Consider the following 57671-nt stretch of genomic DNA (forward strand, 5'->3'; position numbering starts at 1 on the left):
ACTAGTGCAGTCGTTCTTCCGTCACCCGGCCTGCCGATACACAATCGAACCTGACATTACTTTCTAAAAGATTAGTATTTCATCTTTCCACTCGTCAGGAAAACGTCTGGCGGAACTCTTCGTAATCCTTTTCCGGAGTGAACGTCACGTCCTCACCAAGCGCTTCAAAATGCTTTTCCCCACATTGAATCTTGGCTTTCTCGGAAGGACGGAGCGCATCGCTGAACAGGTCGCCCTTGGTCTCCACTACGAAATACAGTCGTTCCTTACCACGAACGTCGACCACCACCGCCCAGTCGGGATTGTAGCTGCCCAGCGGCGTGTCGATGCGGAACCACCATGGCAGTTTGGCGTAGACCTTGACCTCGTCGTTGCGCTCAAACGCTTCCGCGAAATTGGCTTCCACGTCGGAGTCATAAACCACGTGGTCGTAGACCGACTTCTCGCTCTCGATCATGTTGCGGCTGAGGTAGCCGAACAGCTCCTCCTCCTCGAACAGCTCCTGAGCATAGAAGTGGTCATCACCGATCTTCTGGTATTTGATGTCGTCCACGATGAACAGCCGCATCTGACGGCGTATGATCTCCAGCACCTGCTCGATGAATTTCTGCGGATTGTCACGGAAATCCTCCAACCTCTCACTGCGCACCAGAATTTCCACCAGCGTGCGTCGCGTCAGGTTGGTCTCGTTTTGCAGGAATCCGACAATGTCCGGAAGCTGGAAGTCACGAGCATCATAGGTAGCGGCAGCCTCCTTGACGGCCTCGGCATCCACCCCACCCCGGTTCACATCCAGCCGTGCCGTGCGGGTGACGAAACGGGCCTTGCCCACCCGGAGATTGTCGCGGATCTCTTCGGCGCAGCGCTCGATCAATGCCGCGGTGTCGAAATCCACCCGATACGTGGTGTGGTGCTTGATGCGATCCCAGAGCGCCTTGAAGTCGTCGCTCAGGTATACCGCCTTGTTCAGCTGCACCTTACGCCGGTCGTCCTTGTTCTGAATGTTCAGACGGCCGGCGACCTTGCGTAGCAGACCGGCAATGGCGTCAGCCTGCTCAACCGCCTCCTCGGGCAACGAAAGCGCACCACTTTTCAGGTCCTGTCGCAGGCTGTCCTGCACCTTGCCCCTGGCGTCGATATAGCCCTGTTCGTGGAGGTGCGTCCAGACATTTTCGGACGCCCCGACCCCGAAATAACCGGATTCGCCTTCGACGCCTTCCACGGGCATACCCGCGAAGAGATGCTTCTCCACCACGCCGAAGCGGATGCCCTCTTCCTGCTCGATCTCCGTCTGGAGCTGTCGGGCGAAATCCTCATAGGACTCGTTGGCCATGACGGTGAGGGTATTCACGTCGAAGCCATGCACTCGCTCGCCATCCTGGTTCACGGCCAGCCGTAGCCCACGCCCGATCTCCTGACGCTTCTTCATGGTGGAGCGGGTTTCGTTCAGCGTGCAGATCTGGAAAACGTTGGGGCTGTCCCAGCCTTCCTTGAGCGCGGAATGGGAGAAGATGAATTTCAGCCGGGACTCGAAACTCAGCAACCGCTCCTTGTCCTGCATGATGAGCTGGTAGGCGCTCTCATCGGCTTGCGTCTTGCCCTCGCCCCGGGAGTCCTTGAGCATGCCGCGGCCGCTGGCGTCCTTTTTCTTGTCCACGGCGAAGTAGCCGTCGTGGACGTCTTCCGACTCGGTCTCCAGGTCCACCTCGTCGAACAGGCTCCGGTACTTCGGCTTGCGGGCGGCCCGCACGTATTCCTCCTCGAACATGCGCGCGTACTTGCCCGGCTGCGGGTTACCGCCCTCGTCGTAGACCCGGTAGTTGGACACCCGGTCGATGAAGAACAGGCTCAGCACCTTGATGCCCCGAGGGGTTAACTTCAGCTCCTTGTCCAGGTGCTCCTCGATGGTCTTGCGAATCTGCAACCGCTTGTATTCGTCGTCGTCCACCTGGCCGATGGCCTCGCCCAGGCGAACAATGTCTGGCTTACTGGTGAAGTCGATGTACTCATTTTCACGTTCGCAGTAGATATCGTTAATAATGAAGCCGTCGTACAAGCTTCGTCCGCCGGCCACCTCCAGCAAGTCATCGCCCTGCCGAACCCACTTGGCCTTGCGCGCGACCTTGCCGCCCTTCTGCAGCACGTCCAGCTCCACCCGGGCGCGGATCGGACTCTTGCGATTGTCCACTGCCAGCAGCTTCACGTACGCCTTGTTGTGGCTGTCCTGCACCTCGATGCCGGCCACCTCGATCTGCTTGACCAGCTTGCGCTCGTAGGCGTCCACGGAGTCGAGCCGGTAGAGCATGTGGAGCTTGTCGAGATGTGTCGCAGAGTAGCGGAGGGTGCACAGCGGGTTCAGCGAGCGGATGGCCTCCCGGCTCTTGTCCGTGGTCGCGACGCTTTGCGGCTCGTCGATAATGACCACGGGGTTGGTGGCCTGGATAAACTCGATGGGCTTGTTGCCGGTCATCCGGTCGTGAGGGCGGTGAATGATGTTCGCCTTGTCCTCGCGCTCCGGGTCCACGAAACTGCGGCGGAAGGCGTCGATGTTGATCACCATGATCTGGATAGTGTCGCTGGTGGCGAAATTACGCACCTGGCCCAGCTTCTGGGAATCGTAGACGAAGTAGTCGAAGGGGGCGTTGTCATACAGCGCCTTGAAGTGCGGCTCGGTCATTTGGAGCGACTTGTACACGCCCTCCTTGATGGCCACCGACGGCACCACGACGATGAACTTGGTGAAACCGTAGCGTCGGTTCAGCTCGAATATCGTGCGCAGGTAGACGTACGTCTTCCCGGTGCCGGTCTCCATCTCCACGGTGAAGTCCAGCGAGTCCAGCTCAGTGGATGGCGCCAAGCCATTGCGAAGCTGAATGTCCCGCACGTTGTCCAGGATGTCCTCTTCCAGAAGCCGCAGCCGGTTACCCACGCCTAGATCGCCGCTTTCCTGGCCGAAGCTCATGGCCATCTGGGGCTCGCCGCGCAACGGGGCCACGGTGAAGTTCGTCTGACAGACTTCCTGGCCCTCGAACACGTCGGCCACCGCGTTTATGGCCTCGCGCTGATAGTCGAGATCCGCGTCGAACTGGATCTTCATCGATCACTTCCCCCGTCATTCCCCCCGTCGCGCCCGGGGGACTTGCGCGCCAGATTCTCCAGCGCGCGCAACGTCTCTTCTTCGCCCGTGGCTTCCTTCAGCGCGCGCCGGCGCTCCTCGAAACGGGCATACTCGGCCTTAGCCTTCTTGTCGGCGGTGCTCTTGCGAACGCTACCGTGGCCGCTCAGCACGGCCCGGTCGTTGAAATCCAGAAACTGGTCCAGCTTCGCCTGCCAATCCTTCATGAAGACCTGTTTGCGCCGACTGGCCTGATCCTCGGCGAAATCCAGCCACATGGTCACGATCCGGTTCAGGTTCGTGATCTCTTCGGCCCGCAGATAGTTCTTGGCCACCGTGACGTCGGCGGAGCGCACTTCGTCACCCTTCCAGCTCGCCAGGCCCATGTTGGGTGCGGTGTGGTCGGCGCGGCTGTGAATCAGCTCCGGGGCCGTCTGCCCGGTGGCGGCATAGTGGAGTTTGTTCTGCGTGTGCTGGAAGAAGCGCTGGGTATCTTCGGCGCTGGGCTCGTAATCGGCCGCCAGGGCGAAGATCTCCCGCACCCGCAGGTACATCCGGCGCTCGCTGGCGCGGATGTCGCGGATACGCTCCAGCAGCTCGTCGAAGTAGTCGGGCACGCCGGGTCCGGGCGGGTTGCGCAACCGCTCGTCGTCCATGGCGAAGCCCTTGGTGAGGTATTCCCGCAGCCGATCGGTGGCCCAGCGGCGGAACTGAGTGCCCCGGTGGCTGCGCACCCGGTAGCCGACGGCCAGCACGGCATCCAGGTTGTAGTGGGCTATCTCGCGGGAGACCTCACGCCCACCCTCCTGGCGAACTATTAGAAACTGTCTAATAGTTCGATCCCGATCCAGCTCACCGGACTCGAAGCAGGCGCGTAGGTGGGCGTTGATGGTCGGCACTGTGACCTGATACAGCTCAGACATCAGTGCCTGTGTCAGCCAGACCGTGTCGTCCTCGAACCGGCATTCGATGCGTGTCCTTCCATCTTCCGTCTGATAGAACAGCACCTCGCCGGAGGCGGAGCGCACGTCGTCTTCCGGTTGTTCCAGCGCTCCTCGCTCGTCGTATTGATCATCGCCCATTGCCTATCCCTCCCTGGTCACAAGCTCTTCACGTCCTCGATGCCTGCCTGACGCAAAATCTGCACCGTATTGGTCTTGACCACGTCATCGGCGAAACCGGCGTCCTTGAACACCACCCGCATGACCTCCGGGGTCAGCTCGTCCTTCAGGGCGGCGATGCCGTTGACGACCTCAAGATCAGTGTTGTCCGCCAGGCAGACCACCAGCGCACCGGCCCCTATGATGTAGACGGTTTTGCCGGCGATCTGGCGCTCCTCGATGGGCACGGCCAGATCCAGGCCGTATTTGAGGAGCAGCTCGTAGAGAACATCGCGCTCGGTGCGGTCGGATTTGATGTTCTCGACGGCATCGAAGAGGGAGGTCTTCAGATCGTTGGCGTTCGGGTCCCAGGGGCGGATGTTGCTAGCGCTAAGCTTGAGGACCTTGAAGCCCAGGTCCAGCTCAGCGGCACCTTCTGCCCCGTCGGGTTGTTCCTCGTGAATGGCCTCACCCGCCGCGCGAAGCCGGGCCTTGCCCATGTCGGCGATAGTAGAGTAGTCCTCGGCTTCCGTTCGCTCTGGGAGCTGGGCAAGCAGAAAGCGTCGGTTACCGCCGTCTTCGGCATTGAGCTGCATGGTGGCATCGCCGACAGTCCCTGAACCAGAGAAAAAGTCCAGAACGATAGCTTCCTCAGTCGGTGTTGTGCCAATACGAAGCATCTGTTGTATCAATCGAACTGGCTTAGGAGTATCAAATACTGAATCGGAAGAGTCGAAATTGATACGTCGAAGCAACTCTTTCTTTGCTTCTTGCGTATGCCCAACCTCATCGTATTTCCACAAAGTCTGGGGCACGCGACCACTCGATACTTCTTCTCGAAACCGTTTTACCGCGGGTTGGTTATCACCATTTCTCCCCCACCAGATGCGACCATCCGCATCAAGTTCCTTAAACTTCTCTTCGGAATACACCCAGTATCGACCGGATGGCGGCCCCTCAATAACACGACCGCTCGGAGTCCTCACTGAGTAAACTCCTTTGCTGTAATAATTTCGAGCGGACATTCCGTCGGCGCGCCAAGGGCCTCTTGGGTCATCATCAGGGTTCGAATAATGTGCGTCCTGGGCATCCGTTCGAGGTAGAAGCTCAGGCACCCAAGAGTCTGCCGAGCGGGAATAAACTACAACATAATCGTGATCTACCGAAAAATGCCGAGCGCTATTTTTTGGTGCGTAAACCTTCTGCCAAATAACAGAGGCGATAAAGTTTTCCGGCCCAAATATCTCGTCCATGATTTGCCGCAGGTTCTGCACCTCATGGTCGTCAATAGAAACGAAGATCACCCCATCATCCCGGAGCAGGTTCCGAGCCAACCTTAGCCGCGGATACATCATATTCAGCCAGTTCGTGTGATAGCGGCCGGAGGACTCGGAGTTGGCCGATACCTTGAAGCCCTGGTCATCGATCTGGCCGGTGTAGCGCAGGTAGGTATCCAGGTTGTCCTGAAAGCGGTCCGGATAGATGAACTCGCCGCCGGTATTGTAAGGCGGGTCGATGTAAATCATCTTCACCCGCTTGTGGTAGGACTTCTGCAGGAGCTTGAGCACCTCCAGGTTGTCCCCCTCGATGAACAGATTCTGCGTGCTCTCCCAGTTGACGGACTCCTCCGGGCAGGGGCGCAGGGTGCCGGCCGAGGGGGTCTGAGCGATCTGCCTGGCGCGGGCCTTGCCGTGCCAGGTGAAGCTGTAGCGCTCGCGCTGATCCTCCACATTGTCGCCAAGGATCTGCCGCAGCGCATCGAAGTCCACCTTCCAGCGCGGCCCATCCCGGTCCGAGCCTTCGGTGAACGCGTCGGGGAAGAGCTCGCGGAGCTTGTCGATATTGTCCTGAACGATGTCCGGCGAGGCGCCGTCCTGCTTCGGGTCCAGCTTGTCCATGGTCTGCCTTGGTGTCGTCTAAAGCCCGGCGGTGGTCTGCCGGAGCTCTTGTTCCAGTTGCTTGATGCGGGTGTTCAGCTCCACCTGGCGGTTGAAGCGTGATTCTTTCTTGATCTCGGCCCGCAGCCGGGTGATTTCGCCTTCCAGCCGGTGGCATTCGGTGAGCATGTCACGCCGCTTCGCTTGCTGCTCGGCCCGTGACGGTACACGGAACTCGCCGGTGAGGCGGGCGCAGGCCAGTGCCAGAAGACGTTGATGCCATCCGTCGTAGAGCGCGTAGTAGTGAGTCTGGGGCTGTTGGGCCACCGCCAGGCTGTCCAGGAACGCCTGCTCCACCGCGTCCAGCGCACCGGGCGCCATCCAGCGGGTAGCCTGGATCTCTTCGGCCACCACCGCACCCTGCTCGGCCCGGCTGGCGCGCTTGTGGGCGGTGCTCACCGCGAACCGGTCATTGTGCACGAGGACCAGGAGCAGCGGATAGGGAATCGCCCGGTGGATGATCTCGGCCAGGCGCTGGGCACGTTTGGTCTCCCGAAGCTCGATCTCGACCACCGCCAGCTCCGGGTAGTCCCTTTCGTCGTCCTGATAAGGGCTTACGGGCACGGTGCTGGGCTTGAGGGTGTACTGCCAGGTCACCGCCTCCACGTCGTCGGTAAACGCCCGGCGGTCCGCCGCCGACAGTTCGGCGTTCTCGAAGAAGAGCTTCTTGTAGACCCGCTTTCCCAGATGGGCCGCATCCGGCAGGGCCAGGTGTTCGTACACCGCGTGCATCACACCGCCTCGGCGCCGTCCAGGATGATGAGGTAGCTGACCACCTCGAAGTCATTCATGCCCTGGAAGCTGTCGCGGCTGATGACCGTGCCGCCGGGTCGGAACAGGCTCTCCACGCCCCGCTCCTCCGCCTTGCCGGTGACGGCGGCCACGGCACGGGCCAGGAGCTCACGGTAATGGGCCATCTCCCAGCCGTCGCCGGTGGCGTGGTTGAAACGGGCCACGGCCATGTCGTCCGGGTGGCCCCGACCCAGGGTCAGGCGCTTGAGGGCATCCAGAACGCGCCGGGTGTGGGTGAAGTTCATCCGCACCTCGCCGTCGTCGCCCACGTATACGAGGTAATGGGGCGCCAGGGGGTACGTCGGATCGCCCTGGACGCGGGCGTTCATGTTGCGCAAACAGAAGATCGCCCCCGGCCCCAGGTCTTCGCGCTCCACCAGATCGTCGATGGGCGTGACGGCGAAGGCGCCCAGGGGCATGCGCGCCAGGCGCTCGCCGTGCTCCTTGAGGTACTCGCCCAGGTCCATGCGGTAATCGTTAAGCGTGAGGTCCGTGATGGAGATACCGTCGGAGAGGTCCTCGATGCTGGGCACGTCGTTCTGTAGCTGGTGGAGCTGCCGCCGACGGTACTCCAGGTCGTTCATGGCATCGCCTTCGGCGTACTCGATGACGTTTTCCTCGCCGGTGGCGGAGATGTCCAGCAGCACCATCCGTCCGGCCACCCGGGCCTCCAGGTCGATGTACTCATCCAGCTCCATGTTCGGCCAGAAGTTGACCAGCTGGATGACGTCGTTGGTGGAGCCGAGCCGGTCGATGCGGCCGAAGCGTTGGATGATGCGCACCGGGTTCCAGTGGATGTCGTAGTTCACCAGGAAGTCGCAGTCCTGGAGGTTCTGGCCCTCGGAGATGCAGTCCGTGGCAATGAGGATATCGATCTCCGGCTGACCTTCGCCGGCGCGCTCCTTAGACACCGGCGAGAACGCGGTCAGGATGGACGGAATATCCCGCCGCAGGCCCGGAAGGGTGCTGCGGTTGCCGTGGGAGTGGCCGGTGACCTTGCCGCTGTGCAGGCCCAGCTCGTCCCGAGCCCACTCGGCGATCTGCTCGTAGAGGTATTCGGCGGTATCCGCGAAGGCGGTGAATACCAGCACCTTGCGGTTGCGGGGGTTGATCGGGTTGCCCGCCTTCTCCCGGATCTGTTCCTTGAGTCCGGCGAGCTTGGCGTCCCGCTCGGCAGTGACGTCCCGCGCCTCGCGCAGCAGCTTGACCAGCTGCGCCTCGTCCTCCTCCAGCTCCTGGCGCCAGCGGACGCGGTCCACGTCCTGGATGAGCACCTTGACCTTGCTGCCCACCAGGTAAGGATCGAAGGCCTCGTCCTCCACCTCGATGTCCTCGATGCCCCATTCCTCGATGTCCGTGGCATCGTGATTGTTCAGCTTTTCCTTAAGCTCGCGTACGCCGCCCAGGAGCTTTTCGACGGTCAGCGCGAAGGCGTGGATGGAGCTTTCCATGCGCTTCAGCATGTTCACACGCATGAGGTGAATGAGGCTTTCCTCCCGGTCCATCTGCTTAAAGACCGAGCCGCCGGCCACCTGCATGTCGTACTTGCGGCTGTACTCCTCCAATTTCTCCGGAAGGACGTACTTCAACGGCGCGTAGGCACTGAGATTGAGCCGGCGAATGTCGCGGTTGATCTCCCGCAGCTCCGGGAATCGTTCGGCTGTGTCGATGGGCGGGTAGAGATTCCGGGGGGAGAGGCGCTTCGGGAAGGCACCGATCTCGCCCATGTCGTAATACTTCTCGATGTGCTTGCGGGAGCGAGCGATGGTGAGGCGATCCAGCAGGCTGAAATAGTCGAAGTTCAGTGCCTCCAGCAGCCGCTCGGAAGTGCGCCGTTCCTCGCCTTCCCGTAGCCAGGCATTGAAACGCTTCTGGGCCTTGCCCAGCGTGTTGTCGATACTGGCGATACCCTCCGGGTACAGGGCGTCATCCCGCCCCTCCGTGATGAAGGCGATCTGGTTCTTCAGGTCGTTCATGCGGTTGTTGACCGGCGTCGCCGAGAGCATGAGCACCTTGGTCTTCACACCCGCCTGGATGATGTCACGCATGAGCCGGCCGTAGCGGGTCAGGCCATCCTTGCGCGGTGGGTTGTTGCGGAAGTTGTGGGACTCATCGATGACCACCAGGTCGTAGTTGCCCCAGTTGACCGTTTCCAGGTTGATCTCGCCGGACTTGCCGCTCTCGCGGGTGAGGTCGGTGTGGTTGAGCACATCGAAGTTGAAGCGGTCCTCCGCCAGGAGGTTACGGGTGTCATTGACCGTGTAGAGGGTCCAGTTCTCGCGCAGCTTCTTGGGGGCCAGAACCAGCACTCTGTCGTTACGCAGCTCGTAGTATTTCATGATGGCCAGCGCCTCGAAGGTCTTACCCAGACCCACGCTGTCGGCCAGGATGCATCCGTTGAAGCGCTCCATCTTGTCGATGGCACCGAGCACACCATCTCGCTGGAAACGATAGAGTTTGTTCCAGACTACCGTGTCCTTGATGCCGGTTCGGGTCTTTATGATGTTTTCTTCGTCCAGCTCGCCGAGATAGTCGCGAAACAGACTGTGCAGCGTGAGATAATAGATAAGTTCCGGCGATTTACTCTCGTGGACATCCCGCAGCCGGCCGAGTAACTCCGCCTTGATATCCTTCACCGCATCCTGTTCATCCCAGATACCGTCAAACCACTTCAGGAGCGCGTTCGTTACATCAGGTTCAGAGGACGCCGTGTTCATGTCGTACCCGGTTCCAGGGACACGACCTAGACCTACCGAAGTGAATTGCGAGCTGCCGTGAATGGCTAGTGTTTCACCGTCCGGATTGGAGACGTGAAAAAGGTTATGAGTGGCGGGCCGCAAAACAGTGCGGACCTGAGCACGAGCGTCGATCCAGTTTGCACACTCACGCGCCAACGCGGCCATAACCAGGCTATTGCGAAACTGTCGATCGGCCTCCCCGCCAAGAAGGGATTCCACGCATGTGTCGCCTTCCACGCCCGGCGACGAGGGCAGGAGGAGCCGAACAAGCTCCGCCCGTCGCAACGCCGTTCGCAAGCCATGATAGGCGAATATCGAGAAGGCGGAAGTCAGAATCGAGAGGCAGGCGCGATCCTCGATGCTTTCCGAAAGCAGCTCGCCGAGATTGCCGTGTGCCCTGTTGTCGATCAGCATGCCGTCTACTCACGCTGGCCCGTCACCCTGGCAGCCTTTGCCCCCGGAAACGCGGGCGACGGCCACCTGGCCCCGTAGAATGCAAGCATGCCTGACTATCGGCAAACCTCTCGTTAAGCGATTACTCCCCATACAGACATAATCGAGTATCCGACGTCGGTCACTCCACCGTCACCGACTTCGCCAGGTTCCGCGGTCGGTCTGTCCACTTTCCCGACTTAGATCCACTCATAAGTAGAGACTCCGGCGTGACCGCGGTCGTTGAGGAACTCGTCGGTGAGATGTCGCCGAGCGACTCGTGGAGACGGATGGTGTGGTACTCGGCAAGCCAGCCCTCTCGGGTTGGGAGCGCCTCAACCTTCATGGTCCAGGAACGGAGGAAGGCCTCCAGGTCCACGCCGATGGGGCCCCGCACGTGACCGCATACAGGGCAAGGCGGCGGATCCAGTGCCACACACCAAAGGTGGATATCGGTGTCCGGCACGCTGCGCGGCGGTGGCGCCGGGGGCCATGTGTTCGCCGTGCCGGCGCCGGCGCGAAGCGTGTTGCCGTCGCTCATGAAGCCACCGGGACGTCCTCATCGAGACAATCGGTCAATTGCCGGGCGAGCATGGCAACGTGGGGTTCGCGCAGCATCGTGTAGTGATCTCCGGGGACGGTGTGACATGTCACCCCGCCCCTGGCGAATTCATCCCAGCCCGGTCCCGCGGTGATGGGACTGGCGAGGGGCGTTTCGGCCTCGATCAGCGTGAGGTGGCCCGCGTACGGTGCCGGCACGTAGTCGTGCATCGCCCGCAGATTGGCGGTGAACACCCGCAGTTGCTGGTGGAGCCCTGGCATGGCCAGATCCGGCGGCACCAGGCCTGCCTTGCGTGCGTGCTCCAGGACACAGGCCAGCTGTTGCTCGGCGCTGAGGTGCCAGAAATCACGCGAAGAGACGGTGACTTCATGCGGACTCAGGCCGAGCTCCCGCATGAACGCCGCCAGCGCGGCGGATTGTTCCACCTGTGCAGCATCGGTTTCCGGTGCCGGGCTCGGGGCATCGATCAGCAGAAGTCTTGCCACGGACTGGCCCTGTGCCTCGAGTTGGCGGGCCATTTCGAAGGCGATCACCCCGCCCATGGACCAGCCGCCCAGGACGTACGGACCCGTGGGCTGCACGCGCTGGAGTTCCCGGACATAGGCCTGGGCCATGTCCTCGATCCGGGTATGGGGCTCCGGCTGCCACAACCCGGCGGCTTCCAGCGCGTAGAAGGGCCGATCGTTGCCCAGGGCCGCCGCCAGCTCCATATAGCAGAAGGCGGTCCCGCCCACCGGGTGAACACAGAACAACGGCGGCTTCGCACCGTGTGGCTGAACGGCGAGCATCGGCGAGCCGGTCTCGGGCTGCTCACGGAGCAGGCAGGCCTGCTGTTCGATGGTGCGCCCCTGGATCAGGCTGGAGACGGGGAGCTCCCGATCGAATACGCTGTGGATCCGGGCGACCAGCCGCATGGCGAGCAGGGAGTGGCCCCCGAGCTGGAAGAAGTCGTCGGTCACCCCGATGGACTGCCCAGGGAAGAACGCCTCCCAGATGTGACGCAGTTGCAGCTCCACCGGATCCCGTGGGGGCGTGGTCGTCCCAGTGCGCCCGGAGACAGTCCTTGCCTGCTGGGCGAGAGCGGCGCGATCGAGCTTGTCGTTGTTCGTCCGCGGCAGCGTGTCCAGCACCTGAATTGTGGATGGCACCATGTAATCGGGCAGCCGTTGCGCCGCATGGCGTTGGAGGTCGCTTTCGGCGATGTTCTCCCCGGCCACCACGAATGCAGCCAGCTCCAGCTCGCCACGGCGGTTCTCGCGGGGCACGACCGCCGCGTCCCGCACGGCCTGGTGCGCCGCCAACACAGCCTCGACCTCGCCCGGCTCCACGCGGAAACCGCGTATCTTGAGCTGTTCATCGACACGCCCGAGGAATTCGATGCTGCCGTCGGGCAGCCAGCGCCCCAGGTCGCCTGTCCGGTACAGCCGCTCACCCGGGGTGTCGGCGAATGGATCGGCGATGAACTGCGCGGCGGTGGCCTGCGGCCGGTTGAGGTACCCGCGCGCCAGCCCGGCACCGCCGATATGCAGTTCGCCGGCGGCGCCCACGGGCACCGGCTGGCGGTAGCGGTCCAGCAGATAGATCCTGGTGTTGGCGATGGGGCGCCCTATGGGGACGACTGCTTGCTCGTCCGTGGGCCGGCAGGCCCAGTGAGCGGCGTCGATGGTTGCCTCGCTGGGGCCGTAGAGATGGTGCAGTTGCGCGGATAGGCACGCAAAGAATCGGTCCCGCAGCCCCGGTGACAAAGGCTCTCCGCCGGTGAATACATACCGCAGACTGTTGCACCCGTCGATGCCCGGTTGCTCCAGTAGCGTATCCAGCAGGGAAGGGACGCCCTGCAGCACGGTCACCTGTTGCTCCTGTATCAGCCGTACCAGGCAGGCGCTGTCGGATTCCGTGCCGGGCGGGGGCATGACCACGCCGGCGCCGGCCGCCAGCGGCCCGAAAAGCTCCCAGACGGCAGGATCGAAACCCACTGGGGTACGCTGGAGAACCCTGTCCGTCGTATTTAGCGGGAAGGCACGCTGGCGCCAGTGCAGCTGATTGCAGATCGCCTGGTGCGGGATCATTACGCCCTTGGGTTCGCCGGTGGAACCGGAGGTATAGATGACGTACGCGAGATTCCCGACACGGGCCCGGTCAGCGGGTTTGTCCGTGCTCTCCGTGGCAAGCTCGCGGCATTCCGGGTCCAGCGCCAGGACCCGCGGGGGATCCTCGGGAAGGCCGCCGAGCAGATCAGGCTGGGTCAGCAGGACAGTTGCCTGCGCGTCCTTTAGCATGGTGCGCCGTCGCTCCGGCGGGTGGTCGGGGTCGAGTGGCAGGTACGCTCCGCCCGCCTTGAGAACGCCCAGCACGGCGACCACGCTCTCCGGCGAGCGCTGCATGGACACGGCTACCACGGCATCCGGTTCCACGCCCATCGCCTGCAGGCGATGGGCAAGCTGGTTGGCGCGCTGGTCGAGCGCCTGGTACGTCAGGCTGGCGCCCTCCTGAACCACCGCCACCGCGTGCGGGGTCTGTTCCGCTTGCCTTTCCACGAGCTGGTGCAGGCACGCCGGGGCGCCGAAATCGGCCGCGGTATCGTTCCACTCCACCAGCACTTCGCGTCGTTCCGCATCGCTCAGCATCGGCAGGGCGGACAGGCGCCGTTCGGCGTCAGCAACGATCCCTTCCAGCAGCGTCCGGAAATGTGCCAGGAAACGCTCGATGGTCGCGGCATCGAAACGCTCGGCGTTGTACTCCAGGGTCCCGCCGAGCCGTTCGCCGACATCGGCGAGGAGGACGAGATCGCTCACCGCCGTACCGCTCTCAACCGCCATTGACTGCACGTCGGGGCCGCCCATTCCCAGCTCCGGGACCTGGGTGTTGTGCAGGACCAGCATCGCCTCGAACAGCGGGGTGCGGCCGGGGCCGCGCTCGGGCTGGAGGGCGTCGACGACCCGGTCGAAGGGAGCATCCTGGTGCGCCAACCCCTCCAGCGTGGTATGCCTGACCCGCTGCAGCAGTTGCCGGAAGGTGGGTTCCCCGGAGAGATCCGAGCGCAGGACCAGGGTGTTGATGAAGCAGCCGGCCACGTCTTCGGTGCCCGGCAGGTCGCGGGTGGATACCGCCGTACCGACGCAGATGTCCTCGTCTCCGGAATAACGGTGCAGCAACGTCTGGAAGGCGGCGAGCAGGGTCATGAACAGCGTGGCCCCTTCCCGGTTGCTCAGCGTCTGCAAGGCGGCGGTCAACTCCGCGGACAGTTCGAAACGCTTGTGCGCACCGCGGGCGCCAGGGGCCGACGGCGCGGCCGGCGTGCCGGGTAGGCGCACAGCGGCGGGCGCGCCGGCGAGCTGGCGTTTCCAGTATTTCAGCTGTGGCTCCATTACGTCCTCCAGCCGCGCCCGCTGGTGCTGGATGTAATCCAGATAGCTGGCCGGTGGCGGGGGCAGGGAGGCGGGCTGCCCTTGGGAGAGCGTCCCGTACAGCACCGCGATCTCCCGGAGAAGCATGTTCATGACCACGGCGTCGCAGGCGATGTGGTGGACGACCAGCAGCAGGGCGTGCTCCTCGCGCGCCAGGCGGTAGATGCAGGCGCGCATCAGCGGGCCGCGGCTCAAGTCGAACGGGCGCTGGATCGCCTCGGTCGTCCGTCGGGACAGCTCGGCCTCCCGGTCCGATTCCGCCAGCCCGGTGAGGTCCACCGTCTCCGACGCCCAAGCGGCTGTGGGCGCGAAGACCTGCACCGGTTCCCCGTCCACGTCCTGGAAGGTGGCGCGCAAGACCTCGTGCCGCTGGAGGACCTCGTTGATGCTGCTTTCCAGCGCCGTGACGTCCAGGGGGCCGGACAGGCGCGCCGCCGCGGGCAGGTTGTAGGCTGGATTGTCGGGATCGACCCGGTGGAGGAACCAGAATCGCCGCTGCTCAAAGGACAGCGGGTGCCGGGTGTCGTCGTCGGCCGCCGGTTCCCGCGCCGGTTCGCCGAGCGTTGCCGCGGGGCTTGTTGCGTCCAGCTCGAGCTCATCGAGCAGCGTGGCCGCCAGCTCCACGCCGCTGGTCCCCTTGAGGATCTTTACCACCGGAATAGAGACGGCCAGGTCCACCTTGAAGGCGGTAGCGAGCTCCACCGCCATCAACGAGTCGAACCCGAGCTGGGCGAACTCCCGCTCCAGGTCCACCTTCTCCGGGGTGGTGCCAATGACCTTGGCTACCTTGTGCTGCACGTATCTCTCCAACACCTCCCGGCGCTCGTCCGCTGCCGCGCCACGCACCAGGGTCAGCGGGGATTCGGTAACGTCCTGCGTCGCGTCGGCGTCCTGCCGCGTAGCCCCCACAAAATGCTCGAAGCGCCGGGAGGCAGCCGCCAGGGGATTCAGCGCTGCCCACTGGGACCAGTCCATGCGGGCGGCAACCACGTGCGTGAGATCATGGCGCAGCAGCTCTGCAAGCGTATCCAGGGCCTGTGGCGGCGAGAAGGCGGTGAAGCCGCCGCGGTCCAGGTACTGTGCGGTCTCCGGGTGCCGGGCTACGTATCCCACGTCGGCCAGGGCGCCCCAGCCGATGGTCAGCGCGGGCAGGTCAAGTGCCTGCCGGTGCGCCGCCAGGGAATCCAGGAAGGCGTTGGCCGCGGCATAGTTCGCCTGCAACGGATGACCGATCACCGACGCCATGGAGGAGAACAGGACGAAGTAGTCGAGACGCTCCCGCCGCGTGAGCCGATGGAGGTTCCACGCCCCGGCGACCTTCGGTGCCAGCACGTCATGGAACCGCTTTTCGTCGAGGCGGGTGAGCACGTCGTCGTCCAGGACCATGGCCGTGTGGAAGATCCCTTTTAGCGGCGGAAGCTCGCGCCGGATGTACTCCAGGACCCGGGCCACGTCCTCCTCGCGGGTCACGTCCGCCTGCATGGTGATCACCCGCGCACCTGAATCGCGCAACGCGGCCAGGGCAGCACCGTCGTCTTTGGGCGTGCCGCTGCGGCTTGTCAGCACCAGGTTCTGCGCGCCCTGCTCGACCAGCCATTGGGCCACGGCCAGGCCGAAGCCGCCCAGGCCGCCGGTGAGCAGATACGTGGCGTCGGCGCGACACGCCGGCACCTCGCGGTGCGTGCGTACCGGGTAGGAGGGCTCGCGCGCGGTGAGCACCACCTTGCCGATTTGCTTCGCCTGGGCCATATGGCGGAACGCCTGCTCGGCCTCGGCCAGGTCGAACGCGGTGTGCGGAACCAGGGGCAGCCCGCCTTCGGTGACATCCCGGAGCACGTCGGCCAGCAGCGACCTGGCCAGCTCCGGCCGATCCAGGGCCAGCTGAACCAGGTCCACCGCATGGAAGGAGAGGTTGCGCTGAAACGGCAGCAGCCCGAGCCGGGCATTCTCGTAGATGTCGCGCTTGCCCAGCTCGATAAACCGGCCATAGGGCCGCAGGATGTCGATGCCCTTGACAAGCGCCTCGCCCGCCAGGGAGTTGAGGACCACGTCGACGCCTTCCCCGTCCGTGCGGCTGAGTATCTCGTCGGCGAACGCCAGCGAGCGGGAATCCATTACGTGCTCGATCCCCAAAGATTGCAGATACGCGCGCTTCTCCGGCGTCCCCGCGGTGGCGTAAACCTCGGCGCCCGCGCGGCGGCAATACGCGATGGCGGCCAGGCCGACCGCGCCGGCGGCGGAGTGGACGAGCACGCGCTCACCGGCGGTGATCCGCGCCAAGTGATTGAGCGCGTAGTCGGCCGTGACAAACGCGTTCAGAACGCCGGCGCCTTCTTCGAAGGACAGGGATGACGGTTTGCGTATGGCGAGGTCCGCGCGAGCGATCACCCGCGAGCCATGAGTCCCCGACGCCAGCGCCATGACCTCGTCACCGGCCCGGAACTCCTCCACCCCCTCGCCGCAGGCGACAACGATGCCGGCACACTCGCTGCCCAGGCAGGAAGCACCGGACTCGCGCGCAAAGACCGCCGCCGGCAACATGCCCAGCGCGTGGAGCACGTCGCGGAAGCTCAGTCCCGACGCCATCACCCTGATGGACAGCTCCCCCGGGCCGGGCTCAGCGGGCGGCGCCGCCTGGAGCCCAAGGCTCTCGAGTGCGCCCGGCGTACCGATGTCCAGGTGAAATACTGCCTCATCCGGCGACAGCCGGTCCGTCTCCTCCCGGACCCTCGAGCTGTCCAGCACCACCCGATGCAGCCGCCGAACCAGGCGCTGCCGGCCACGCAACGCCAGCTCCTCGTCCGTGCCGTCACCGCACAGCTCCTGGACGAGTGCGTCGATCTCGTCGCGTCCCGGCGTCGGGCTGAGGTCCAGCAGGCGGCAGGGCACCTCCGCGTGCTCGTTCATGAGTACCCGGCCCAATCCCCAGAGGGTCGCCTGCGCCATGTTCGGTGCTGCGTCGTGACCGGCCACGGGCTGTGAGCCGGAGGTAACCAGCCAGATCTGCGGAACGCGCTCGGCGCCTTGCTGGAGGGCCTGCATCAGGCCCAGTACGCTGTCGCAGCCCAGCGCCTGCGACGCCATCAGTGCCGCCGTGTCGGGTTCATCACCCGCCGGGGCGTCCAGGCTCCATAGGTGGATTACCCCATGGAGGGGGTTGCCGGCCCCGTCGAGGTCTGCCAGCAAGCGCAGGCTCGCGCCGCTGGCATCGTTCGGCGGCAGCTCGAACACGCCGTCCCCGCGGCGGCGATACGCCTCCCCGCGGCAGGCCAGGGTGCAAGCGTCACCCCGCGCCTGCAGCGCCGCCGCAAGGGTCGTGGCGATACCGGCGCTGTCGGCGAAGATCAGCCAGTGTCGTCCTGCGTCCTCGGCGGTCACCGAGCCGGCCTGCGCGGCTGTTGGGGCCTGCGCCAACAGTACGGTATTGAGCTCGCCCCCATCGCGCTCGCCCTGGAACAGGGGGGTCACTTCTTCAAAGCCTTGCTGCTCCAGAAGTGCTTGCCACCCGACGGCCTGGAGAAGCGGTTGCCGGGACCGCAGGTCGGCATCTGCGAACCGCCACCAGCCGTCGAGCAGACCGAAGACCAGGTTGAACCAGCCCGCCGGACGGGTGAGCTCCAGCAGGGTCAGCAGCCCGCCGGGGGCCAGTAGATCTTGCACGTGATCGAGGGTGGTACGCAGCGTGGCGGTCGTGTGAAGTACGTTGGCCGCTATGATCAGGTCGAAGCTATGACGCTCGAAGCCCTGGGCCGCCGGATCCGTCTCGATGTCCAGAACCGCGTAACGGATGCCCGCGTGCTCGGCAAAGCGTTCCTGCGCGCGCGTGAGGAAATGGGGCGAGATGTCGGTGAATACGTACTCCGTCCCCGCCGGCAATCGGGGCAGGACGGTGGCGGTGGCCGCTCCCGTGCCGGCGCCGATTTCCAGCACCCGCAGCGGCGGCGCGCTGGCAGGCCGGTTGTCGACGGCGGCGGCCACGGCATCGGCGACCAGCTCGTGGTAGGCGTGGCCGAGCGGACTGGCGTGGTATAGCTGTGTCAGTAGCTGGAGTGATTCGTCGGTTAGCAGGATCTCGCGAGCATCGAGGTCTCCGCGCAGAATGTCCGCCAGGTGCGCCCCGGTCTGCCGCACCAGCTCGGCCTTGGCCGCATATGCCGGGAAGTCCGCGACCAGCGTGTCAAGCTGGCCGTGCAGCTCGGGGTGACCGCGCGGGACGCCCGCACCATCCCCGGGGGACGCCTCGGCACCGGGTTCGAGCATCCGCAGCAGCTGGGCGAGGAGGCGCTGGTAGCCGGGGACGATGCCCAGCGTCTCGGCGACGGTCTCGGCGGATGCGGCCCTATCGCGCCGGGCATTCCATCCCAGCTCTTCCAGGGCGGCCAGGGCGAAGCCGGTGGCGATGCGGGCGAGAGCCGGCTCAACGGTGTCGTAGTAGTCCTGGGCGCCGGAGGCGGCCTCCGGGCCCACGCGCTGCCGCTGGAGCGTCGCGAAGATGTCGGCCGCGCCGGGCAGATCCGGCGGCGGTCGTTCCCCGGCCACTGCCGGTACCGGGAGCGGTTCCTCCTCCCAGCGCAACTCGTACAGCCACTCGTCGATTTCCCGCGGCTCAGGCGGCCGCGCTTCATCCAGAATCCGGATGCGGAGCCCTTCGCAGGCAATGGCCACGGCGCCGTCGTCGTCCACCAGCCGGATGTCGCCTTCGAGCTGCGTCTCGTCGCCGTGGCGCAGCACCATGTGGGCCCAGAACTGCCGGCCCACCTCCTGGCGATAGACGATCCGGTCGATGGACACCGGGAACAGCGGGCGATCGGCTTGCGCATCCATGCTGCTCTTGCACCAGGGAAGGCCGAACAATTGAAATGCCGCGTCAAGAAGCGCCGGATGCACCCGGTATCCGTCCACCGGCAGCTCGACGCCGGCAGGGAAACGGACGCGGGCCACGGCCTCGGCCTCGCCGGACCAGATCTCGTGCAGGCCGCGAAAAGGCGCGCCGTAACGGAATCCGCGCTGTTCAAGTGAGTGGTACTGGTCGTCACTCGACACCGAAGTGGTGCACCGCTCACGCGCTCCCGCCAGGTCAATATGCCCGTATGCCTCAGGGGCCTCGTTCAACCTGAGCTTTGCCGCGGCATTCAGTGTCCAGGACAGATGCTCGCCCGCCGGCGCGCTGTGCATCTCCACCGCGAAGTCGCTCGGGTGGTAGAGGAGCTGAAACCGGAGGTCGCGAGGGCGGTTCAGGAACAGCAGCTTGTTGAAGGTGACCTGTTCCAGCTGGACCGGCTTCTCACCCCACAGCTCCCGTCCCGCTGCCAACGCCATCTCCACATAGGCGGCGCCGGGGAATACGGCGCTGTCCTCGACCACGTGCGTGTCCAGGTAGTCGATGCGCGGATCCTCCAGATCCGCCTCCCAGACGGGCTGGGGACAGGGGAGGCGTCGGCCGAGGAGGGCGTGTCCCGTATCCACGCCGGGGGTGCGGGCGTCCGTCGCGCCATCCGCCGCGTCGAACCAGTAGCGCTCCCGTTGCCAGGGATACGTGGGGAGCTCCAGGCATGTCCCGGTGGGGTAGAGACCCGACCAGTCGACGCCTCGTCCGCGGGCGTACAGCGTGGCCAGCGAGCCCAGCATGATTTGGCGTTCGTCCTCCTGACGCCGGAGCGTGGGCAGCACATCCCCGATCTTGCCGCGCTCCGCCAGGCACTCACGCATGTTGCCGGCAAGGACGGGATGCGGGCTGACCTCCACGAAAACCTCGTGGCCGTCCGTGATCAGCGTGTCCATGGCATCCGCGAACAGGACCGGCTGCCGGACGTTACGCCACCAGTAATCAGCGTCCAGGCGTTGCGTATCCGCCCGCGTGCCCATATTCCCCGAGACAAACGGAATCGCCGCCGGGGCCGCCGGACGCAGTTCGCCCAGAGCGTCCAGCAGTTCCTCCCGGATTGCCTCCATTTGCGGCCCGTGGTAAGGCACCTCTACCGGCAGGAGGCGGCAGAACCGTTCCCGGGCTTCCAGTGAGCGGGCGATCCGTGCGAGCGCGTCGGCCTCCCCGGACAAGGTGATCGCGGAGGGGCTGTTCACCGCGGCAAGGGAGACACGACCGTCGTATTCCGCGGTGATGCTTGCCGCTTCCTCCGCCGAAATGCCGGCGGCCAGCATCGTCCCGGTTCCGGTGGCGCGGTCCAGCAAGCGTCCCCGATGATAGGCGCCGTAGAGCGCATCGGGCAGGTTCAGCGCACCGGCCACGTGCGCGGCCGCCATCTCGCCGGCGCTGTGTCCCACGATCGCGTCCGGGATAACGCCCCAGCGGCGCCACACCGCCGCCAGCGCAATCTGGACGGCACAATTAACGACCTGGACGACCACCGTTTCGCCGAGGCGCGAGTGCGCTTCACTGGCCGTAAGCTCGTCGATGACCGACCAGCCTGCAAGCGGTTGCAGAATGCGGTCGCATTCCTCGAGAACTTCTCGGAAGGTCGGCTCCGCCCGCAGCAGCTGCCGCCCCATGCCCAACCACTGCGCCCCCATGCCGGAGAAGACGAATGCGAGCCTGGAAGCCTCGCTGCGCGCGGCGCGCCCGGTGACAACGGCCGCGTGCTCCTCGTTCCCAAGGAAGGTCTCGAGGTGTTCGGTGAGCTCCGTCTGCGAGCCGGCGACGATGGCCAGGCGGCGCTGATGGTGGCTTCGTCGCACGGCGGCGGTATAGCACAGGTCGTGCAGTTGCGGTGATGGATCCGCGCGCAGGCGCTCCAGGTGGCGCTCCGCGGTTTGCTGCAGTCCTCCGGGGGCATCGGCGGACAGCGTAAACACGTGCATGGACGTATCCACGCACGGACGTGGCTGCGTTTCCGCGCGCGGTGGCTCCTCAAGCACCAGGTGCGCGTTGGCACCCCCGAATCCGAAGGAGTTCACGCCGGCCCTGGCGGGGCCGGATGTCTCCGGCCATGGTTCGAGCCGGGTGGGAACCCGCAGCTGGAGTGCCTCGAAGTCAATGGCGGGATTCGGCTCCGAGAAATGCAGGTTAAGCGGAATCATCCGGTGCTTGAGTGCGAGCGTCGCCTTGATCAGGCCGGCAACCCCTGCTGCCAGCTCCAGGTGACCGACATTCGTCTTCACCGAGCCGATGAGGCAGTTGTCGTCGGCGGGGCGGTCTGTGGACATGACTTTGCCGATGGCGGTCGCCTCCACCGGGTCGCCGGCAGCCGTGCCGGTGCCGTGGGCTTCCACGTACTGGATGCTGGACGCGGCAACTCCGGCATCGGCCAGTGCCTGCCACAGCATCTGTTCCTGCCCGGCCACGCTGGGCAGACTCAGGCCCGCCGTGCGCCCGTCCTGATTGATGGCGCTGCCGCGGATAACGGCCTGGATCGGATCGCCGTCGGCGAGCGCGTCGGTGAGGGGCTTGAGCACCACGGCGCCAACGCCCTCGCTGCGGACATAGCCGTTGGCCCCGGCGTCGAACGCGCGGCACTGGCCGTCGGGTGAGAGCATTTCAGCCTTGCAGAAACCGATGGTTACATCCGGTGACAGCAGTACGTTCACACCCCCGGCGATGGCCAGATCGCACTCGCCCGCCGCCAGGCTCCGGCAGGCCAGATGGACCGCGGTCAGCGAGGAGGAACAGGCGGTATCGACGGTGAAGCTGGGTCCATGCAGGTCCAGCAGGTAGGAGAGGCGATTCGCGATGATGCAGCCGGAGCTGCCGGCGTTGACGTGGGCGTCGATCTGTCGCCGGTTGAAGGGCAGGAGCTGGATGTCCGCATAGTCGTGACCCGAAACGCCGACGAAAACGCCCGTGTTCGAGCCGGCGAGCGCATGCGGCGGCTGTCCACCGTGTTCAAGCGCCTCCCAGGCAACCTCCAGCAGGAGCCGTTGTTGCGGGTCCATGCGGCGGGCTTCCCGCGGGGCGATCCCGAAGAAGCCCGCGTCGAACTCATCGATACCCGCCAGATAGCCTCCCCGGCGCGTGTAGATCTTGCCGGGGGCCGCGGGATCGGGATCATACAGCGCATCCAGGTCGAAGCGGTCACGGGGCATCTCGCCAATGGCATCCACCCCGTCGCACAACAACGTCCAGAATGCGTTCGGAGAGTCGGCGCCGCCCGGAAAGCGGCAGCCGATCCCGACGATTGCGACGTCCATCCCCCACCTCCAAGACGGCTAGCCCGGAAATCTCACCGAAACCCGGCCCGCCTGGCGGCGATCGCCGTTAGCTACGAATCGCCGACTCGGCACTTGTACTGGAGGTCGTACGTCAGAATGTTGCCGTTCTGATTGACGGTTCCCTGCCCGGTCACGGGCAAGGTGTTGGCGCCCTCATCGAGACGCCGGTCGATGACCCGGAAGGAGGCCTCGGTGACCGGGCTCGTCCCGGCCTGTCCCCTGCCCGAAAGCCCCAGGGTAACGGTGTCCACCTGGCCTTCCTCGGAACAGCCCTCCACTGTACCGGTGAAGATCAGGACACCGTCGAACGTCACTCGGCCGGTTTGTTGGTTGACGACACCGGAGACGTGTTGAATGAAGCTTCCGTCGAGGGGCCCGCTGGTGATCACGCCGTGCAGGGTCCGGGTCTGGATGGAGTTGACACCCGCCTGTCGCTCGGACGTGACCTCGACGCCGGTGAACATTCCGTCGCCGCTTCCTGTCAGCGGTGGGCCGGACGCCGTGGCTGACGCGGTTAACAGAAGCAGACTCGCGCTCGCAGCGAGCGCGACCCATGCAGATGCAAACGAAATCGGCTTGTTGATCGCCATGAGATCACCGCTCCATCTCCCCGTGTGTATGGTCGCGAGACTCAATCCCCGTTTTCAGACCAATTAGCACAGAACGGGAGCATATCCAGACGCCGATTCGGTTGCCCGCCCAACGGGCCATCGTGTGGCCGGCACGGGTGAACGCCGAAATCGTGACCGGCTGGCGGCTTGCGATAGGAACCACGTGACGAACACAGGAACGGAACGCGACTGCTCTGCCACGCAGGTGACCACATCGTAGCCTAAGCGGGTCAACTTCAAGTGAGCGCACGGTGCCGGCGGGGCGCTTGAAACCGATCCGGAGCGACAGCCCGGACCGGCAGCCGGAGGGTCACTCAATGTTCATCTCGCGACCTTGACATGCCGGAGTGAGAAGCTACGATTCTCAGGAACTGTGTCTGGCGACGTATCGAAGACCAGCTCTCGAATAGGGGATTCGAGCAGGACGAAACAAGAAGAAGCTTAGTTCTTCGACAGGGATATCAGGGGACAGGGTCGCAACTCCAGGAAAACGATAAGAATAATCAGTCAGCCGCACCCGCGCCGGCGAATTCGTCTGTCTTCGGATTGACTCCCTTCTCTGTGGCGTCCCGCGAAAGCGTCTTTTGCCTTCGTGGTTTGACTCGCGTTGACCGCGCACACCGTGCGGTGCGCCGTCATCGGAGCGAACCGACAAGGACTTGTTGGGGGGGTGTGGAATGGCGGATGGAACGTTCGAACTGAAGTTCAAATTGGTGCCCGAGAATCCTCTGCTGAGTGGCCACGTTGTCTACGGACGACGGCTCATGCCGGGGGTTGGTTACGTGGACTTGGTGCTCCAGGCGCTGCGCCGCCAGCAAGTCCCGCTGCCGCAGGTGGAGCTGCGCAACCTTTCCGTTCTGGCACCGCTGGTCGTCGCCGAGGGCGAGCGGGCGCAGATGACCGTTGCGGGCCGGCCCGTGCCTGCCGGTGGGCTTCGCATCGAGGTTCGCAGCCGGCGGGAACATGACAGCACCGAGGTGCTGCACGCCGTGGCGAACGCCAGCCCGACCGAGCCCGCGATCTTCCACCAGACGCTCTCCCTCCCGATCCCGGGTGCTGAAAGCCAGACGCATTTCGACGAGATCTACGACTGGTGCCGGGAGCACGAGCTCGTTCACTCGGGCTTCATGAAGATCGACGGCGTCGTCCATCACCGTCCGGACGACTGGGTCGCCGAGCTGCAGCTCGCGCCAGAGCACCGGGCAACCGCCGACGCCTTCGCCTTCCATCCGGCGCTTTTCGAGGGCGGCCTGCTCGGCGGTGGCATCGCGCTCAGCATGCTGCACGCGGATTCCGATGGGCCGGGACTCTACCTCCCGTTGACGTTCGAGTCCTTCCAGGCGTCGGGCTCGCTGGGCAGCCGCTGCTTCGTGCGGGTTCCGGCACGCTCGATAAGCCGTGACGACGAGCTGATACGGCTCGCGGTGGAGTTTTACGACGAGCAGGGCCGCCAGGTCGCCGAGATCGGGCAATTCGTGGCGAAGCGCGTGCCCGAGGCCGGCGCGCTGGACGTGCGTGAGGACGGGCCCGGGACGAAGCCGGCGCGCCAGGCGAGGCCCGCCGGTACCCAGGCAGCCGCTGCACCCACCGGACACAGTGAGGCGATGACGTCACTGCTGCGCAGACTCGTCGCGGAGCGATTGGACTGTTCCGCCGACCAGGTCGGCATCCACGCGGGATACTACGACCTGGGCCTCGCCTCCGCCGATCTCCTCTCCCTGGTCTCCGATCTGGAGAACGCGCTCTCGCTGTCGCTGTCGCCCACGCTCCTGTTCGAACACAAGACGATCTCGGCGCTCGCCGCCTGGCTGGAGACGCAGACGGATGCCCCGACGTCCGGGGCATCCCGCGACGGGACGGATCCGGCGCGGAGCCCGGTGGAGCGTTCGCAGGTGTCGGAGGCGGCGCACAGCGGGCTCCGGGAAGCGCTGATCGACGAGATCGCGGCGCTGCTGAGCATCCCGGCCGAGGCAGTCGAACCGACGAGCGATTTCGCGGAGTTCGGGCTTGACTGGACGGCCTGCGCGCAGCTTACCAGCCGGCTGAACGAGCGCTACGAGCTGTCGCTGGACTCCACCGTCTTCTCGCAGTGCCGCTGCGTCGACGCCCTCGCGGCATTCCTGGCGGATCCGAAACCGGCCGCCGGCGGTCCGGCCGACGCCTACGCACGCTCCCTCGGCGCCGCGCCGCCTGGCGTTGCCGCGCCAGAGGACACGGGAAGCCGCCCGCTGCTTCAGAGCCTGTCCGAAACGGGCGACGAAGCCGTCTTTGAAGCGGCGCTGGACGGCCGCGAGCCGTTCCTCAGGGATCACCGCGTGCGTGGCGACCTGGTTCTGCCCGGCGTGGTGCACCTGGAGCTGGCGCACCAGGCCGTCCGTCACGCCCTCGGCGATCCCGAACCGAATCGCGTACACCTGGACGATATCGTGTGGTTGCGCCCGGCGGTCTGTGGCACGGACGGCCTGAAACTGCGCATCACGGTTCGGCATCAGGCGGGCGGCGCGGCCGGGTTCAACATCGAGCATGTCCACGATGACGGCGCCCTCACCCTGTGCAGCCGCGGGCGTGCGCGCCTGGGCGATGCCGACGAGCGCCACGTCGACCTGGATGCGCTGCGCGCGGCGACTGGCGCCGCCGCCCACGACCACGCCTGGTTCTACGACTTCTACACCCGCGCGGGGCTGGACTACGGCCCGGCGCAACGCTCGGTACGGGAGATCCGCACCGGGCAGGACGCGCAGAATCGCTCCCAGGTGCTCGCTGAGCTGCACACCCCGGGGGAAGCCGGATTCGCCGGCCGTCTGCGCCTGCACCCGAGTATCGCGGACGGCGCCCTGCAGGCGACCCTCGGGCTGTGGCTAAGCGGCGAAGGCACCAGCGGCGACTCCATGCGCGTGGCGCTGCCCTTCAGCCTGCAACGTCTGCACACGCTACGGCCGACGCCCGAACGGGCCTACGCCTGGGTTCGCCACCAGGCGAACAGTGACGCGAAAGCCGGCTCCGCACGGCTGGACGTCACCATCGTGGACGAGCATGGCAATGTGTGTGCCGAGCTCGACGGCCTCGGCACCCGCGTACTTGCCAGCGACGGCGAATCGGAGGGGAAAGCCCCCTCGCCCAGGCGTCCGGCTTCCAGCCACGCGTCCGCGCCCGGCGACAGTCCGCAATCGAACAGTAGTCCCGGCGTCCGAGCGGTGGCGTCGAACGCGGACACGGACATCGCCATCGTCGGTGTGAACGGGCGGTACCCGGAAGCCGCAGACCTCGACGCCTTCTGGGAGAACCTGCGCAGCGGGCGCGACTGCATTCGGGAGATCCCCAGGGAGCGCTGGGATCGCCGGCGCCTCTTGGAGGGCAACGATCAGCCGGCCACCCGGTGGGGCGGCTTCCTTGACGGCATCGACCGCTTCGACCCGCTGTTCTTCCAGATCTCGATGCTGGAAGCGGACTATCTCGACCCCCAGGAACGGCTCTTCCTCGAATGCGCCCACCACGCCCTGGAGGACGCCGGCTACACCGGCCAATCCCTCGCTCGTGCCCTGGAGGGACGGACCGGCGGCGCCAGGGGGCGGGACGTCGGCGTGTTCGTCGGCGTGATGTATCAGGAATACCAGCTGTACGGGGCACAGGCACAGGCCCTCGGCCAGCCCGTCGCACTCTCGGGCAGCGCATCCACGGTGGCCAACCGGGTCTCGTACTTCTACGACTTCCACGGCCCGAGCATGGCCGTCGACACCATGTGCTCCTCGTCGCTCACGTCGATCCACCTGGCGTGCGAATCGATCCGCAGCGGTCAGTGCGGCGCGGCGCTCGCCGGTGGTGTGAACCTGAGCCCCCACCCCAACAAGTACCTCATGCTCGGCCAGCGCCACTTCCTCTCCAGCGACGGGCGCTGCCGGAGCTTCGGCGAGGGCGGCGATGGCTACGTGCCCGGCGAAGGCGTGGGGGCCGTCCTGCTCAAGCCGCTGCAGGCCGCGGTTGCGGATGGCGACCACATCTACGGCGTGATCAAGGGCACGGCGCTCAACCACGGCGGGCGCACCACGGGGTACTCCGTACCGAGCCCGGTCGCCCAGGGCGAGGTGATCGCCAACGCCCTGTCGGTGGCGGGGGTGGACCCGCGCTCGCTGACTTACCTGGAAGCCCACGGCACGGGCACCTCGCTGGGGGATCCCATCGAGATCGACGGCGTGATGAAGGCCTTCCAGCAAGCCGGGGGCGTGCCCGAGCACTGTGCGATCGGCTCGGTCAAGTCCAACATCGGGCACGGCGAAAGCGCCGCCGGGATCGCCGGGGTCACCAAGGTACTGCTGCAGATGCAACACGGCGAGCTGGTGCCCAGCCTCCATTCCAGCCGCCTGAATCCGCACATCAAGTTCGATCGCACGCCCCTGCGGGTGCAGCAGCGGGTGGAGCCCTGGCGCCGGCCCGAGCGGGAGGTCGCCGGCGAGCCCCGGGCATTGCCGCGAATCGCCGGCGTGTCGGGCTTCGGCGCCGGCGGCTCGAACGCGCACGTCATCCTCGCCGAGTACATCCCGGAACCGGAGACGTCTCGCGCCCCGGCGGGTCCGTCGGTACCCGCGCTGTTCGTGTTGTCGGCCATGAGCGGGGAGCAGGTCGTCCAGCAGGCGCAACGGCTCTCCGCGCGCCTGGCGCAGCTCGACGATGGCGAACTTCACTCCGTGGCCTGGACGCTGCAGACCGGCCGGCTGGCGCTGGATGAGAGGCTCGCGTTCGCCGCCTCCTCCATACGGGATGCCCGCGCCGTGCTGGACGCGTATGCGGCCGCTCCCGACCAACCGGGGCCGTGGCTGCGCGGCACGGTGCGCCCGGGACAGGAACCCGCCCCGGAGGCGCTGGCCGCTGCCGTATCCGCCTGGCGGGCGCATGCCGAACACGAGGAGCTGCTGACTCTTTGGACCAAGGGCGCCGAGGTGGACTGGGACGCCGTGCGGCCGGCTTCCGTGCGTCCGCGACGCATCAGTCTCCCCGGGTACCCGTTCGCGCGGGATCGCTGCTGGGTGGATATCGACGTTCCGGGGGAAGCCTCCGCCACCGCCCTGCCGCCTGCCGCCACGACGACGGCGGAAGCGCCGGCGCCGGAGGGCGAGCTGGTACTCCTGTCACCCGTATGGCGCGCGCAGCGCGATACCGCCTCGCGGGAAGACCGCGTGCCTGGCGGAAACGCGCCGGACGCGGAACGCCACGTTCTCGTCGTCGCCCGGCCGGGGAACGCGCTGGCGGCGTCACTGGTAGCCACCCTGGGCCCGGACGTCCACACCGAGGTGATCGACCTCGCCGGGGACTCGCTGGCCACTCAGTACGAGCAGCTGGCGACGCGCCTGTGCGAGCGGATTCGCGGCCTGCTCGAACGCGGGGTGCGCCGGCGGACGATCCTGCAAGTCACCGTGGTCGGCGCCGCCGGGGGCGACGAGCGGCAACGCCTGGGTTGCCTGGGCGGAGTGGCCGGATTGCTGAAGACGGCCCATCAGGAGAACCCGCTCCTGCTCACCCAGTACGTCGAGTGTCTCGACGAGCCGTCCGCCGGCCTCGTGGCGTCCCGCCTCGCGCAGGAAGCACGTCTCGAAAGCCCGGTGGAGGTCCGCTACCGGGACGGGCAGCGCTGGACCATGACGTTCGAGCCGGTGCCCGATAGCGCGCCGGCCGCCCCCTTCCGGCGAGACGGCGTGTACCTGGTCACCGGCGGCGCCGGGGCGCTCGGCCTGGTCGTGGCGCGCGACATCGCGGCATCGGCGGGTGAGGCCACGGTGGTCCTGGTCGGCCGTTCCGAGCTGCGGGAGGACCAGCAGCGCGCCCTGGACACGCTCCGCTCAACGGGGCTCACCGTCGAATACCGGCGCGCCGACGTGGCGGAAAGAAATGCGGTCGCCGACCTGCTGGCCGACGTTACGCGGGCCCATGGCCCGCTGACTGGCATCGTGCACAGCGCCGGCGTGATCCGGGATGGCTTGCTCGCAGGCAAGCCCACCGACGATGTCCGGCACGTGCTCGGCCCCAAAGTGGCGGGCCTCGTCCATCTCGACGAGCTGAGCCGCGAGCAGCCGCTGGAATGCTTCCTCTGCTTCTCCTCGATCGGCGGGACGTTCGGCAACGCCGGGCAAGGCGACTACGCGGCCGCCAACGCCTTCATGGATGCCTATGCGGGCTACCGCAACGGCCTGGTGGACGCCGGACGCTGCAGCGGCAGAACCGTTTCCATTGCCTGGCCACTGTGGGACGAGGGCGGCATGGGCCTGGATGGCCCGGTCAGGGAGCGACTGGAGCGCGCCGGCCTCGCACCGCTCGACACGCCCCGGGGTCTCCAGGCCATGCGGCTCGCCCTGGGCGCGGCGAACGATGGGCTCGACACCGGACGGGTCGTCGTCCTCGTGGGCGAGCGCAGCCGGCTGCTCGCGGAGCTCGTGAAGGAAGACCGCGCCGAGGCGCTCGGCCATGGGGCCGCGAATCCGGCGCCGGAGCGAGCGACCCCCGCGCAGAGCGAGACAGCCGGCGAGCCACAGCAATCCGGACATTCGCGCGGCTTCGAGGACCGGGCCATCGCGCAGTTGCGGCGCGTACTGGCCGCCGCGCTCAAACTCGCACCGGGCCGCATCGATCCGGATGCGTCTCTGGAGCGTTACGGCATGGATTCCGTCATCGCCGTGGACGTGGTCTCGAAACTCGAGAGCGCATTCGGCCCCCTGTCGAGCACCCTGCTGCTGGAAGTCCAGACCATACGCGCGCTGGCCCGGCACCTGCTCGAAGAGCACCCGGCGCAGGCGCAGACCTGGATCGGCGTCGACCGCGAATCGGAAGCCGCCCCCGCGGAAACCGCCGGAGCGAACGAGGCGGAATCCAACGCACCCGATCAAGACACTGCCCACTCGGTGACCGCTCCCACTCCGAGCTCGGGCCCACGGGTGGAAGAACCCCGAAGCGACGACATCGCCATCATCGGCGTCACGGGCCGCTACCCGATGGCCGAAGACCTGGAGGCTTTCTGGGCCAACCTGCGGGACGGTCGGGACTGCGTCACCGAGTTACCGGCCGAACGGTGGGCGGATGAGGGCTTCGACCCATCCGGACTGCCGCCTGCCTGGGGCTCGTTCCTCGACGGTATCGACCAGTTCGACCCCCTGTTCTTCGGCATCTCGCCGCGGGAAGCCGCCGCCATGGATCCCCAGCAGCGGCTCTACCTGGAGACCGTGTGGCTGCTCTTCGAACACAGCGGGATTACCCAGCAGGTGCTCGAACAGCGGTACCGGCGCAACGTGGGCGTCTACGTGGGCAGCCAGTACCAGATGTATCGCACCGACGGGGGCGATGCCGGACTCGCCGCCCTGACCTCGGCGGCGTCCTACAACCTCATCGCGAACCGGGTATCCCACTTCTTCGGCCTCGAAGGACCGAGCCTGGCGGTCGACAGCATGTGCACGTCATCGACCATGGCCATCCACCTGGCCTGCGCCGACCTGCTGCGAGGCGAAACCGAGCTCGCCGTGGCCGGGGGTGTCAACCTGACCGTCCATCCGGAGAAGTACCAGGCGCTCTCCGAGATGCAGCTGCTGGGCAGCACGCCGGGCAGCCGCAGCTTTCATGGCGGCGACGGCTACATTCCGGCGGAGGCGGTGGGCGCCGTGCTGCTCAAACCCCTGGAGGCCGCGTTGCGCGACGGCGATGACATCCGCGCCGTTATCAAGAGTACTGCCTCCATGCACGGCGGCCGAGCCAACGGTTTCATGACACCGAGCCACCGCACCCGGGTCAACGTCATGCGCCGCGCCCTGGAGCGCGCCGGCGTCGAGCCGGAGTCGATCGGATACGTGGAAGCCTCGGCGGAAGGGTCCGCGATGGCCGATAACGTCGAGGTCCGGGCGCTGCGGGAAGTCTTCCAGGGAACCACCGAGCCCGTGGCACTGGGCACCGTGAAGTCCAACCTCGGACATCCGGAGGCCGCCTCCGGCATCGCCCAGATCACCAAGGTAGTGCTGCAGCTGGAACACGGTGAGTTGCCGCCGTTCGTCGAGGTCGGCCAGCCCGACGAGGCCCTGGACCTGGCGGACACCCCGCTTCACTTCTGTGACCGGCTCTCTCCCTGGCAGCCGCGCTCCCAGGCCGACGCCAACGGCCGCCCCGCCCCACTCCGCGCGCTGGTCAACTCGGTGGCGGCCGGGGGCAGCCACGTCAGCCTCGTGGTCGAAGCCCCGCCGCCCGCGGAGCCCGTCGACGAGCCGACAGCATCCCCGGCCGACGATTTCCAGCTCGTCCTGCTGTCGGCGCGAACCCCGCGGCAGCTGCGCGTCGCCGCCCAGCGCCTGCACGATTACCTGCAGGCGGAGCGCCCGGCGAGCCTGGCGGACATCGCCTACACCACGCAGCTCGGGCGCGAAGCGCTCGACGAGCGCCTCGCCGTCGTGGCCCGCAGCCGCGAGGAGCTCGCCGATACCCTGGCGCACTACTTCGCCAGCGACCAGCCCGAGAGCGACGCCGAGTCCCTGCTGCGCGGCGGCGGCTCCCTCTACACCGGCAACGCCGATCGCGATCCGGGCGCACTCGCCGTCGCCCTCTCGGGCGCCCGGGGCGAGCAGCTCCTCGCGGGCCTCGTCGCCGACCGGGATCTCGAACGGCTCGCCGAGCTCTGGGTTGCCGGCGCCGACATACCCTGGCGAGGCCTGCACGACGGTCGCCGCAAGCTGGTTCCCCTGCCCGCGACGGTATTCGACCGTCGCCGCTGCTGGATCGGCCGCTCCGCGCGGACGCCGGCGTACGAGCAGAGCGCCGGTATCGACGACGGCGCCGGCGCCCTGGACACCCGTCCGGCGCCGGCGCAGGACCACCCGGAGGCCACCGACGCGGAGCGAACCATGGTGGACGCCTGGTCGCAGCTTCTCGAGTTGGCACCCGACGAGCTCGAGCCAACGAGCGACTTCTTCGCCCTGGGCGGCGGATCCCTGATGGCGTCCCGGCTCGTCAATCTGCTCAAGCAGCAGACCGGCGTCGAGCTCTCCGTGCAGGCGGTTTTCGAATCCCCCCGGCTTTCCGACCTGGCGTCGGTGCTGGCGCAGCACATGGCGGCGGCAACGAACGGTGCGGATCAGGACGTCGACATCGACCGCGTCCTCGAAAGCATCGCGCTCATCGAGGAGATGAGCGAGGCGGATCTCGAGGCACTGGAGTCGCAGAACTAGCTGCTGAAGTCGCAGAACCAGCTGAAGGAACAAGCGATGAGCACGAGCACGGACCAGCAGCAAGCGCTGGATGTCGCCGGCAAGATCCGCTCCCTGTCCCCCAGGCAGAAGCGTGCCCTCAGCGCACTGCTGCGGAAGAAGGGCATCGAGCCGCCCTCGCTGGGGGATCTGCCGCCATTGCCACGCGAGGGCGACGCACCGGTGCCTCTGTCGTTCACGCAACGGCGCCTGTGGTTCCTCGCGGAGCTCGACGGCAGCAGCCCGGCCTACAACATCCCCGTGGCCATGCGCCTCGATGGCCCGCTGGATCGCGAGTCCCTGATCGGCGCGCTGCGGGCCGTGGTCGAGCGCCACGAAGTGCTCCGGACCCGCTTCATCGAGCGCGATGGGGTACCGTACCAGCACATCGGCAGCGTCGACGATTTCCAGGTCGTCGAGGAGGACCTGGCCGACCGCGAGCAGCTGCAGGACGTCTGCGAGCGCGAGGCGGCGACGCCCTTCGACCTCGCCCGGGACTGCCTGACCCGGGTGCGCCTGTTGCGCCTCTCGGACCGGGAACACGTCCTGCTGGTGACCATGCACCACGGCATCTCGGACGGATGGTCGGTGAACGTCTTCGTACGCGACCTCGCCACGCTGTACGAGGCATTCCGTGCCGGCGCCCCCGCTCCCCTCGAGCCGCTCGCCATCCAGTACGCCGATTACTCGGAATGGCAGCACCGCTGGATGGAGGAGGACGCGCAGGCACGGCAGGTCGCTTACTGGAAGAAGCAGCTCGCGGGGATCGAGCAACGCCTGAGCTTTCCACCGGATCGCGAACGACCCCCCGTGAAGACCTACGCCGGCGCCCGGGAACCCGTGCACTGTCCGGCCCACCTGCTGCGACGCCTGCGCGAGCTCAGCGCCGGCCGGAACGTCACGCTGTACATGACGTTGCTGGCGGCCTACAACGTGCTGCTTCATCGATACACCCGCGAGACGGACCTCACGGTGGGCACGGTGACCGCCAACCGCGATCTTCGCGAGATCGAGGGGCTGATCGGCTTCTTCGCGAACACCCTCGCCATCCGCGCGGACCTGTCCGGAGATCCGACCTTCGCCGAATTGCTGACTCGCGTGAAGCAGGTCGCCCTGGAAGCCTACGAGCATCAGCGGGTCCCCTTCGAAGCGGTGGTCGAGGCCCTGAATCTGGAGCGCAGCCCCGCCCACTCCCCTGTGTTCCAGACCATGCTCGTCCTCCAGGAGGAGCAGACGCAGCGCGTGGTGAACGTGGGCGGACTGGAAGTCTCGCCCGTCGACATCGAGATGCCGTTCACCAAGTTCGACCTGACGTTCGATCTCGGGGAAACGCCGGACGGTCTGCTCGGCACGGTCGAGTACAATACGGATCTCTTCGACGCTTCGACGATTCGCCGCTTCATCCGGCACTTCACGGCGCTGCTCGAATCCGTCGTCGAATCCCCCGACCAGCGCATCTCGCAGCTGACGATGATCGACGAGCGCGAGCGCCGCCAGGTACTCGAGCGCTGGAACGATACGGCGCGCTCGTTCTCGAATGATCGGTGCCTGCACCAGCTCTTCGAGGAGGCGGTCCGGAGCCACCCCGACCGAACCGCGCTGGTGGACGCCGAGCGGGCATGGACCTACCTGGAGCTCGATGCCTGGGCGAACCATATCGCCGCCGCGCTCAGGGCCCGCGGGGTCGGTCCGGACACCATCGTGGGCCTGTGCGTCCAGCGTTCGGCGGAAATGGTCGCGGGCATCTACGGCATCCTCAAGGCCGGCGGCGCTTACATGCCCATCGACCCGGCGTACCCGGACGACCGCGTCCGGGAGCTGCTGCAGAGCTCCGGCGCGCGGGTCGCCCTCACACAGCCGGCGCTCGACGCTCCGGGGCTGGACGTCGCGGCTCACGTGATCGAGCTCCACCATGACGGTCACGTGAGCGACCGCCGAGGCGGCGCGCCGGGCGCGGCCGAGGGGGTCGACTGGCTGGAGCCGAGCACCGGCGTCGGCCCCGGCAATCTCGCGTACGTCATCTACACGTCGGGCTCAACGGGGCGCCCCAAGGGCGTCATGATCGAGCACCGCGCGGCGGTCAATCGCATCGAGTGGATGCAGAACGAATACCGGCTCACGGAGGCCGACTGCGTCCTGCAAAAGACCCCGTTCAGCTTCGACGTCTCCGTGTGGGAGTTCTTCTGGCCGCTGCTGTTCGGGGCCCGACTGGCGATCGCCGCGCCCGGCGGGCACAAGGACCCCGGCTACCTCGTCACCGCCATCCAGCGCTTCGGCGTCACTACGCTGCATTTCGTCCCGTCGATGCTGCGCGCCATGCTTCAGGAACCGGGCTGGCCCGAGTGCACCTCGATCCGGCAGGTTTTCTGTAGCGGCGAGGCGCTGCCCGCCGACTTGTGCGCGCGCCATTACGCGCTTCATTCGGCGCCCCTGCACAACCTGTACGGCCCCACCGAGGCCGCCGTGGACGTCAGCCACTGGAGCTGCCCCGCCGACGCCGTCCCGCGCACCATCCCCATCGGCAGACCGATCCAGAACATCCAGCTCTACGTCCTCAACGACAACCTCGAACCGCAGGGGGTCGGCTGCATCGGCGAGCTCTACATCGCCGGGGTGGGCCTGGCCCGGGGATACCTGAATGCCCCCGAGCAGACGGCGGAGCGCTTCGTGCGCAATCCGTTCGCCCGCGAGCCCGACGCGCGCATGTACCGCACGGGCGATCTGGCCCGCTGGCGGGCGGATGGCACCATCGAATTCTTCGGGCGCGTCGACGACCAGATCAAGCTGCGCGGATTCCGCATCGAGCTGGGCGAGATCGAGCATCGGCTGAACACCCATCCCGCCGTGCGCGCGTCCGCCGTGCTCCTGCGGGAAGACACGGCCGATGGCCGGCTTCTGGTCGCCTACGTGGTACTGGACGAGGACACCGTGCTCGAACACTGCCGGGACGAGCTCGTGCAGCACCTCGGACAGACACTGCCGGAGTACATGGTGCCTGCGGCCTTCGTCGCGCTCCCGTCGTTACCCGTCACCGCCCACGGCAAGCTCGACCGCAAATCGCTGCCGGCACCCGATATCGAAGCGTTCGCGCGGCCCGACTACGTCGCCCCCGAGACGACGACGGAGCGGCACCTCGCCGAGCTGTGGGCCGAACTCATCGGCTTCGAGGCGAAGCGCATCAGCGCCGCTGACAACTTCTTCGCCCTGGGTGGGCACTCGCTCCTGATTCCGGTGCTGGTCGCCAGGCTCAAGGCGCAGGGCCTGCCCGCCACCGTCCGCGACGTGTTCCACGCCACCAGCCTGGCCGACCTGGCATCGAGGCTCGATGCGGCGGATGCCGGTGATGACTACCAGGTCCCCGAGAACCGGATTCCCGAGGGATGCACACGGATCACACCGTCGATGCTGCCGCTGGTGGAGCTGAACCAGACACAGGTCGATGCCATCGTGGCCGCGGTCCCCGGCGGCGCGGCCAACGTGCAGGACGTCTACCCCCTCGTTTCCGCGCAGGAAGGCATCCTCTTCCATCACCTGCTGGACCCGGACAACGACCCCTACCTGGTCTCGACGCTGCTCGTCGCCGACGACGAAGCGGCCTGCCAGCGTTTCACCGCGGCACTGCAGGCGCTCGTCGACCGGCACGACGTCATGCGCACGGCCGTCGTCACCGACGACCTGCCCGAGCCCATGCAGGTGGTGCACCGCTCGGCCCGGCTGCCGGTCCAGCGCGTTCGCCTCGACGAAGACCCGGAGGCGCAGGCACGCGAGCTCCTCAATGACCCGGACGGCATCGACCTGCACCAGGCGCCGCTGCTGCGGCTGGTGATCGGCGACGACCCTCACTCGGGAAGGCGTTACCTGATCGTGACGGCCCACCACATCATCGAGGACGCCACCTCGCTTCGCCTGATGCTCGAGGAGCTCGCCGTCCACATGACGGGGCGCACCGAGCTGCTCCACCCGGCGCCGCACTACCGCGACTTCGTCGCCCACACGCTGCACCACCTCGTACGGGACGAAGTCGAGAGCCATTTCCGCGCGACCCTGGGTGACGTGCGCGAGCCGACCACGCCCTTCGGCCTCAGGGACGTGCGCGGCAACGCGCTGCGCTACCCGCAGCACCGCCGCGCCCTGCCCGGGGACCTCACCGACCGGATCCGGGCCGAGGCCCAGCGCCTGCGCGTCAGCCCCGCCTGCCTGTTCCACGCGGCCTGGGCCTGCGTGGCCGCCGCCACCACCGAGCGTGACGATGTGGTCTTCGGCACCGTCATGTCCGGGCGCATGCAGGGCGTTCCCGGCGTCGAGCGAATGCTGGGCAACTTCATCAATACCCTGCCGCTGCGTGTACGCCTGGCGGACAGGAGCGTGCGCGAGCTCGTCGCGGACGTGGAAACCGGCCTGCAAGCGCTGATCGCGCGGGAGCAGAGTCCCCTGAGCCTGGCGCAGCGCTCCAGCGGCCTGGACCGCGACGTCCCGCTGTTCACCTCGGTGGTCAACTTCCGCCACTTCGAGCGCCGGCACGGGGACAGCGCACCGCCGCTCACCGACGACGGGGGCGTACGCTGGCTGGCGGAAGCGGACTCGGTGAACTACCCCCTCGCGGTCTCGCTGGACGACTTCGGCGCCGAGCTCTCGCTGCACGTGCAGGTCGACGAGGCCGTCTCCTGCGAGACGGTCATGGAGCACGTGGAGGCCGCGCTGTGGGGGATCGTGAACGCGCTGTCGGTGGACGACGGCAGCCACACGGCCGCCATCGAACTCGCGCGTCCTCCCGCGGCGCCCGACGGCCCCGCGGTCGCAGTAACCGCGAACGCCGAGCCCGAAGAACCCCGCGCCGAGTGCCTGCACACCACCTTCGAGACGGTGGCCGCCCGCACCCCCGATGCCCCGGCGCTGGTGTACGAGGCGACGACCCTGCGTTACGCCGAGCTCAACGCCCGGGCCAACCGGCTCGCGCGCCATCTGCGCACACTGGGCGTGGGTCCGGACGTGCTGGTCGCACTGTGCCTGCCGCGCAGCGAGCACCTGGTGGTCAGCCTGCTCGCGGTGCTCAAGGCGGGCGGCGCCTACGTGCCCGTCGATCCCGCCGCGCCGGTGACACGGCTCCAGCACATCCTGCAGGACAGCCGGCCGCGCGTCGTCTTGACGGACGGCGCCCTGCCATCGGGCCTCGACGCCGGGGATGTGGACGTCGTGGACATCCACGCCGACAGCGCCCTCTGGAAGAACCAGTCCACGGTGAACCTCTCCGGGGTCGGATCATCGCCGAACGACCTCGCCTACGTGATCTACACGTCGGGCTCCACCGGCACACCCAAGGGCGTAATGGTGGAACACGGCAACGTGGCCCGCCTTTTCTCCGCCACCCGGGCGTGGTTCCGGTTCGACGAAAACGACGTCTGGACCCTGTTCCACTCCTATGCGTTCGACTTCTCCGTGTGGGAAATCTGGGGGGCGCTGCTGTTCGGCGGACGCCTGGTCGTGGTTCCGCAGTCGGTTACTCGCAACCCCGAAGCGTTCTACCGCTTGCTGTGCGACGAGCGCGTCACTGTCCTGAACCAGACGCCGAGCGCCTTCCGCCAGCTCATCGAGGCGCAGGGCGAGAACGCGCCACCGCACGCGCTGCGGGTGGTGGTGTTCGGCGGCGAGGCACTGGACGTGCGCACACTGCGCCCCTGGGCCGCACGACCGGTCAACCGGGGAACCCGGCTCGTGAACATGTACGGGATCACCGAGACCACCGTGCACGTGACCTACCGGCCCATCGAGGAAGCCGACCTGGAACAGGCCGGCAGCCCCATCGGCGTCGCCATCCCCGATCTCAGACTCCATGTGCTCGACGAGCACGGGCAGCCCGTCGAGGACGGCGCGGTGGGCGAGCTGTTCGTGGGAGGCGCCGGAGTCGCGCGCGGCTACCTGAACCGTCCGGAGCTCACCGCGGAGCGGTTTCTCACCGATCCGTTCTGCAGTGAACCGCAGGCGCGCATGTACCGGTCCGGCGACCTGGTACGCCGGCTTCCCGACGGCTCGCTGGAGTACCACGGCCGCAACGACGACCAGGTCAAGATCCGCGGCTTCCGCATCGAGCTCGGGGAGATCGAGGCCACCCTCGACCGCCACGAAGCCGTCGCACAGAGCGTCGTCACGGCCAGGGACACCGGCGAGGACCGGACGCTGGTCGCCTACGTGCGACCCAGCACCCAGTGGCTGGAAGAGACCTGGCATCAGCAGATCCAGGACTACCTCGACCAGTGGCAACGCGTCTTCGACGACGAATACCGCGGCGGCGAGCGCGACGTCACCGAAGACGACCTGAACCTCTCCGGCTGGGAAAGCAGCTACACCGGCTCCGCGATCGCCGAGTCCGACATGCGGGAATGGGTCGAGGGCACGGTTGACCGCATCCGCGAGCTCGCGCCGAAGCGCCTGCTCGAGATCGGCTCCGGCACCGGCCTGCTGCTGTTCCGCTACGCCCCGTTGTGCGAAGCGGTGGAGGCGATCGACCTCTCGTCCGCCGCGCTGGACTACGTGCAACGCGGCATCGCGAAGCGCGGATGGCGCCACGTGCATCTCCGGCGGGGCGACGCGTTGTCCGTGGACGAGCTGTCCGGACAGACGTTCGACACCGTGGTGATCAACTCGGTCGCCCAGTACTTCCCCAACCGCCTCTACTTCGAGGAAATGCTCCACCGTCTGCTGCCGCTGGTGGAAGACGGCGGCCGCATCCTCATCGGCGATGTCCGCAACCTCGACCTGCTGCAGACCCATGCCTGCGCCGTGGAGCGCTGCCGGGCCGATGCGTCCGTGCCCGCGGCCACCCTGGCGAGCCGGGTGCAGCGCCGCTGCCGCCAGGAGAGCGAGCTGCTCTTCAGCCCGAGCTACTTCGCCCGGCTGCCGGACGAGCTCTCCGGCGTGGGCGCGGTGGACCTCCTGGTCAAGCGCGGCGTGAGCGACAACGAGATGCTCGCCTACCGCTACGACGTGATCATCACCAAGGGTGCCCCGGAGCAGCCGCAAACGCTCCCGTGGCTGGAAGCCGCCGACGCCGACGAGCTCCTCGCGTTACTCGCCGAAACGCGTTCGGAACCCTTCGGGGTCCGGGGCATCCTGAACCCCCGCATCACGGACGACGTGGGCGAGCTCGATCGTCTCTCCGGAAACGATGCGACCCACGAGGTGGCGCCCCTGCTGCACGGCGAACGTATGTCGGCGCAGCGACGGGCCCAGGCGCAACGCCTGGAAGAGGCACTGCGCGAGGCCGAGGCGATGGGCTACCGGGTGGCGGCCACCTGGTCGCAGGACCGCCCGGATGCCCTGGACGTGGTCTTCGGCAGGGGCCGGCTGCCCCGCGTCCACGCATCCGGCGCCTACAACGCCTCGCACCTGACCAACTTCCCGCGCATCGGCGATGCGGGATCGTCGATGGCGCGAACGCTCAAGGACCATCTCTCGCGAAGCCTGCCCGATTACATGGTGCCCGGCGCCTTCGTGCTGGTGGAACGGATTCCGCTGACCATCAACGGCAAGGTCGACAGGCGCGCCCTGCCCCCTCCCGACGACGACGGCGTCGTCAAGGAGGACTACGTGGCCCCGCGCACCCCGGTACAGCAGACCCTGTGCCGCCTGATCGCCGACGTGCTGGGCCTGGAGCGCGTGGGCCTGCGGGACGGGTTCTTCGAGCTCGGCGGCCATTCCCTGGTCGCGGTCCGGTTGGTGATGCGCATCAAGAACGAACTGGGGCGGGAGCTACCGCTCAAGCTGCTGCTCACCGGCGCCACCGTCGAGGAAATGGCCGCGGCGCTGGAAGAAGGGAACCCGGCGAGCGCCGGCGGCGAGGCCACGACCCCGCCACCGCCCGCCGTCTCCGGTGAGGCGGGGGAGGCCCCCCTGTCGCTTCAGCAACGCGACCTGTGGTTCCTGGAACGACCGGCACACCTGGGCCTGGCCCACGACAACGTGCAGTTCGCCTTTCGCCTGGAGGGCGCGCTGGACCGGGAGGCCTACGCCCGCAGCGTGCGCTTCCTGGTCCAGCGCCACGCGATCCTGCGCACGAGCTTCGTGAAGAACGACGGCGAGCTCATTCAATGGATGAACCCCGCCGACGGCTTCGACGTGGCCGTCGCCAGTGTCGCCGACGACGTCTGCGTTGCCGAATGGATGGACGCGGAACGGCAACGGCCGTTCCACCCCGGCGACCGATTCATGATCCGCGTGAGTCTGCTGGCCCTGTCGGCGACGGAACACGTCGTGGTGGTCACCCGGCCGTGGGGCATCTTCGATGGCTGGTCCGTGGGCGTGTTCCTGACCGAGCTGCGCGCGGCCTACCGCGCCTTCAGCCAGGACCGGGAGCCCGAGCTGGCACCGCTGCCCCTTCAGTACGCCGACTTCGCCCGCTGGCAGCACGACACCATCGACCAGACCGAGCTGGACCGTCAGCGCGAATACTGGCGCCAGCAGCTCGCGGGGCTCGCCCCCTGCCTCTCGCTGCACACCGATTACCCGCGCCCTCCGGTGAAGTCCTACCGCGGCGCGGCGGTCGAGTTCGCGGCCCCGGCAGCGACCCTCGCCCGGTTGAAGGCGTTGGGGCGCGAGCAGGGCGCCAGCCTGTACATGACTCTGCTCGCGGCCTTCGCCGTGCTCGTGGGCCACTACAGCGACGACGACGAGCTGGTGATCGGCTCACCGTTCACCAACCGGCCCAAGGCGGAGCTGGAGCCGCTGGTGGGTTACTTCGTGAACCACCTGGCACTGCGCCTGGGCGTGGACCCGTCACGGGCCTTCTCCGAGCTGCTCGCCGAGGCGGTACGGGTCACGGCGGAGGCGCACGATCACAAGGATCTGCCCTTCGTCGACGTGGCACGGGCGGTGACCCAGACGAGCCCGGCTCACTCCCCGGTCTACCAGGTGCTCTTCAATCTCCTCCCCCTGGCGGAGGACCGTGCCGGGCCCGACCCCGCCGACCTCCCGGTGCATCCGGTGAGCACGCACGCGGGCACCACCCGGCTCGACCTGTCGCTGACCGTTCGCGAGACCGCCCAGGGCCTGCAAGGCAGCCTCGAATACAGCACCGACCTCTTCTCGCGGCGGACGGCGGAACGCATGGCGCGGTGCTACGAGCGCCTGCTCACGGCGGTCGCCGGTGAGCCCGGGCAACCGCTGAGCCAGCTCTGGCGCGCGGCGGAATCCTCCGGGCAGCCGTCCGCGCCCGCGAGCGGCGACAACCGGACGCTCCACCCGGAGCGCGACACCCACGGCATTCGGCAGTCATCAGGCACCACGGCACTTCCCCGAACCACAGAGCGAGAACCGACGTGACCAGCTCCGGAGCGGACAACGTGGCCGAGACCGATATCGCGATCATTGGCATGACGGGCCGGTTCCCCGGCGCCGACGACATTGCCGCCTTCTGGCGCCTGCTGCGCGAGGGTCAGGAGGGGATCACGCGCTTCAGCCGGGACGAGCTGGAGGCGGCGGGCGTCCCCGCCAGCCTCCTCGACGACGGCCGGTACGTGCCGGCCCATGGCGTGATCCCGGATGCCGAGCTGTTCGACACCGCCTACTTCGAGTTCACCCCGGCCGAGGCGCAGTTCACCGACCCGCAGCACCGGATCCTGCTCACCGCGGGTCATGCCGCCCTCGAAAACGCGGGCTACGACCCCCTGCGCTTCGACGGCCTGATCAGCGCCTACGCCGGGGCGGCCATCAACACCTACCTGCAGCAGCAGGTCGTGCCCACCGTCGACCAGACGACCACGTCCAACCACTTCGCGGTCATGGTCGGCAACGACAAGGACTTCCTGGCCACCCGTCTCGCCTACAAGCTGGACCTCAAGGGCCCGGCCTACACCGTCCAGACCGCCTGCTCGACGTCCCTGGTGGCCATTCACCTGGCATGCCAGGGGCTGATCGCCGGCGAATGCGACATGGCCCTCGCCGGTGGCGTGACCATCAAGTGGCCCCAGACCAAGGGCTACCTGTACGAGGAAGGCGCGATCCTCTCGAACGACGGTCACGTGCGCACGTTCGACGCGGACGCCAGTGGCACGGTACTGGGCAACGGCGTTGGCGTGCTGGTGCTGAAGCCACTCGGCGACGCGCTCAGGGATCGCGACACCATCCACGCCGTGATCAAGGGCACGGCGACCAACAACGACGGCTCCGGCAAGGTCAGCTTCGCCGCGCCCGGCGCACCGGGGCAGACCGCGGTGATCCGCGAGGCTCACATGGTCTCGGGGGTTCCTCCGCGCTCGCTCGGTTACGTCGAGGCCCACGGCACCGCCACGCGCCTGGGCGATCCCGTGGAGGTATCGGCGCTGACCCGGGCGTTCCGCGAGAGCACGCCGGACCGGGGGTTCTGCGCCATCGGGTCGGTGAAGTCCAACGTCGGTCATCTGGACGCCGCCGCGGGCGTCGCCGGGGTCATCAAGACCGTGCTGATGATGAAGCACCGGGCGCTCGTCCCCACGGTCAACTTCCAGACCGCGAACCCCGCCATCGATTTCGACGACAGCCCGTTCCGGGTCAGCACCGAAACGGCCCCCTGGCGCAGCGACGGCCCCTTGCGCGCCGGGGTCAGCTCCTTCGGCATCGGCGGCACCAACGCCCACGCGGTGCTGGAGGAATCCCCCGAGCCGGTCCCCACCGGGCCCTCACGCCCGGAGCAGATCCTGGTCGTCTCCGCGCGCACGCCCACCGCGCTGCGCACGGCCGCCGACGAGCTGGCGGATTACCTGGAGGGCGGCGACGTGGCCCCGCTGGCCGACGTCGCGTTCACCCTGGCCGTCGGCCGCCGGGCCCACGAATACCGGATCGCGGTACGAGGCGGAGAGCGCAACGCGCTGGCGGATGCGTTGCGAGCGGCGGAAGTGCCGGCCCAGCCGGGGGCGGGAGACATCTCCTTCGTGTTCGGCGAGGATGTGGCGGACGCCGCCGAGATCGGGCAGCGCTGGTGCGAGCGGGAGGCCGCGTTCGCCGAACACTGGCAGGCGGCGTGGGACGCCGGTGCCCGGGCGCTGTCGCAACCCGGGGCGGTGTTCGCGCTGCAGTATGCCCTCGGACGAACCTGGCTAGGCTGGGGCCTGGAGCCCGCCGCCATCCACGGCGACGGCGTGGCCGCACTGGCGGCGGCCTGCGTGGCGGAGACGCTCACGCTGGCCGAGGCCATGGGCCGGCTCCGCGCCAGCGATTACGAGGCACCGCGTCCCCGCCCCCGCGGCATCCCGACGCGCTCGGCCACCGAAGACGTCCGCGGGCTCGCCCTGGGCGTGGAGGACGGCCTGTGGCAGGCCGTCGCCCGGGCGTGGGCGCACGGGGCGCCGGTGGACTGGAACGCGTGGTTCGCGGGCGAAGAGCGCGGCCGCGTCCCCCTGCCGACTTACCCGTTCGAGGGCCGGCGTTGCTGGATGAAGGTCCCCGAGGCATCGCCCGAGCAGGCAGCGGGGCCGGGCCTCCATCCGATGCTGGACGAGAACGTCTCCACGCTGGACACCATGGCCTACCGCAGCGTGCGCACCGGCGGCGAGTTCTACCTCGCCGATCACCGCATCGACGGCGAGCCGGTGATGCCGGCGGTGGGGTATCTCGAGATGGCCCGCGCCGGTGGCGAGCTCGCCACCGGGGAGGCAGTGCAGCTGCGCAACGTCGCCTTCGACCAGCTCCTGTCGTACGCCCCGGGCCCGCGTGCCACCGAGGTGAGCCTGTTCCGCGAGCCGCGGGGCATCGGCTTCGAGATCATCGACGAGTCCCGAATCTACGCCTCGGGCCGGCTTCACACCGAGGCAGTCGATACGCCGCCCGACCTCGATCTGGACGCCACCTCCCGGCGCTGCGGCGAGGTGATCGATCACCAGAACTGCTACGCGGCGCTGAAGGCGCGTGGCCTGGACTACGGCCCGCGCATGCGTGCCCTGTCGCAAGTGGCCCTGGGCGACCGCGAAGCCCTGGGCACACTGGCGCTGCCCGAAGGCGCCGATCTGCCCGGCGCACTGCTGAACCCGGCGTTGCTCGATGGCGCGCTGCACGCGCTCGTGGTGCTGCTCTCGCGATCGTACGAAGCGGCGTCGACGCGCTTTCTGCCGCTGGCGCTCGACGAGCTGAACATCCACCAGCACCAGCCGTGGAACGGTACGTGCCAGGTGCACGTGCGCATCGACGAGGCAGGCGAGCACTCGGCACTCGCAAACCTGTCGCTGGTGAACGGGGACGGACGCGTCCTCGCCCGGCTACACGGGTTGGCGGTACGCGTCCTCGAAGCGACCCGGGCGCCCTCCCCACAGGCCGCGCTCTGGGTTCGCCAATGGGAGAACGCGCCCGCGGAAACCGCGGACGCTGCCACCGGGCCGGCGCTGGTGATCGCGGCGAGCGAGGCCCGGCGTGCGGCCCTCACCGGCGTACTGGGCACGGCAGGCATCGACGGGACCACGGCGTGCGACTTCGAAACGCCCCTGGAATCGACGAACGCCCCCGCCACCGTGGTGGTGGACGAGCCGGAGCCGGCACAGGCGTTGGCGGTGGTACAGGAGCTCCTTCGGCTGCGGCCCAGCGCCCCCGTGCGCGTTCTGCTCGTGCATCGCGAGGACGCCACGGGCGCCCGGCCGGAGCGCGCGGCCCTCGCGGCCTTCGCACGCACCGTCCGGACGGAAGCCCCCCTGCTGGCGATACAGACCGTCGGGCTGGCCGATACCGTCGACGAAATGGCCGCACTGTCCGCCGAGCTCCGGAGCCCGGGCACGGACACCGAGGTTCGCTACGCACCGCAGGGCCGTCAGGTTCGTAGCGGGGTCGAGCCCGCGCCGGCCGAGCCCGCCGCCCTGCGCGAGGGTGGCGTGTACATCGTCAGCGGTGGCGCCGGCGGGCTCGGCCGCACGATCGGTCGCTGGCTCGCCGAGCAGGCCGGGGTACAGGTCGTGTTGCTCGGCCGCGGGGCGCCCCCGCCGGACGGCCTGGGCGAGCGCGTGACCTACCGCCGCGTCGACGTCTCCGATGCCGAGGCGCTCCCCCCGGTGCTGGCGGAAGTGCGCACGCAGCTCGGCCCGATCCGGGGCGTGATTCACGCCGCGGGCGCGCTTCGCGATAGCTTCGCCCTGCACAAGACCCCCGACGAGCTCGACGCGGTACTGACCCCGAAGGTGGCCGGTCTGCGGGCCCTCGACGCCGCCACCTCCGGTGACGACCTCGATTTCTTCGTGAGCTTCTCGTCCATCGCGGCCCACGTCGGCAACGCCGGGCAGTGCGACTACGCCTACGCGAATGCATGCCTGGAGGCCTACGCGGAACGCAGCGACCGCATGACCGCGATCGCGTGGCCGATGTGGGCCGAAGGCGGCATGCGGCAGACCGAAGAAGCGGCCGCCGACATCGCCGAGCGCACCGGGTTCGGCGTTCTCCCCACGGAGACGGGGCTCGAGCTCCTGCAGCAAGCGCTCGGCACCCGAGGCGCGGTCATCGCCGCCTACGGGGACGAGCAACGCATGGCCGGTGCCCTGACGCGGGTCACGCCCTCCCACGCCTCGCCAGCGCCCGACGCCTCTGCCGGGCAGGACGACGCCCTGTATCCAAGCGCGTTGCGAATGCTCCGGGAGCTGTTGGCCGCCGAAACGGGCCTGGAACGTGACGAGCTCACCGAGGACGCGCCCTTCGAGCGCTACGGCATCGACTCGCTGATGATCACGAAGCTCAACCGCGAGCTCGAGCGGCGCTTCGATGGCCTGTCCAAGACGCTGTTCTTCGAGTACACGACCCTGCAGGAGCTGGCGGGCTACTTCGCCGGGCACCATGCGGATGCGCTCCGGGAGACGACGGGCCCCCGGGAAGAGCCCACCGCCCCGGCCCCCTCGCCTTCCGGCACGCCCCGGACCACCCGGATCGTGCGCCGCGAGCGCATCCCCGATCAGGCGAACGCGGACGACGCCATCGCCATCGTCGGCATGGCCGGTCGTTACCCGATGGCCGACGATCTGGACGAGTTCTGGGCCAACCTGGCCGAAGGCCGGGACTGCATCCAGGAGATTCCGCCGGACCGCTGGGATTCCGGGCGCTGGTTCGATCCCGACCCGGCAACCCCGGGCCGCGCCCATACCCGCTGGGGTGGTTTCCTGCGGGATGTCGACCGCTTCGACCCGCTGTTCTTCGGCATCTCCCCGCGCCAGGCCGAGCTCATGGATCCCCAGGAGCGGCTGTTCCTGCAGACCGCCTGGCACGCCATGGAGGATGCCGGCTACCGCCGCGCCGACCTCTCGCGGCGCACGGTGGGCGTCTACGCCGGCGTGATGTACGGCGAATACCAGTTCCACGGTGCGCTGGACGTCCTGCGCGAGGGTGGACCGCTTACCGGCTCGTCGTTCGCCACCATCGCCAACCGCGTCTCCTACGCGCTCGACCTCTCCGGCCCGAGCATGGCGCTGGACACCATGTGCTCATCGTCGCTCACGGCCATCCACCTCGCCTGCGAGAGCCTGCGCCGCGGGGAATCGGAGCTTGCCCTGGCGGGCGGGGTCAACGTGTCGGTGCATCCTTACAAGTACGCGTTCCTGAGCCAGGGCCGCTTCCTCTCCTCCGACGGCCGCTGCCGCGCCTTCGGCGCCGGTGGCGACGGCTACGTGCCCGGCGAAGGGGTCGGTGTCGTACTGCTCAAGCCGCGGGCGCAGGCCATCGCGGACGGCGACCGGATCCTGGGCGTGATCCTCGGCAGCGCCATCAATCACGGCGCCAGGACCCACGGCTACACCGTTCCGAGCCCGCGTGCCCAGCAGCGGGTGATCAGCACCGCCATGGAGCAGGCCGGGGTCTCCCCGGAGGACATCGGCTACATCGAGGCCCACGGCACGGGCACGTCCCTGGGCGACCCGATCGAGATCACGGGCCTGACCAACGCGTACGCCTCCGCCGGATCGGAACCCGGCCGCTGGGCCGTCGGCTCGGTGAAGTCCAACGTCGGCCATCTCGAATCGGCGGCCGGCATGGCGGGCCTCACCAAGGTGGTGCTGCAGCTCGACAAGCACACCCTGGTTCCGTCCCTGCACGCCGACGAGCTCAACCCCAACATCGATTTCGCCCGCTCGCCGTTCCGCGTCCAGCGCGAACGCGCGCCCTGGCCCGATAGCGATGGCCCCCGCCGCGCCGGGCTCAGCTCCTTCGGGGCCGGCGGCGCGAACGCCCACCTAGTGGTGGAGGAATCCCCCGTCCCCGACCCCGTGGAGGACCGGCCCGCCGCCCGGCAGCGTGCCGACGAACCCGTACTGCTCGTGCTTTCCGCGAAGGACGACGAGCGCCTTCGTGCCTACGCCGCACACGCCGCCGACTTCCTGGAGCAGTCGCACGCGCCCCTGCGTGACCTCGCCTACACCATGCAGGTGGGACGCGAGGCGTTCGACACCCGGCTCGCGGTACTGGGCCGGGAGGGCTCCGAGCTGGTCACGGCGCTACGGCGCTATGCCGAAGGCGGCCCCCGCCCGGAGCCCGGCGACGGCGAGCTCGCGACACTCGCCGAGCGCTGGCTTTCGGGCAGCGATGTCGATTTTGCCGCCTGGCACGCGTCGCGGCCGGGTCCGCGGCCACGCCGCGTCCGGGCACCGTTGTTCCCCTTCGCCCGCGAACGGTACTGGATCCCGCTGAAGGCGGACTTCGGCACCCGGTCGCTGCACCCGCTGATCGACGCCAACGATTCGACGGTCCACGAGCTGCGATTCCGCAAGACACTGCGGGCGAACGATCCCTTCGTGCGCGATCACGTCATCGAGGGACGCGGGCTCCTGGCCGGTGCCGCGGTCCTCGAGATGGTGCGCGCCGCCGCCGGATACGCCGAGCCGTCTGCGGACCATGCCCTGAAAGACGTGGTCTGGGGACGCCCCATCGACGTCGACGCCGGAGAGCTCACGGTCTACGTGGCTTTCGCCGCGGCAAACGGGGGCCTGCGTTTCGAGGTGTACAGCGAGGCGGGGGACGACAGGGTCACCCACGCCCGCGGTCAGACCGCCGCGCCGGAGGCCGGAACGCCCGCCGCTGTCGACCTGGACGCCGTCCGCACCCGCCTGGCCAGGGTCAGGGAACGGGACACCGTATACGCGGACTACAACCGCGCAGGATTCGCCTACGGCCCCTCGTTCCAGGTCATCGAGGAAGTCTTCAGCGGGCCGTCGGAGGCGTTGCTGCAACTGAGAGTGCCGGTTTCCGGCTCGGCGTGCGAGCTTCCTCCCGCCGTGCTCGACGGTGCGCTGCGCGCGTGCCACTGGGTGGGGCGCAGCACGTCGCCGGAACCCGGGGAGCTCGCCGTTCCCTTCAGCCTGGGCGCCCTGGAGGCGCACGGTTCACTGCCGGAGACCTGTTACGCCTACGCCCGTTTCGAAGACGGGCCGGATTCCGCGCGTCGCTTCAGCGTTTCGCTACACGACGGGCAGGGTCGTGTCCTCGCGGTGGTGCGCGATTTCGTCGGACGCACCCTGGGTACCGAGGCCCCCGCCGACACGGCACTCGCAGCGCCCCGCCTCTACGAACCGTGCTGGCTGCCGGCGCCCGAGCCCGCCCCGGACGACGCCCGCGGTGACCGCACGCTGGTGGTGCTCGGCCAGGTCGACGGGCTCGCGTCCGCCCTGACCGCAGGCGGCACGTGGAACCAGGTGGTGGAAGCCCCCGCGGATGCCGACGGACTTATCGACAGGCTCCAGTCCCTGGCCACGCCCGAGGGATTCGACCTGGCCCTGGTCGGCGAGCTCGCCGGGGCCGGGCGCGTCGATGCCACGACACCCGCTTCGGCTGAATGCCTCGATGCGCACCTGAACCGTTCCTGCCAAGCGCTGCTGCAGATCGTCCGGGCCGTGGACAGTGGCGCCGTCACGGGCCGGGTCCGCGCGGTCGTCGTGCACGCCCAGGACCAGGGCGCCGACCGACCCGAACAGGCCGCCGTCGCCGGGTTCGCGCAATCCATGGCCGCCATTCACCCGCGGGTGGAGCTCGCCACGCTGGGCCTGCCGGCCGGCACCGCGGCGGCCGGGGTGGCGTCGGCACTCGCGGCCGAGCTCGGCGGCACACGCCGGGCCGGGGAGCTGGAGACGCGGCGTACCGCGTCGGGCACGCGCGAGGTCCGGAGCCTGCGGCCGGCAGAAGTCGGGCCGCAGTCGGACGTGCCCCTGCGAACGGGTGGTGTTTACGTGCTCACCGGCGGGCATGGCGCCATCGGCCGCGTGCTCGCCGAACACCTCGCGCGCCACTACCGCGCGCGGCTGGTACTGCTCGGCCGCTCGGAACCCGACGAGGCCACCGCCCGCTGGCATGAGCAATTGACCGGACTCGGCGCCGAAGTGCTGGCGCTGCGCGCGGACGTCTCCCGGGCAGAGTCGCTGGAGGCCGCGCTCCAGACCGCGCGCCGCCACTTCGACGCGCTCAATGGGGTATTCCACCTGGCCGGCGCGGTCGCGGCCGGGCGCGCCACCGACGCGGACCCCGACCAGTTCGCCGCCGGGCTCGCGGCCAAGGCGCTGGGCGTGTGGCACCTCGACTGGCTGACCCGCGAGGACGACCTCGATGCCTTCGTCATCTTTTCCTCGATTTCCTCGCTGATCGGCGATTTCGGCACCGCCAGCTACGCCATCGGCAACCGTTTCGCCGACCTGTTCGCGGTGCGCCGCGACCAGTGGGTCCGGGACGGCCTGCGCAAAGGACGCAGCCTGTCGCTGGCGTGGCCGCTGTGGGATGTCGGTGGCGTCGACACCCAGGTCACGGAGCGGGAGCTGGCCACCTATGCGCGCCGCACCGGCATGGGCGCGCTCACCGCCGCGCAGGGCCTTGCCGCGTTCGACCGGTCACTGACGCATGCGAAACCGTGGCTGGTGCCGGCCCACGGCGAAGCGACCGCCATGGATGCGGCACTGCTGGGAACCCGCCCGCAGTCCGGGGACGCGCCCGTTACCGCTGCCCCAGCGCACACGCCAGCACCCTCGCATGGGCGCGAGCAGCGCGCGCAGCTCGTGGACCACCTGCGCGAGGCGCTCTCCTCGGTGCTGAAGCTCCCCCCGGGAAAACTCGACAGCCGCGTGCCCCTCGAAGACTACGGGTTCGATTCCGTGCTCGTGATGGACGCCGACGCGCGGCTCGGCAAGGACTTCCCGGGCCTCACGGCCACCGTGTTCTTCGATTGCCGGACGGTGGACGCCCTCGCGGACCACATCCTGGAGCGCCATGCCGACGACGTGGCCCGCCTGTTCCCCGCGCCCAGCGACCCGGCGCCGTCGCAGGCAGCCCCCGCCACGCCGGACGTCCCGCGCACCACGGCCACCGTGACATCGCGCCCGCCGGCCCCGGCGCAGCCCCCGGGCGAGCAGGAGCCCATTGCGATCATCGGCGTCAGTGGGCGCTACCCCCAGGCCGATGATCTGGACGAGCTGTGGGCCAACCTGGCGGCCGCGCGAGACGCGGTGACGGAAATCCCCCGGGACCGCTGGGATGCCAACGCCCTCTTCTCGACGGACCCGGCCGCGCCCGGGCACAGCTATGGCCGTTGGGGCGGATTCATCTCGGACGTGGACGCGTTCGACTCGCTCTTCTTCCAGATCGCGCCGAAGCAGGCCCGCTCCATGGATCCCCAGGAGCGCCTGTTTCTCGAGACGGCCTGGGCCGCCATGGAGAATGCGGGCTACCCGCCGTCGCGCATCCCGGCCCCTCGTTTCGGCGGCCAGGGACACGACGCGGGTGTCTTCGTCGGTGTCATGTGGGACGACTACGCGGTGCTGGGTGCGACCGAATCGGCGCGCGGCAACCCCCAGGTGGTCCTGGCCAACCGCTCGTCCATCGCCAACCAGGTCTCCTATTTCGGCGACTTCCGGGGGCCGAGTGTCGTCACCGATACCGCCTGCTCCGCATCCCTCGTGGCCCTGCACCAGGCCTGCGAGAGCATCCGCCGCGGCGAGTGCCGCTATGCGATCGCGGGAGGCGTCAACGTCTCGGTGCACCCGGACAAGTATGTCCACTTGAGCCGCAAGTCGATGCTCGCCAGCGACGGCCGCTGCCGCGCTTTCGGCGCGGGCGGCAGCGGCTATGTGCCGGGAGAGGGCGTGGGTGCGGTGATGCTCAAGCGCCTGTCGGAGGCCGTGGAAGACGGGGACACCATCCACGCCGTGATCAAGGCCACCGCGGTCAACCATGGCGGACGCACCAGCGGGTACACGGTCCCCAACCCGCGCGCGCAGCAGGCGCTGGTGGAGCAGGCGCTGGCGACGGCCGGCGTGGACGCCCGGACCATCGGCTGCGTGGAGGCCCACGGCACCGGCACCGAGCTGGGTGACCCCATCGAGCACGACGCGCTCGCCGGTGCGTTCGGCAAGCACACGCAGGACACGCGGTTCTGCGCGCTGGGGTCGATCAAGTCGGCCATCGGCCACCTGGAGGGCGCGGCGGGCATTGCGGGTCTGACCAAGGCGGTGCTGCAGCTCCGCCACCGGACACTGCTGCCCACCCTGCACGCCGAGACACTCAATCCGGTCATCGATTTCGAACGATCGCCCTTCGTTGTCCCGCAGCACGCCACACCGTGGCGCCCGGTCGTCGGCGACGACGGCCGCGAGCTGCCCCGCCGGGCCGCGGTGAGCTCCTTCGGCGCCGGGGGCACCAACGCCCACGTGATTCTGGAGGAGTACCCGGCGGAAGTCCCCGCTGCCGCCGAACCCGGGTCACCGGAGCTCATCGTGCTCTCGGCGCGCGACGAGGAGCGCCTGCGGGTCTACGCCGCCCGGCTCGCCGAAGCGCTGCGCCCCGGGGAGAACGAGGCCGCGCCGCGCCTCGCCGATGTCGCCTACACCCTGCGCGTGGGGCGCGAACCCCTGGCAGAGCGCCTGGCGTTCGTGGCCCACGACCTGGCGGAGGCCGCCGAGGGCCTCGCCGCCTTCGGGCGGGGCGAAGCCGGACAGTGGCTGCACCGGGGGCGCGTCGACCAGCACCCGCCCCTGGCGACGCTCTTCCGGGAGGGCGCGGGCAGCGAGGCGTTCCTCGCCGCGCAAATCGAGGCGGGTGAAGACGACATGCTCGCGCGGCTATGGGTCAGCGGCGTCACCCTGGACTGGGACGTGATGCATCGCCTGCGCCCCGGCACGCGCCGGCGCGTACCCCTGCCCACCTATCCGTTCGAACGCGTGCGTCACTGGCTCGACCTCCAGTCCGAGGCAGCAGCCTCGGCACCGCCGCGGGCAGCCACCGCGTCGACATCCGGCCGCGACCCCTGGCGCAAGACCCTCGCGGCGAGCGCCCCGGTGCTGCGGGACCACGTGGTCGACGGACGCTGCATCCTGCCCGGCGTCGGTCACCTGGACCTGGTCGCCGAGGCCTGCGGCGGCCTGCAGGGCCGCGCGCTCACAGACGTCCGCTGGATCGCCCCCCTCGCCGTGGGCGGTCGCCCCGTGGAGGCACGTGTGCGTATCGACGGGGCGGGCTATGAGGTGCTCGACGGCGACGGCAACGTCTGCTCCCGCGGGCAGCTCTCGGATGCGCCGGCCACGCCCGCATCGATCGACCTGTCGGCCCTGCGGGCAAGGCTCCACGAGGGACCAGGCCGCGATGAGTTCTACGCCATGCTGGAAGGCCAGGGCCTGCCCTACGGCCCCTTCTTCCGGCGCGTCACGCAGGTGTGGACCGGGCAGGACGAGGTGCTGGGCCGCATCGAAGCGGACGACGACAACGGCACCCACCCGCTGCACCCGGGCGTCCTCGACGCCGCGCTGCACATCATCGCGGCCCTGCTGGTGCGGCGCCGTGGGCCCGAAGCGCCGCCGATGCTCCCGTTCGCCGTCGACCGCGTGGAGGTATTCGGCCCGGTCCCCACGCGAGGCTTCTCCCATGTACGCGAGACGGCACGCGACCGATGCGACGTGACGCTCGTCGACGATGCCGGCCATGTGCGCGTGCGTCTGACCGGTCTGACCTACCGCGAATCCAGGCCCGCGCCGGTCTCTTACCGGGCCGCCTGGCGGGCCCGGCCCGCAACCGGGACGGCACGGCCCGCCCGTCGTGTCCTGTTGATGGCCGAGAACCCGGAATGCGCGCTCGCGCACGGCCTGGTTCGGGCCCACGACGACGCCAGCGTCGCGCGGCTTCCCGTCGAATCCGGCCTGGGCCCGACGGATCTGGACCGGGCGTTCGCCGGCGAGGTCCCCGACCTGGTCTACTTCCTCGCGAGCGACACCGCGGCGGAGCTTCCCGAGACCTCCGACCTTCAGGCGCGGATGGAGCGGGGCGCCTACGCGTTCTACCACCTCGTCCGGGCCCTCGATCGCTACGCCACCCCGGAGCGACGCATCGGCGTCAAGGTCGTGACCACCGGCGTGTACCCCCTGGAGCACGACGACGCGTCCCACCCGGGCTCCGCGGCCCTGCCGGGCCTGGCGATGGTGGCGGGCAAGGAGTTTCCGAACCTCGAAGTCGCCATCCTCGACGTGCGCGCGGACGAATCCCGGGCCGCGGCGGCCGCTGTCGCGACCGAGCCGTTCCCGGCCCGGACCGTGCCCGTATCCCTGCGTGGCGGCGTGCGCCGCGAGCGCGTCCTGGAGGCGGTGGAGCTGGGCGACGGCCCCTCCCGCTTCCGCCACGGCGGGGTCTACCTCATCGTCGGCGGCCTGGGGGCCGTGGGCAGGGACACCTGCCGCCATCTCGCGCGCACGTACCGGGCAAAGCTGGTGATCGTCGGCCGTTCGCCACTGGATGAACGCCGGCGCGAGGCGCTGGCGGAGCTGGAAGCGGCGGGCGCGGAAGTCCGCTACATCGCCGCGGACGCCACCGTACCCGCCGAGCTCGAGGCCGCCGTGCGGCAAGCCAAGGAGGCCTTCGGCGCGCTGCATGGCGTGATCCACGCCGCGATGGTGCTGATCAACCGCCCCTTGCAGGCGCTCCCGGAAAACGAGCTGGGTGCGGCGCTGGACGCCAAGGCGGCCTCCACCCTGGCGCTGCTGCGCGCCATACGGAACGAGCCGCTGGACTTCGCCCTTTTCTACTCCTCGGGGGTCGTCTTCGAGGGCAATTACGGCCAGGCCGGCTACGCGGCGGGATGCACCTTCGCCGATGCCTACGCCCTGCATGAGGCACGTACGCTCGCCTTCCCGGTGCGGGTACTGAACCTGGGCTACTGGCACGCCGGTGGCGACGAGGAGCGCGAGCGGGTGCTGCGACGTGTCCGGGCCGCCGGAATCCGGCCACTGTCCGCCGCCCGCGGCATGGCCGTGGTCGAGCGGATGCTCCGCTCCGAGCTCCCCCAGGTCCTCGCCCTGGATGCGGAGCCGGGCATTCTCGACAACCTGGGCGTGCAACGCGACCGCAGGCTGGCGCCGTCGGCGACGCCGGTACCGGCGGTCGCGCCGCGGGTACGCTTCGCCGAAGAAACCCTGAGCAACCCCGCGCTGACGGACCACCAGAGGGCCACGGCAGAGCTCGAACGCCTCTCGCCGTGTCTTCTCGCCGACGCGCTGGCACGACTGGGGCTGTTCGAGCAGGTTAGCGCGACGGCCACCCCGTCCGAGCTCGCCGAGCGCCTGGGCATCGTTTCGCAACATCGAGCCCTCTTCGAGCTCCAGCTCGATGCCCTGGTGGAAGCGGGCTTTCTGGAGCGGCAAGGCGGCGGAGTACGGCGTGGCGAGCGCGACATCGAGCCCGGAACCGGGCAGGCGCTTGCGCAGCTCGTCGCCCGCCATCCGAGCGTGGAGGCGCTGGCGTCGCTGCTGCAGGACTGCCTCTCGGCCCTGCCGGACATCCTCACGGGCCGGCGCGACGCCATGGAGATCCTCTTCCCCGATGGGTCGCCGGAGCGGGTCGCGGCGCTCTACGAGGGCGACCCCGTGACCGACCTGTGCAACGCCGAGCTCGCCCGCCTGGTGGTGGAGCAGGTCGAGGCGCGACGCCGGGCCGAGCCCCATCGCCGCGTACGCGTGCTGGAAGTGGGCGCCGGCACCGGCGGCTCCAGTGCCGTCGTCCTCGAGGCGCTGCGGCACCACGGGGACGCGGTCGAATACGTCTTCACCGACATTTCGCCGGGCTTCGTGCGCAAGGGCCGCGGGCGCTTCGCCGAGCGCTATCCGTTCGCCCGCTTCGAGGCGCTCGACATCGAGAAGGATCCCTCGGGCCAGATCGGCGACGCAGGCAACTACGATGTCGTGCTCGCCACCAACGTCGTCCACGCCACCCGCGAGCTCGTGGCATCGCTGCGCAACATCCGGCGCCTACTGCGGGGGGACGGCGTGCTCCTGCTCAACGAGGGTACCCGCGCCCAGCACCAGCTCGCGCTGATCTTCGGGCTGACCTCGGGCTGGTGGCTGTTCACCGACGGTGAGTACCGCCTGCCGCATTCACCACTGGCCAGTGAACGCCAGTGGCGCGACGTGCTCAGTGAGACGGATTTCGAGCGCATCAGCGCGGGCGCCCCGCGCACGGAAGCGGGAGCGCTCTTTCAGAGCGTCATCGCCGCGGTCGCCGACGGCCTGGACGCGCGGGACGTCGCGACGGCCCCCGACGCGGCGCAGGCGACACCTCCACGGACACCGCCGGCGGCGACACCGGCGGCGGCCCCGTCCCCTGCCGGCGCCGGCGATGCGTTGGAGCAGGTCACGAGCGTGTTCGCACGCGTGCTGGAGATGCAGCCGGAGCAGCTGGATCCCGACCTGACGTTCGAGAACTACGGTGTCGATTCGCTGGTCGCTCTGGAGCTGACCCGCGGGCTCGAGGAAGTCTACGGCCCGCTGCCTTCGACGCTGCTGTTCGAGCAGATCACCATGCGGCGCGTCGCGGAATTCTGCGGGGCACGAGCCACGCCCACGCCCCCCGCGGCGGATCCCGCCGAGCCACCGCCGCCCGACCCGGCCGCAGCCAACCCGGAAACGGCGCTCGCCGACGCCGCCAACGCCGGGCAGGACATCGACACCCTGGTGGAGAACCTGCCGGACGACGTGGTGGATCAACTCCTGGCGGAGCTGCTGCCCCAGGACCAACCAGGACAGGAGAACCCGGCATGACGCACGCCCCCTTCCGCTGTGTGGTCGTGGGCGACGAGGTGCTCCTCGTCGAGTGCACCCGGCAGCTGCTGGCGCGCGGCCACGACGTGGTCGCCGTCGTCACGGCGAACGCCGAGCTCCGCGACTGGGCCAGGGACCAGGGCCTCGAGGTAATGCCCTTCGGTGTCGATCTCGCCGAACGCCTGGCTTCGCGCAGGTTCGAGTACCTGTTCAGCATCGCCAACCTGCGAATGCTGCCCGACGCGCTCCTGGCGCTCCCGACGCGGCTGCCGATCAACTTCCACGACGGTCCCCTGCCGAAGCACGCCGGGCTGTTCGCGACCAGTTGGGCCATCCTGCAGGGCGAGACCGAGCACGGCGTCACCTGGCACGTGATGACCCGCGAGGCCGATACCGGCGACATCCTCAAGCAGCGCACGGTACCGGTCGCGCCCCGCGCGACGGTGCACGACCTGGACGTCGTGTGCCTGGATGCCGGCGTCGAGTCCTTCGCCGAGCTCATCGACGAGCTCGCCAGCGGCACGGCCACACGCACGCCCCAGGATCTGAGTCATCGGACCTACCATGGCCGCTTCGACGGCCTGCCCGCGGCCGGCCTGTTCGACTGGCAGCGCCCAGCCGCGGACCTGGACGCGTGGGTACGGGCGAGCGCCTTCGATCGCCGCGCCAACCGCTTCGGCATCCCCCTGGTGACCACGGGGCGGGAATGGCTCGCCGTGCGCGCCGCCGAACCCTGCGCGGAGTCCGTGGGCACCGCGGCGCCGGGCGAGATCATCGAGCGGAATTCGGACGGCCTCGTGGTGGCCACCGGCGACGGGCACATCCGGTTGACCGCGCTCGCCGACCTGACGGGCGAGCCGGTGGACCCCGCCGCCGTCGCCGACCACCTCGCACGCGAGCACGGGGGACGCTTCCCCGTGCCGGACGCAAGCGAGCTGGAACGCCTGGTGAAATGGAGCCGCGCCGCCCACCGGGAAGAGGCGCGGTGGGCACGAGCGCTGAGGGCGCTGTCGCCCCTGCAGCCCCCGCGTCTCGGGGCGTTGGGTGAGGTCGGGTCACCGGCCGCGCCCGTGACGCTCCCGGACACGCTCTCCAACCTGGCCGACACCCCCGCGTCGGTGGCCGTGGCCTGCGTGCTGGCGTTCCTGGCACGGCTCTGCCCGGAAGGGGAACGCGACCTCGCGTGGGTGCGCGATAACCACCGGGACAACGACCTGTTCGCCTCCGAACTGCCGCTGCGTATCCCCGGAGACATCCTGCAGCGCACGCTATCGCCGCTCGCGGCGCAGGTCGCGGCGGACGTCGACGCACTCCGCTCGAAGCCCCCCTACCGGCGCGACCTGCTGCTGCGCGACCCCTCGCTGACGGGCGCGGCGTGCTTCGGCCTTCCGGTGGGCATCGAACTGGACGACACCGCGCAGAGCGCGTCCGGTCGGGCCCTGACAGTGCGCATCGACGCGCGGGGGACGGTCGCCTTCGATGCCGGCGACGCACTGCCCCGGGATCACGAGGGGTGGCTGGCCGCGCGCTTCGCGCTCTTCGTCGACGGCATCGCCGCGAATCCGGGGCAACGGCTCGCCGACGTCGCCCTGATCAGCGAACCGGAACGCGCGCGCATCCACGCCTGGAACGA

General features: G+C 68.3%; 12 protein-coding genes (1 of these 12 running past the window's edge). 5 read left to right on the forward strand and 7 right to left on the reverse strand.

Annotation, left to right across the window (positions count from 1 at the left end):
- Nucleotides 1-94: 94 nt before the first annotated feature.
- From ACPEES_RS12290 to ACPEES_RS12310, 5 genes are read right to left on the reverse strand one after another with little or no spacing between them, the layout of a single operon-like run.
- The gene (locus ACPEES_RS12290) at nt 95-3097 is read right to left on the reverse strand and encodes a type III restriction-modification system endonuclease (RefSeq protein WP_435103787.1); all 3003 of its coding nucleotides are present in this window, start codon (nt 3095-3097) and stop codon (nt 95-97) included.
- A complete protein-coding gene (locus ACPEES_RS12295; RefSeq protein WP_435103788.1) occupies nt 3094-4197 on the reverse strand; it encodes a virulence RhuM family protein in 1104 nt (367 codons plus the stop codon). The genes ACPEES_RS12290 and ACPEES_RS12295 overlap by 4 nt, the downstream gene beginning before the upstream one ends.
- Nucleotides 4198-4214: 17 nt before the next feature.
- On the reverse strand, nt 4215-6113 hold the full coding sequence (locus ACPEES_RS12300; protein WP_435103789.1) for a DNA methyltransferase: 1899 nt from the start codon (nt 6111-6113) through the stop codon (nt 4215-4217).
- Nucleotides 6114-6131: 18 nt separating this feature from the next.
- The gene (locus tag ACPEES_RS12305) at nt 6132-6884 is read right to left on the reverse strand and encodes a DUF4391 domain-containing protein (protein ID WP_435103790.1); all 753 of its coding nucleotides are present in this window, start codon (nt 6882-6884) and stop codon (nt 6132-6134) included.
- Complete coding sequence (locus ACPEES_RS12310) at nt 6884-9580, reverse strand: helicase-related protein (protein WP_435103791.1); 2697 nt, start codon at nt 9578-9580, stop codon at nt 6884-6886. The genes ACPEES_RS12305 and ACPEES_RS12310 overlap by 1 nt, the downstream gene beginning before the upstream one ends.
- A 174-nt stretch (nt 9581-9754) precedes the next feature.
- On the opposite strand from ACPEES_RS12310, the gene ACPEES_RS12315 reads away from it, so the two are divergent.
- On the forward strand, nt 9755-10174 hold the full coding sequence (locus ACPEES_RS12315; protein ID WP_435103792.1) for a hypothetical protein: 420 nt from the start codon (nt 9755-9757) through the stop codon (nt 10172-10174).
- 477 nt (nt 10175-10651) lie between these two features.
- Here the strand turns inward: ACPEES_RS12315 and ACPEES_RS12320 are convergent, their stop codons facing one another.
- Together ACPEES_RS12320 and ACPEES_RS12325 are read right to left on the reverse strand one after the other, a co-directional pair.
- Nucleotides 10652-22225 (reverse strand): amino acid adenylation domain-containing protein, encoded by an 11574-nt coding sequence (locus tag ACPEES_RS12320; protein ID WP_435103793.1) that lies wholly within the window; start codon nt 22223-22225, stop codon nt 10652-10654.
- A 71-nt stretch (nt 22226-22296) separates the two neighbouring features.
- The gene (locus tag ACPEES_RS12325; RefSeq protein ID WP_435103794.1) at nt 22297-22836 is read right to left on the reverse strand and encodes a hypothetical protein; all 540 of its coding nucleotides are present in this window, start codon (nt 22834-22836) and stop codon (nt 22297-22299) included.
- Nucleotides 22837-23534: 698 nt separating this feature from the next.
- On the opposite strand from ACPEES_RS12325, the gene ACPEES_RS12330 reads away from it, so the two are divergent.
- The 4 genes in view from ACPEES_RS12330 to ACPEES_RS12345 are tightly spaced (at most 36 nt apart) and all read left to right on the forward strand, a layout consistent with a single transcriptional unit that may run on beyond the window.
- On the forward strand, nt 23535-32045 hold the full coding sequence (locus ACPEES_RS12330) for an SDR family NAD(P)-dependent oxidoreductase (protein ID WP_435103795.1): 8511 nt from the start codon (nt 23535-23537) through the stop codon (nt 32043-32045).
- Between the two features lie 36 nt (nt 32046-32081).
- The gene (locus ACPEES_RS12335; protein WP_435103796.1) at nt 32082-41378 is read left to right on the forward strand and encodes an amino acid adenylation domain-containing protein; all 9297 of its coding nucleotides are present in this window, start codon (nt 32082-32084) and stop codon (nt 41376-41378) included.
- Complete coding sequence (locus ACPEES_RS12340) at nt 41375-56038, forward strand: SDR family NAD(P)-dependent oxidoreductase (protein ID WP_435103797.1); 14664 nt, start codon at nt 41375-41377, stop codon at nt 56036-56038. Before ACPEES_RS12335 ends, ACPEES_RS12340 begins: the two co-directional genes overlap by 4 nt.
- Nucleotides 56035-57671: the 5' end (the start) of an amino acid adenylation domain-containing protein gene (locus ACPEES_RS12345; protein ID WP_435103798.1), read on the forward strand. The gene runs 1828 nt beyond the window's last position; only the first 1637 of its 3465 coding nucleotides appear in the window; its start codon is at nt 56035-56037; its stop codon lies beyond the right edge, outside the window. Before ACPEES_RS12340 ends, ACPEES_RS12345 begins: the two co-directional genes overlap by 4 nt.

This window comes from Arhodomonas sp. AD133, from assembly GCF_051195215.1.
Lineage (GTDB): Bacteria > Pseudomonadota > Gammaproteobacteria > Nitrococcales > Nitrococcaceae > Arhodomonas.

Bases quoted from the DNA above. Each gene is read 5' to 3' on its own strand.
- ACPEES_RS12290 (WP_435103787.1), bottom strand. From the start codon at position 3,097: ATGAAGATCCAGTTCGACGCGGATCTCGACTATCAGCGCGAGGCCATA.
- ACPEES_RS12295 (WP_435103788.1), bottom strand. From the start codon at position 4,197: ATGGGCGATGATCAATACGACGAGCGAGGAGCGCTGGAACAACCGGAA.
- ACPEES_RS12300 (WP_435103789.1), bottom strand. From the start codon at position 6,113: ATGGACAAGCTGGACCCGAAGCAGGACGGCGCCTCGCCGGACATCGTT.
- ACPEES_RS12305 (WP_435103790.1), bottom strand. From the start codon at position 6,884: ATGCACGCGGTGTACGAACACCTGGCCCTGCCGGATGCGGCCCATCTG.
- ACPEES_RS12320 (WP_435103793.1), bottom strand. From the start codon at position 22,225: ATGGACGTCGCAATCGTCGGGATCGGCTGCCGCTTTCCGGGCGGCGCC.
- ACPEES_RS12325 (WP_435103794.1), bottom strand. From the start codon at position 22,836: ATGGCGATCAACAAGCCGATTTCGTTTGCATCTGCATGGGTCGCGCTC.
- ACPEES_RS12330 (WP_435103795.1), top strand. From the start codon at position 23,535: ATGGCGGATGGAACGTTCGAACTGAAGTTCAAATTGGTGCCCGAGAAT.
- ACPEES_RS12335 (WP_435103796.1), top strand. From the start codon at position 32,082: ATGAGCACGAGCACGGACCAGCAGCAAGCGCTGGATGTCGCCGGCAAG.